The organism is Mycobacterium sp. NGS39 (assembly GCF_059812765.1).
This window is the reverse complement of the sequence record NZ_JCALDH010000018.1, coordinates 1-51,245: the sequence shown is the minus strand read 5'-3', so window position 1 is coordinate 51,245 and position 51,245 is coordinate 1. Positions and strand designations below refer to the sequence as shown.

At 67.8% G+C, this 51,245-nt stretch carries 53 protein-coding genes, 1 tRNA gene and 2 pseudogenes; 20 read left to right on the top strand and 36 right to left on the bottom strand.

Annotation, left to right across the window (positions count from 1 at the left end; genetic code table 11):
* Positions 1-58 precede the first annotated feature (58 nt).
* The 9 genes from AC5Y39_RS20525 to AC5Y39_RS20485 all read right to left on the bottom strand — a co-directional run bounded on the left by AC5Y39_RS20525 (position 59) and on the right by AC5Y39_RS20485 (position 5,901).
* Positions 59-131, bottom strand: a tRNA-Arg gene (locus AC5Y39_RS20525).
* A gap of 29 nt (positions 132-160) precedes the next feature.
* Entirely contained in the window at positions 161-979 is an 819-nt protein-coding gene (locus tag AC5Y39_RS20520) for an LLM class F420-dependent oxidoreductase (RefSeq protein WP_500019524.1), read from the bottom strand.
* A gap of 29 nt (positions 980-1,008) precedes the next feature.
* Complete coding sequence (locus AC5Y39_RS20515; RefSeq protein WP_499906609.1) at positions 1,009-1,185, bottom strand: hypothetical protein; 177 nt, start codon at positions 1,183-1,185, stop codon at positions 1,009-1,011.
* A gap of 8 nt (positions 1,186-1,193) precedes the next feature.
* Positions 1,194-1,427, bottom strand: coding sequence for an ANTAR domain-containing protein (locus AC5Y39_RS20510; RefSeq protein ID WP_500019522.1), 234 nt, complete (start codon positions 1,425-1,427; stop codon positions 1,194-1,196).
* Between the two features lie 97 nt (positions 1,428-1,524).
* Positions 1,525-2,076 carry a YceI family protein gene (locus AC5Y39_RS20505; protein WP_500019520.1) on the bottom strand — a complete coding sequence of 184 codons (552 nt, stop codon included), beginning with the start codon at positions 2,074-2,076 and terminating at the stop codon, positions 1,525-1,527.
* Positions 2,073-3,326, bottom strand: a complete 1,254-nt coding sequence (locus tag AC5Y39_RS20500) for a S1C family serine protease (protein WP_500019518.1) — start codon at positions 3,324-3,326, stop codon at positions 2,073-2,075. The genes AC5Y39_RS20505 and AC5Y39_RS20500 overlap by 4 nt, the downstream gene beginning before the upstream one ends.
* 40 nt (positions 3,327-3,366) lie before the next feature.
* Positions 3,367-5,013 (bottom strand): LCP family protein, encoded by a 1,647-nt coding sequence (locus AC5Y39_RS20495; protein ID WP_500019516.1) that lies wholly within the window; start codon positions 5,011-5,013, stop codon positions 3,367-3,369.
* A 131-nt stretch (positions 5,014-5,144) separates the two neighbouring features.
* Complete coding sequence (locus AC5Y39_RS20490; protein WP_500019514.1) at positions 5,145-5,591, bottom strand: TetR/AcrR family transcriptional regulator; 447 nt, start codon at positions 5,589-5,591, stop codon at positions 5,145-5,147.
* 43 nt (positions 5,592-5,634) lie between these two features.
* Positions 5,635-5,901: a DUF4333 domain-containing protein gene (locus AC5Y39_RS20485; RefSeq protein ID WP_500019512.1), complete on the bottom strand. Its 267-nt coding sequence runs from the start codon at positions 5,899-5,901 to the stop codon at positions 5,635-5,637.
* Positions 5,902-6,066: 165 nt separating this feature from the next.
* Between AC5Y39_RS20485 and AC5Y39_RS20480 the strand changes: the two genes are divergently transcribed.
* Positions 6,067-7,161 carry a glutamate--cysteine ligase gene (locus tag AC5Y39_RS20480; RefSeq protein ID WP_500019511.1) on the top strand — a complete coding sequence of 365 codons (1,095 nt, stop codon included), beginning with the start codon at positions 6,067-6,069 and terminating at the stop codon, positions 7,159-7,161.
* Here the strand turns inward: AC5Y39_RS20480 and AC5Y39_RS20475 are convergent.
* From AC5Y39_RS20475 to ku, 10 genes are all read right to left on the bottom strand, one after another.
* Complete coding sequence (locus tag AC5Y39_RS20475; protein WP_500019509.1) at positions 7,154-7,849, bottom strand: anti-sigma factor; 696 nt, start codon at positions 7,847-7,849, stop codon at positions 7,154-7,156. The genes AC5Y39_RS20480 and AC5Y39_RS20475 overlap by 8 nt on opposite strands.
* Positions 7,846-8,409 (bottom strand): ECF RNA polymerase sigma factor SigK, encoded by a 564-nt coding sequence (gene sigK / locus AC5Y39_RS20470; RefSeq protein ID WP_500019507.1) that lies wholly within the window; start codon positions 8,407-8,409, stop codon positions 7,846-7,848. Before sigK ends, AC5Y39_RS20475 begins: the two co-directional genes overlap by 4 nt.
* A 32-nt stretch (positions 8,410-8,441) precedes the next feature.
* On the bottom strand, positions 8,442-9,239 hold the full coding sequence (locus AC5Y39_RS20465) for a DUF1365 domain-containing protein (RefSeq protein ID WP_500048280.1): 798 nt from the start codon (positions 9,237-9,239) through the stop codon (positions 8,442-8,444).
* 39 nt (positions 9,240-9,278) lie between these two features.
* Positions 9,279-10,325 (bottom strand): poly-gamma-glutamate hydrolase family protein, encoded by a 1,047-nt coding sequence (locus AC5Y39_RS20460; RefSeq protein WP_500019503.1) that lies wholly within the window; start codon positions 10,323-10,325, stop codon positions 9,279-9,281.
* Positions 10,326-10,337: 12 nt separating this feature from the next.
* The gene (locus tag AC5Y39_RS20455) at positions 10,338-11,561 is read right to left on the bottom strand and encodes an Nramp family divalent metal transporter (RefSeq protein ID WP_500019542.1); all 1,224 of its coding nucleotides are present in this window, start codon (positions 11,559-11,561) and stop codon (positions 10,338-10,340) included.
* A gap of 75 nt (positions 11,562-11,636) precedes the next feature.
* Positions 11,637-11,903: a hypothetical protein gene (locus AC5Y39_RS20450; RefSeq protein WP_500019501.1), complete on the bottom strand. Its 267-nt coding sequence runs from the start codon at positions 11,901-11,903 to the stop codon at positions 11,637-11,639.
* A gap of 9 nt (positions 11,904-11,912) precedes the next feature.
* Positions 11,913-12,164 carry a hypothetical protein gene (locus tag AC5Y39_RS20445; protein ID WP_499906583.1) on the bottom strand — a complete coding sequence of 84 codons (252 nt, stop codon included), beginning with the start codon at positions 12,162-12,164 and terminating at the stop codon, positions 11,913-11,915.
* A gap of 26 nt (positions 12,165-12,190) precedes the next feature.
* Positions 12,191-13,264: an NAD(P)H-dependent amine dehydrogenase family protein gene (locus tag AC5Y39_RS20440; protein WP_500019499.1), complete on the bottom strand. Its 1,074-nt coding sequence runs from the start codon at positions 13,262-13,264 to the stop codon at positions 12,191-12,193.
* A 10-nt stretch (positions 13,265-13,274) separates the two neighbouring features.
* Entirely contained in the window at positions 13,275-14,066 is a 792-nt protein-coding gene (locus AC5Y39_RS20435; RefSeq protein ID WP_500019497.1) for an SDR family oxidoreductase, read from the bottom strand.
* 28 nt (positions 14,067-14,094) lie between these two features.
* Positions 14,095-15,045, bottom strand: a complete 951-nt coding sequence (gene ku / locus AC5Y39_RS20430; RefSeq protein ID WP_500019495.1) for a non-homologous end joining protein Ku — start codon at positions 15,043-15,045, stop codon at positions 14,095-14,097.
* Between the two features lie 77 nt (positions 15,046-15,122).
* On the opposite strand from ku, the gene AC5Y39_RS20425 reads away from it, so the two are divergent.
* Positions 15,123-17,402, top strand: coding sequence for an ATP-dependent DNA ligase (locus AC5Y39_RS20425; protein WP_500019492.1), 2,280 nt, complete (start codon positions 15,123-15,125; stop codon positions 17,400-17,402).
* A 101-nt stretch (positions 17,403-17,503) separates the two neighbouring features.
* Positions 17,504-17,932 (top strand): thioredoxin, encoded by a 429-nt coding sequence (gene trxA, locus AC5Y39_RS20420; protein ID WP_500019490.1) that lies wholly within the window; start codon positions 17,504-17,506, stop codon positions 17,930-17,932.
* A gap of 3 nt (positions 17,933-17,935) precedes the next feature.
* Here the strand turns inward: trxA and AC5Y39_RS20415 are convergent, their stop codons facing one another.
* The gene (locus tag AC5Y39_RS20415; protein WP_500019488.1) at positions 17,936-18,193 is read right to left on the bottom strand and encodes a DUF3618 domain-containing protein; all 258 of its coding nucleotides are present in this window, start codon (positions 18,191-18,193) and stop codon (positions 17,936-17,938) included.
* Positions 18,180-18,590 carry a phage holin family protein gene (locus AC5Y39_RS20410; protein WP_500019486.1) on the bottom strand — a complete coding sequence of 137 codons (411 nt, stop codon included), beginning with the start codon at positions 18,588-18,590 and terminating at the stop codon, positions 18,180-18,182. Before AC5Y39_RS20410 ends, AC5Y39_RS20415 begins: the two co-directional genes overlap by 14 nt.
* 47 nt (positions 18,591-18,637) lie before the next feature.
* Here AC5Y39_RS20410 and AC5Y39_RS20405 point away from each other — a divergent pair, with 47 nt between their 5' ends.
* Complete coding sequence (locus AC5Y39_RS20405; protein WP_500019484.1) at positions 18,638-20,287, top strand: FAD-binding dehydrogenase; 1,650 nt, start codon at positions 18,638-18,640, stop codon at positions 20,285-20,287.
* 30 nt (positions 20,288-20,317) lie between these two features.
* On the opposite strand, the gene AC5Y39_RS20400 is transcribed toward AC5Y39_RS20405, so the two are convergent.
* Positions 20,318-21,181, bottom strand: a complete 864-nt coding sequence (locus AC5Y39_RS20400; protein WP_500019540.1) for a type IV toxin-antitoxin system AbiEi family antitoxin — start codon at positions 21,179-21,181, stop codon at positions 20,318-20,320.
* A 219-nt stretch (positions 21,182-21,400) separates the two neighbouring features.
* Complete coding sequence (locus tag AC5Y39_RS20395; protein WP_500019482.1) at positions 21,401-22,270, bottom strand: LLM class flavin-dependent oxidoreductase; 870 nt, start codon at positions 22,268-22,270, stop codon at positions 21,401-21,403.
* Between the two features lie 85 nt (positions 22,271-22,355).
* Here AC5Y39_RS20395 and AC5Y39_RS20390 point away from each other — a divergent pair, with 85 nt between their 5' ends.
* Together AC5Y39_RS20390 and AC5Y39_RS20385 are read left to right on the top strand one after the other, a co-directional pair.
* The gene (locus AC5Y39_RS20390; protein WP_500019480.1) at positions 22,356-23,021 is read left to right on the top strand and encodes a GAF and ANTAR domain-containing protein; all 666 of its coding nucleotides are present in this window, start codon (positions 22,356-22,358) and stop codon (positions 23,019-23,021) included.
* Complete coding sequence (locus tag AC5Y39_RS20385) at positions 23,018-23,413, top strand: hypothetical protein (protein ID WP_500019478.1); 396 nt, start codon at positions 23,018-23,020, stop codon at positions 23,411-23,413. Before AC5Y39_RS20390 ends, AC5Y39_RS20385 begins: the two co-directional genes overlap by 4 nt.
* A 5-nt stretch (positions 23,414-23,418) precedes the next feature.
* Here the strand turns inward: AC5Y39_RS20385 and AC5Y39_RS20380 are convergent, their stop codons facing one another.
* Genes AC5Y39_RS20380 through AC5Y39_RS20370 form a run of 3 tightly spaced genes read right to left on the bottom strand, consistent with a single transcriptional unit; the run spans position 23,419 to position 27,076 of the window.
* A complete protein-coding gene (locus AC5Y39_RS20380) occupies positions 23,419-25,260 on the bottom strand; it encodes a CheR family methyltransferase (protein WP_500019476.1) in 1,842 nt (613 codons plus the stop codon).
* 42 nt (positions 25,261-25,302) lie between these two features.
* The gene (locus AC5Y39_RS20375) at positions 25,303-26,067 is read right to left on the bottom strand and encodes an STAS domain-containing protein (RefSeq protein WP_500019474.1); all 765 of its coding nucleotides are present in this window, start codon (positions 26,065-26,067) and stop codon (positions 25,303-25,305) included.
* Positions 26,057-27,076 (bottom strand): chemotaxis protein CheB, encoded by a 1,020-nt coding sequence (locus AC5Y39_RS20370; protein WP_500019472.1) that lies wholly within the window; start codon positions 27,074-27,076, stop codon positions 26,057-26,059. The genes AC5Y39_RS20375 and AC5Y39_RS20370 overlap by 11 nt, the downstream gene beginning before the upstream one ends.
* Before the next feature lie 112 nt (positions 27,077-27,188).
* Here AC5Y39_RS20370 and AC5Y39_RS20365 point away from each other — a divergent pair, with 112 nt between their 5' ends.
* The gene (locus tag AC5Y39_RS20365) at positions 27,189-28,094 is read left to right on the top strand and encodes a dienelactone hydrolase family protein (RefSeq protein ID WP_500019470.1); all 906 of its coding nucleotides are present in this window, start codon (positions 27,189-27,191) and stop codon (positions 28,092-28,094) included.
* Here AC5Y39_RS20365 and AC5Y39_RS20360 read toward each other — a convergent pair.
* Positions 28,079-29,113, bottom strand: a complete 1,035-nt coding sequence (locus AC5Y39_RS20360) for a DUF4873 domain-containing protein (protein WP_500019468.1) — start codon at positions 29,111-29,113, stop codon at positions 28,079-28,081. The genes AC5Y39_RS20365 and AC5Y39_RS20360 overlap by 16 nt on opposite strands.
* Positions 29,110-30,006: an AurF N-oxygenase family protein gene (locus tag AC5Y39_RS20355; RefSeq protein ID WP_500019466.1), complete on the bottom strand. Its 897-nt coding sequence runs from the start codon at positions 30,004-30,006 to the stop codon at positions 29,110-29,112. The genes AC5Y39_RS20360 and AC5Y39_RS20355 overlap by 4 nt, the downstream gene beginning before the upstream one ends.
* 123 nt (positions 30,007-30,129) lie before the next feature.
* Here AC5Y39_RS20355 and cobF point away from each other — a divergent pair, with 123 nt between their 5' ends.
* From cobF to AC5Y39_RS20325, 6 genes and pseudogenes are all read left to right on the top strand, one after another.
* Positions 30,130-30,873 carry a precorrin-6A synthase (deacetylating) gene (cobF, locus tag AC5Y39_RS20350; protein WP_500019464.1) on the top strand — a complete coding sequence of 248 codons (744 nt, stop codon included), beginning with the start codon at positions 30,130-30,132 and terminating at the stop codon, positions 30,871-30,873.
* Positions 30,874-30,897: 24 nt separating this feature from the next.
* Complete coding sequence (locus AC5Y39_RS20345; protein WP_500019462.1) at positions 30,898-31,299, top strand: phage holin family protein; 402 nt, start codon at positions 30,898-30,900, stop codon at positions 31,297-31,299.
* Positions 31,300-31,315: 16 nt separating this feature from the next.
* Positions 31,316-31,558, top strand: a pseudogene (locus tag AC5Y39_RS20340) (DNA-formamidopyrimidine glycosylase family protein); the annotation flags it as partial.
* Between the two features lie 165 nt (positions 31,559-31,723).
* Entirely contained in the window at positions 31,724-32,191 is a 468-nt protein-coding gene (locus AC5Y39_RS20335) for a zinc finger domain-containing protein (protein ID WP_499947984.1), read from the top strand.
* A 9-nt stretch (positions 32,192-32,200) separates the two neighbouring features.
* On the top strand, positions 32,201-32,950 hold the full coding sequence (locus tag AC5Y39_RS20330) for an SDR family oxidoreductase (RefSeq protein ID WP_500019460.1): 750 nt from the start codon (positions 32,201-32,203) through the stop codon (positions 32,948-32,950).
* On the top strand, positions 32,947-33,993 hold the full coding sequence (locus AC5Y39_RS20325; RefSeq protein ID WP_500019458.1) for a S1C family serine protease: 1,047 nt from the start codon (positions 32,947-32,949) through the stop codon (positions 33,991-33,993). The genes AC5Y39_RS20330 and AC5Y39_RS20325 overlap by 4 nt, the downstream gene beginning before the upstream one ends.
* Before the next feature lie 2 nt (positions 33,994-33,995).
* Here the strand turns inward: AC5Y39_RS20325 and pgi are convergent, their stop codons facing one another.
* From pgi to AC5Y39_RS20310, 3 genes are read right to left on the bottom strand one after another with little or no spacing between them, the layout of a single operon-like run.
* Positions 33,996-35,654 (bottom strand): glucose-6-phosphate isomerase, encoded by a 1,659-nt coding sequence (pgi, locus tag AC5Y39_RS20320; RefSeq protein WP_500019456.1) that lies wholly within the window; start codon positions 35,652-35,654, stop codon positions 33,996-33,998.
* A gap of 3 nt (positions 35,655-35,657) precedes the next feature.
* Positions 35,658-37,085 carry a WS/DGAT/MGAT family O-acyltransferase gene (locus tag AC5Y39_RS20315; protein WP_500019454.1) on the bottom strand — a complete coding sequence of 476 codons (1,428 nt, stop codon included), beginning with the start codon at positions 37,083-37,085 and terminating at the stop codon, positions 35,658-35,660.
* On the bottom strand, positions 37,082-37,945 hold the full coding sequence (locus AC5Y39_RS20310; protein WP_500019452.1) for an alpha/beta fold hydrolase: 864 nt from the start codon (positions 37,943-37,945) through the stop codon (positions 37,082-37,084). The genes AC5Y39_RS20315 and AC5Y39_RS20310 overlap by 4 nt, the downstream gene beginning before the upstream one ends.
* 58 nt (positions 37,946-38,003) lie before the next feature.
* On the opposite strand from AC5Y39_RS20310, the gene AC5Y39_RS20305 reads away from it, so the two are divergent.
* Together AC5Y39_RS20305 and AC5Y39_RS20300 are read left to right on the top strand one after the other, a co-directional pair.
* Positions 38,004-39,452: an NAD-dependent succinate-semialdehyde dehydrogenase gene (locus AC5Y39_RS20305; protein ID WP_500019450.1), complete on the top strand. Its 1,449-nt coding sequence runs from the start codon at positions 38,004-38,006 to the stop codon at positions 39,450-39,452.
* A 74-nt stretch (positions 39,453-39,526) separates the two neighbouring features.
* On the top strand, positions 39,527-41,491 hold the full coding sequence (locus AC5Y39_RS20300; RefSeq protein ID WP_500019449.1) for an acyltransferase family protein: 1,965 nt from the start codon (positions 39,527-39,529) through the stop codon (positions 41,489-41,491).
* Between the two features lie 7 nt (positions 41,492-41,498).
* Here AC5Y39_RS20300 and AC5Y39_RS20295 read toward each other — a convergent pair whose 3' ends face one another.
* Entirely contained in the window at positions 41,499-41,762 is a 264-nt protein-coding gene (locus AC5Y39_RS20295) for a chorismate mutase (RefSeq protein WP_499906523.1), read from the bottom strand.
* Between the two features lie 253 nt (positions 41,763-42,015).
* Here AC5Y39_RS20295 and pcrA point away from each other — a divergent pair, with 253 nt between their 5' ends.
* Positions 42,016-44,352, top strand: a complete 2,337-nt coding sequence (gene pcrA / locus AC5Y39_RS20290) for a DNA helicase PcrA (protein ID WP_500019447.1) — start codon at positions 42,016-42,018, stop codon at positions 44,350-44,352.
* A gap of 223 nt (positions 44,353-44,575) precedes the next feature.
* Here pcrA and AC5Y39_RS20285 read toward each other — a convergent pair whose 3' ends face one another.
* Genes AC5Y39_RS20285 through AC5Y39_RS20275 form a run of 3 tightly spaced genes read right to left on the bottom strand, consistent with a single transcriptional unit; the run spans position 44,576 to position 46,726 of the window.
* Positions 44,576-45,049: a hypothetical protein gene (locus AC5Y39_RS20285; protein WP_500048279.1), complete on the bottom strand. Its 474-nt coding sequence runs from the start codon at positions 45,047-45,049 to the stop codon at positions 44,576-44,578.
* On the bottom strand, positions 45,030-45,659 hold the full coding sequence (locus AC5Y39_RS20280) for a hypothetical protein (protein ID WP_500019443.1): 630 nt from the start codon (positions 45,657-45,659) through the stop codon (positions 45,030-45,032). The genes AC5Y39_RS20285 and AC5Y39_RS20280 overlap by 20 nt, the downstream gene beginning before the upstream one ends.
* A 59-nt stretch (positions 45,660-45,718) precedes the next feature.
* A complete protein-coding gene (locus AC5Y39_RS20275; protein ID WP_500019441.1) occupies positions 45,719-46,726 on the bottom strand; it encodes a M23 family metallopeptidase in 1,008 nt (335 codons plus the stop codon).
* Positions 46,727-46,977: 251 nt separating this feature from the next.
* Between AC5Y39_RS20275 and sucC the strand changes: the two genes are divergently transcribed.
* Positions 46,978-48,144: an ADP-forming succinate--CoA ligase subunit beta gene (sucC, locus tag AC5Y39_RS20270; protein ID WP_500019439.1), complete on the top strand. Its 1,167-nt coding sequence runs from the start codon at positions 46,978-46,980 to the stop codon at positions 48,142-48,144.
* A gap of 13 nt (positions 48,145-48,157) precedes the next feature.
* Positions 48,158-49,060, top strand: a complete 903-nt coding sequence (sucD, locus tag AC5Y39_RS20265; protein ID WP_500019437.1) for a succinate--CoA ligase subunit alpha — start codon at positions 48,158-48,160, stop codon at positions 49,058-49,060.
* Here the strand turns inward: sucD and AC5Y39_RS20260 are convergent.
* A complete protein-coding gene (locus AC5Y39_RS20260; RefSeq protein WP_500019435.1) occupies positions 49,057-49,905 on the bottom strand; it encodes an LLM class F420-dependent oxidoreductase in 849 nt (282 codons plus the stop codon). The two genes, sucD and AC5Y39_RS20260, sit on opposite strands and share 4 nt — an antisense overlap.
* Before the next feature lie 245 nt (positions 49,906-50,150).
* Here AC5Y39_RS20260 and AC5Y39_RS20255 point away from each other — a divergent pair, with 245 nt between their 5' ends.
* Entirely contained in the window at positions 50,151-50,993 is an 843-nt protein-coding gene (locus AC5Y39_RS20255) for a DUF5336 domain-containing protein (protein ID WP_500019433.1), read from the top strand.
* A 36-nt stretch (positions 50,994-51,029) separates the two neighbouring features.
* Positions 51,030-51,245 (top strand): annotated as a pseudogene (locus AC5Y39_RS20250) (cell division protein PerM); the annotation flags it as partial.

The following is a 51,245-nucleotide window of genomic DNA, read 5'->3' as shown; positions in this document are numbered from 1 at the left end:
AAAGAATCACCCGAAACCGAAACGTCAAGCATCAGCCGAGGTAACACACAATCGCTTGTGCCCCCGGCAGGATTCGAACCTGCGACACCGGCTTTAGGAGAGCCGTGCTCTATCCCCTGAGCTACGAGGGCCGATCGGCTCGCAGCTTACCGGCCCAACGTCAGCGCAACTCCGCGATCACCTTCGAGAACGCCTCCGCGTGGTGCTCCTGCACGGTGAAGTACGTCAGCGAGTAGGTGTCGCGGTACCGCCGAAGCGTGTCGGCGATGTCGCGCGGCGTCCCCGCCAGCACACCGGGCAGCTTCCGCAGCTCATCGTCGGACAGCTCAGGCGAATACCTGCGGGCCAGCCGCAGGTCGGGCTCGCCGCTCGAGTCGCGCGGTACCGCGATGATCGCCAGGTTGCACTCGATGTCGTCGAACCGGTCGCCGGCCACCCCGCGCACAAACTCCACGCGCTCGCCGAGCGGATCGGCCGCCACCCCGCCCGGCCGGCCACCGGCGATGCCGATGACGTGGGCGTGGTGCGCCGCGATCGTCAGCACCCGGTCGCCCGCGCCGGCAATCAGCAACGGGACATCGGGCAGGTGCTCACGCATGTAGGCCGTCATGTGCGCCAGGTAGTCGACCCGCTGCCCGGCAGTCGGAAACGGCAACTCGGCGGCCTCGAACTCTTCGCGGACGTAGCCGGTGCCCAGCCCGAGTTCGAATCGGCCGTCGCTGAGCATGTCTACGGCGGCGGCGTCGCGGGCGAGCAGCGCGGGTTTGTAGAACCCGGCGTTCAGCACGAACGTGCCGAGCCGGATCGTCGTCACCTCGGCCGCCGAGACCAGCGCGGGAAACGGAGCCGGCGCACCCAGATGATCGGGCACCTGGAGAATGTCGTAGCCAAGGTCCTCGGCGCGGCGAGCGGTCTCCTGCCACGCCGACCGCGAGCCCTTCGGCAACAACCCGATGCCGAACCGGAAGTCTTTGGCCATCGACAGCGATGCTATGCGAGCACCGGCTGTCAGCCGCGCGGCGACTCCGAAGGCGGCTTGCAGCACAACGCCAGCAGCGCGATGTGGGCGCCCGGGGCGTCCTGCGGATAGCCGGACCGCATCCACTGGGCCGCCTTGCCGACCGGCGCCAACGGTCTGGCGATCATCCGTGCGGGTGCCGCCAGATACTCCGCTGTCTTGCTCATCGGTCTGTTCATCCTGCTTGCCCAGCTGCGTCGGTGGTCTCTAGAAGATGTCCCCATTGTCGGCGCGCGACCGCCATTGCGCCAGGGTGTGACGGCTCGCGGCCCTCGGCGAGCTCGACCAGCGCCTGCGCGACCCGCAGCGCCGGCACCACGTACTGCCGCGACGTCGCAACGATTTCGTCGAAGGCATCTTCGACCGGGCACCGCCGCAACGCTAAAAGCACGCCTTCGGCCCGATGCAACATCGGAGCGTCGGCCGCTCGGTCAATGGGTCGTCGATGCGACGTGCTGATCATGACGACGTGTTCCCGCGCGCTGAACCCGCTAAAACCAATGGGCTCAGGCATTTTTGGCGCGGCTGGCGGTGAACGCGACCGTCACCTCGTCGGCCACCTTCAGCGTGCCCATGAAGAGCGAGTACGGCTTGACGCCGAAGTCGGTTTGGCGCAGCTGCACTTGGGCCGACATCTGCCATGCCTCGCCGAGATCCGCCACGCTGACGTCGACGGTCTGCGGGCGCGCGGTGCCGTGAATCTCCACGGTCCCGGTGAGTCGGTAGCCGTCAGATATCTTGGCGACGTCCTCGGACCGGAACGTGATCGTCGGGAATCGGTCGCGCTCGAGTGACTTGAACGCGTTCGAGCGGACGACGGCCTTCTCCGGTCCGGACAGCGGCGTCAACCCGCCTTCGCCGTGCAGCACCTCGAGGGAGTCGACGTCGACGTCGAGCTCGACAGCGGTGGGCTGGTCGCCCGTCCACGTGACGGTGCCCCGCCAACTGGTCATCGCGATGGTCAGCCGGTGACCCACGCGCGACGCCCGCCCGGTGACACCGGTCTTGATCAGAAGCTCGCCGTCGGACGCGTCCAGCCGCCACAGGTCAACGCTCACGGCGCTGCGGTGCCCAGCTTCACCTTCGTCGTCTTGGTGGCTCCCGACGGGTCGGTGTAGGTGAGCGTGACGATGTCGCCGGGCGCCTTCGAACGCACGGCGGCCACCAACGCGTCGGCGCCGTCGATGACCCGGTCGTCGAGCTTGGTGACCACCGCGCCGACGGGAAGGCCCGCCGAGGCTGCGGAGCCGCCGCTGACCACCTCGACGATCTGCGCCCCGTGGGTGTCGGCGTTGCTGGTGACCCGCACACCCAGCGACGCGCGCGACGCCTTGCCGGTGGTGATGAGCTGGTCGGCGATGCGCTTGGCCTGATCCACCGGGATCGCGAAGCCCAGCCCGATCGACCCGGCCTTCGCGTCGGCACTCGACGTGTCGCCGATTGTCGCGATCGCCGAGTTCACGCCGATGAGGTCGCCGTTCATGTTCACCAGCGCTCCGCCCGAGTTGCCGGGGTTGATCGCCGCGTCGGTCTGGATCGCGTCGAGCACGGTGTTCTGGTTGTCCGCGTCACCCACCGTCGACACCGGCCGGTTCAGCGCGCTGATGATGCCCGCCGTCACGGTGCTGTTGAGCCCGAGCGGCGACCCGACTGCCACCACGCTCTGGCCCACCCGAAGGTCCGCCGACGAGCCCAGGGTGATCGGGTTCAGTCCCGACATGTTCTTCGCGCGCACGACCGCGATGTCACTGGTCGGGTCTGCGCCGACGATCGTGAACGGCGCGGTGCGGCCGTCGTTGAAGGTGGCGGTGGTGTCGGCGCCGGCGCGTCCGCTCTGTGCTGCACCCGGGACCGAGACGACGTGGTTGTTGGTCAGGATCAGGCCGTTGGGGTCGAGGATGATTCCGGAGCCCTCGGCGAACGCATTGCCGAGCTTGGTCTCGAGCTTCACCACGCTGGGCACCACCTTGGCCGCCACCTGCTCCACCGACCCGGTCTGCAAGCGGGCCGGCGGCTGGCCGCTGTTGGTGGCGGTGGTCATGGTGCTCAACCGCGAATGCGGCGACGAGACCGTCAATGCCACGCCGCCTCCGATCGCAGCCGAAATGACCGACAGCACAACGGCTCCCGCGAAGATCAGCCCGGCACGGGACCGCTTCGGCGCAGCCGGCTGGGCCGGTGGCAACACCGCGGTGTGCGCATAGGCCACGCGCTGGGGCGGATACATGGGATGGCCGTACGGCTGCTGATAGCGCGTGCGCGGATCCGGGTATGGCGGGCGCTGCGGGTACCGCGGGTCGTAGGTCATCTCGTGCGTCCTCTTCGTCTGCCTGGCCGCGCGCCGCCGGTCACTTCACACACGGCGCTTGGTCGTTGGTCATGCGGGTGAGGTCGGTGGGTGCGGGAGTTCGGGTCCCGGCCGCCGTGGCCGACACCGTGGCGACCGTACTGGTCGGCGATGTCGTGCTGGTGGCGGTTGTGCTGCTTTCAGTGCTTGGGGTGCTTCCGGTTTCACTGTCTATCAGGAAATCGTCGCTCGGGAAGTCCGTGCCTACGGTCAGCTGCACCGTGTCGCGGGCCAGGCCGCTCGACGGGGTGGCGGTCAGGTTGAGCTGACGGGCCAGTGCCTCGGCGGCCGGCCCGGCGCCGGGCCCGTAGGTGATGGTGCTCTCGTCGCTGACGCTGTCGGCCGTCGTCACTTCACCGGCGGTGAATCCCCGGTCGACGAACGTGTTCTCCAGTTTCGTGGCCAGCCCCTTGTAGTCGGAGGCGTTGACCACGTTGAGCACCACGCCGCTGGCCGCGGACAGCGCCTCGTTGGCGGTCGACGGCGGGGTGGTGGCGCTGCCCGTCGACGAGGTGTTCGCGGTGGGGGGGCCGACGAGGTCGCGCACGATCGCACGGATCATCGGCACGTCGACGGTGTTCACGTCCTCGCCGGCGGAATCCTGGGTGAAGCTGCTGATCGGCAGCGTGTACAGCGAGACCCCCCGGTCGGTGAACGCCGAGGCGTGCTGAATGAAGCTCGAGATGTCCAGGCTCGAGTCGACGGCGATGTTCTGCCGTGCCACGTCCAGCAACCGGTGCAGGTCGCTGGGACTCGACAGCGATCCGCCGTGACGCAGTGCGTTCAGCAAGGACACGATGAACGCCTGCTGTCTACGGGTGCGGTCCAGATCGGTGAACATCTCGTCGTTGACGTCGCGGCGCTGCCGCACGAACGCCATCGCCTGCGCCGCGTCGATCTGCTGCACGCCCTTGTGGAAGTCGGCGCCGGAGAAGTTGTCGTAGGTGTCTTCGTTCAGGCACACCGTGATCGGCTGCACCACCTGCGCGATCTGGAAGAACGCGGCCAGCGTGACCTCGATGAAGTGGTCGATCGGGATGCCCAGCAGGTTGCGCACCGTGCTGATCTGCGCCTTGCGGCCGGCTTCGCGGGCTTTCTGCTCGTTTGCGGTTGGATCACCGGACGCGTCCAGCTTGTCCATCACCCGCTGATAGGCGAACCCGTAGGCCTGCTTGACCTTGCCTTTGCACTGGCAACCGGCGAGGTCGACGTAGTCGTCGCGGGGGATCGAGATCGCGGTGATGGGCGCGGTGCCGGCCGGGATGTGCACCACGATCAGCACGTTGGCGTTGTAGCCACCCGCTGTCTCGTCGCCGGCATGCAGCGCGTCGTACATCTCCTGCGGCAACGGCCGGCCGTGCTGGTCGAGGCGGCTGTCGAGGCCCATGATCAGAATGTTCTGGTCGCCGCCGGTGGAGGCCGGCGCGCCCTCCAGCGCCTGCGAGACCGTGATCCCGCCGAACAGGTTGCGGTTGCCCGCCCACGCCATTCCGGTGATCACCACAATCACCACCGCCGCCAGCGCGGTGACCAGCTGGGCCGCGACGAGCAGCGGGCGCCGCGCCGACCGGGCGGGCAACCGGTGGCGTGGCGCCGACGAGCGAGGTCGGGCCTCCCGACCCCGGAAGCGGTGCGCCGGGCTGCTCATGATTACCAGGCATTATCCCTGACCGGGGCTGACCCCGCCTGCGTCGCGTGACCCAGCGCACAGCCCGTCGACCGCGCCGTCCGGCACGACGATTCGTCAGCGGCGCGGGGCGAAGCGAAAAGGCTTGCGGCTCAAGACAAGTCGCCGGTGAGGTAATGCTGCAGTGCGGGTGCCACCGCGTCGACAAGGGTATTGACGTCCATCGAGTGGATGGGTTCTGAGCGGACCGCGTAGCGCATGATTCCCAGGCCCACCACCTGCGACGCACACAGCGACGCCCGCAGTTTGACTCTGTCGACGCCCAGCCGCTTCAGCAGCGGGCTGAAGACCGGTACCGTCAGGCTCTTCTCGACGATGTCCACGGTCTTGGCCAGTCCCGTCGTCGCCACGGCACTGGCTGCGAACGGGCCACCGCCCGCCAGATCCCAGGTGGTGAACAACATGAAAAGCGTTTGCCGCCCCGACTGATTCACGCTTCCGGTGACGATCCGCTCGATGAACTCCTTGGTGGACAAAGGCAGCCGTAGCAACCGTGCCACCGGATCGCCGGGTTTACGTGACGGCTGTTCGGCTCCCATCAGGCCAGAATCGCTTGTCGGGCCGGGCTCGTCAACGACCGGGTCAACGGCGCGCCTGCATGTCGAGTACGACGTTGTCGCCGTTGATGCTCTTGACGGTGACGTCCACCCGGTACGCCTGGCTTTTGACCGTCATTTCGCAAACCACGGTCGCCCCGACGCTCGGGCGCAGATTGTCCGGGCACGACACGGATTCCGGTTTGCTGCCCGCCCATTCCTTCTCGCGGATCTGGTTGGCGACGTCCTCTTTGGTGACGGTCTTGGGCTGAGAAGAACAGCCGCCGACCGCAGGCAGCAAACCGGCGAGCACGCAAGAAATGATTGCTGGCGCAACCGATTTCGCCACCCCGCGCCTCCGTATCCGATCGCCAAGTGCGCCCACTATGACACGAGCGTCCCAAAAGTGTGCGCGGAACACCGCGAAAAACCGTTGGCGTCAGGCGCTTCTGCGCATCGGTGAGAGAATGCGGACATCATGGGCGAACATCCGACGATCGGCGTCGAAGAGGAATTCCTGCTCGTCGACCCCGGCACCGGCGAACCTGTGCCGCTCAACCGGACGGTGGCCGATTACGCCGACGCGCGCGGAGTGAAGCTTCAGCTCGAACTCACCAGCTGCCAGGTCGAGACCACCTCGGGTGTTCTCGCCGGCAGCGACGAACTGCGCACCGAATTGCGCCGGTTGCGCCGCACCGCCGCCGAGGCCGCATCGGCCGCCGGCGCGCAGTTGTTGGCCGTCGCGCTGCCGCCCTCGGTGCCTCACCACTTCCCGGTGACCGACACTCCGCGCTACCGCACCATCGGCGAGCACTTCGGGATGATCGCCCACGAGCAAGGCATCTGCGGCTGTCATGTCCACGTCGCGGTGCCCGATCGCGTTGCGGCCGTCGCGGTGAGCAACTGGTTGCGGCCCTGGCTGCCGCTGCTGTTGGCGCTGACCGCCAACTCCGCGATCTACCGCAACGCGCACACCGGTTACGCCAGCTGGCGCAGCGTGCTGTGGGCCCGCTGGCCCAGTGCCGGGCCGCCACCGTTCTTCGAGTCGGTCGCCGACTACGAGTCGACCGTCGAGATGCTGTTGGACACCGGCGCCGTGATCGACGACGGGATGATCTATTGGGATGTGCGGCCGTCGTCGAAGTTCCCGACTATCGAGGTGCGGGTGGCCGACGTGCCGTCGACAGTCGCCGAGACGGTGCTGCTGGCGACGCTGATCCGGGCCGCGGTGATGACCGCGCTCGACGAGATCGAGCGAGGCCGCGCAGCACCGCGGGTGCCGGCCGAGACGTTGCGTGCCGCGTACTGGAAGGCCGCTCGCGACGGGCTCGACGGCTGGGCGGTCGACCTCACCGACCGCCCGCGAACGGTGCGCACGCGCGAGCTGTTGGCCAGGTTCGTCGACTATCTGCGCCCGGCATTGGAAGAGCTCGGCGAGTATCGGCAGGTGTCCGGTGAACTGCAGCGGCTGGCCGAAGAGGGCAACGGCGCGACCCGCCAGCTGCGCGCTTGGCGGCGCCGCCACGACGCGGCCGACGTGATCGCCGCGGCCGCGGCCGCGACGCTCAGCTGAGCGGCAGCTTGGCGATCACCGGGCTGGTCGGCTTGTCGGAGCCGCTGCCCGGCTCGACGGTGAACGCGAGGGCATTCGAGTGGCGCAGGTCCGGCAGCACGGCGCGGGTCGAGGGCGCGACGGCCTTCTCGTCCATCGTGCCCGCCGACGTCGGGCCTTGATCGCCGATCAACCACATCTGATACACCGTGCCCGGCTTGGGCGGCGGCACGTTGTTCATCACCAGCACGCCGGCGTTCTTCTCCCGCGAGAACACGACCGTCGCCGTGCCGCCGCCGGGGATCGCCCCTGAAACCGTGTGCACGTCGGGTGCGGCGAACACCTGCTCGGCCGTGGACGGCTGCGGCGACGGGCGCAGCGCGAGCCCGGCGGCCAACGCGCCCAGGCCCACCACCAGCGCCGCAGCAGCAGCCAGAAGCGTTGTGCGCCAACGAAATTGGCTGGGACGTGAAGCGACTGTGGCCAGCACGCGTTCGCGGAGATGCGCGGGCGGCTCGGCCGCCGTCGCCGCCGACAGCACTGCCAGCGTCTCCCGCACCGCTCGCACCTCGTCGTGGAATGCGTCAGCGACAGCGGCCGGTGCCCGGGCGACCCGGCGCTCGAGCCCGGCGCGTTCGTCGTCGCCGACGGCGTCGAGCGCGTACGGCGTCGCCAGCTCGACGAGTTCGAAATCGGACGGCTCGGTCATGTCACGCCCAGGCAGTTGCGCAGGCCGCGCAGCGCGTCGCGCATCCGTGACTTGATGGTCGCAAGGTTAGTCGAAAGACGCTCGGACACTTGCGAATACGTCAATCCGCCGTAGTAGGCCAGTTCGATCGCTTCGCGTTGCGGTTCGGTGAGTGCGGCCAGGCAGTCGACCACCTGACGGCGTTCGTCGCTGGAAATCGCCGCGTCGGCCACGACGTCGGCCGCCGGTTCGGCGGTGGTCGTGCCGTAGCGGACCTCGCGCTGGGTGGCGGCCTGCTCCGCCCGGACCCGGTCGACGGCCCGCCGGTGCGCGATGGTCAGCAGCCAGGCCAGTGCCGAGCCCGTTGCCGGGTCGAAACTGCCGGCGCTTCGCCACACCTGCAGATACACGTCGTGAGTGGTCTCTTCGCTGTAGCCCGGATCCCGCAGCACCCGGCTCACCATCCCGAACACGCGGGCGCGGGTGCGGTCGTAGAACACGGCGAACGCGTCGGCGTCCTGGCGGGCCACCCGGCGCAGCAACGCATCCAGGTCGCTGTTGCGCTGCGACGATCGGACCATCGAGCGGTAGCCTAGCTGGACCGCGACCGCCGTCATGACGCAACGCTTTGCTCCGGCGGGTCGGTCACGTCGATGTGCACGGCGCAGGACACGGACGGTCCGTCGGCGGCCATCGGCTGCCACGGCACCCGGCGCACCCCGCGCAGCCACAGCATGACGCCCTGCAGGCGCCTGGCGAACCCGGCCAGCAGCGGCGCCGCGGGTGCGACGAACTGCAGCCGCAGCACCTGCGCCACGGTCGCGGGACGGCGGGTTCCGCGCACGGTCGCGACGAACGCCGGCGCGTCGTTGCGGTACAGCGACACCTCGACGTCGAGGCGGTGGCCAGGTCGCGGCGCCCGCAGCACGTAGTGGCCGTCGACCGGGTGGAACGGGGAGCCGTACATCCGTTTGACGGCCAGCACCGGCGCGTCGGCCGACGGCAACAGGTACGCGTGCCGTTCGCCGCGGGTGTTCTGCACCTCGGCGATCACGTGTCGCAACAGCCCGGCGCGGTCGTGACACCAGTAGAGGGTCAGCGGGTTGAACGCGTGGCCGAGCACCCGCGGCAGCAGCAGCGCGGTGATCTGACCGCCGGGCAGCGGCACGCCGTGGCGGGCGAGGAAGGCGTCGACTCGTTGGCGCAGTGAGTCGGCGTCGGAACCGGTGAAGTGGTCACGGGGGTCGAAGCGGGCGAAGGCGCGCAGCCAGCGGGGCAGGTCAGGCAGGTCGTCGACGTCGACGTACCAGCTGTAGCTGCGGTGTTCGAAGAAGTGGTTCACCGGCGCCTGCCGCAGGTGCGTGATCCTGGTCCGGTAGATGGCGGGCGTCGCTTGGCCAGTGCGCTTCACACCCGGTATTCGGACCAGGCGCCGGGCCGGATGGGCCGGTCAGACCCAGCTGCGGGCGGCCGCGGCCAGACCCTGCACCAGTGCGGAGGTGACCGGCGCGAGTCCGTCGTCCTCGGGCGGGCGGCTTCGCGGGCTGATGCCCCGCACCCGCGGTGACAACTCCAGCTGGACACCACCGCCGGGAGCGCGGTTGACGGGGTTGTCCGGATGCATGCCGCGCAGCTCCGGCGGTATCGCGGCGAGGTCGGTCACCAGCTGGTAGCCGGGCAGGTCCAGGTGGCGGGTGAGGTGTGCGGCCAGCACCCGGTTGCGACCGCCCGCCAGCAGGTGAGTGCTGCGTCCGATGCGCCCGTAGCCGTGCAGCGACACCACCGTGTCGACGTGCCGCAGGAACTCCGCGAGCCGCACCGACTCCTCGGCGCGAAACCGCGCCGACGGCAGATGGTGCGGATAGCGCTTCGGGTGGCGCAGCAGGTACACCGACGCACCGGCCGCGTCGGCGGCCCGTTGGGCGATCACGTCGGTCATCTGCTCCAAACCGCCGCCGTGGATGGCCAGGAAGCCGAACCGTGAGCGCAACCGGCTCTCCTCCTGCACGCCAGGCTGTCGCAGGAGCTCCGAAAGTGTTTGCGGCCCAGAGCTTTTCGATGCGCGTGGACCCGGCCAGCGGACGGGATCCCAGCGGCGCAGGAACTCGACCCAGCGGTGTGGCAGCCGATGATGGATCGCTCCGTCGATGATCCGCTCCAGATATCCCGGCCGCGGCGCACCGGTCTGCACGCGGTGGTCGATGTACACCCACGCCTCGGCGGGTCCGTCGGCGGTGTGCACGGTCAGCCGGTCACGGCGATAGCGCACGGGCACGCCTTCGGCGCTGTCCAGCGTCGCGAGGTCACGATCGGACACCTGCCAGACGACGCCGTGCACGTGGGTGCCCCGAAACGGCTCGACGGTGGCGACGCCGCGCTGGTTGATCAGCCAGTCGTGGTCGGCCAGCGTCGCGCGAACGGGATCGGCGGCATCAGGGCAGCGCCGCGCCATCTGCGCGACGCACAGGTTCGAGCCGTAGGCGAAGTACCTGTGCATCAGCCTCGACGGTCAGCCCGCGACAGTCAGATACAGCAGTCCCACATTGAGCACAGTAATCAACGCGGCGACCACCCAGCCGAACGCGGTGGTGACCCGTTGGTTGGCGTCGGTGCCCATCACCGACGTGTCACTGGTCAGCCGGACGAGCGGGATCAGCGCGAACGGTATCCCGAACGACAGCACCACCTGCGACAACACCAGCGCGCGGGTGGGATCCAGCCCGGCCCCCAGGATCACCAGCGCCGGCACCAGCGTGATCAACCGCCGCGCCAGCAGCGGGACCTTGCGGTGCAGCAGCCCGGCCATGATCATCGCGCCCGCATATGCGCCCACCGACGTCGACGCCAAGCCCGAAGCCAGCAGCCCGATCGCGAAGAACAGTGCGACCGTCGGGCCCAGGGTGTCGCGCACCGCGGCGTGCGCGCCCTCGATCGTGTCGGTGTCGTGGCGGCCCTGCAGGTTGTTGGCCGCCACCAGCAGCATGGCCATGTTGACCGCACCGGCCACCACCATCGCCAGCGCCACGTCCCAGCGGGTGACCCGCATCAGCACCGCCCGTCGGCGGCCCGTGGGGTGGCCGTGACGGTCGCGCGTCAGCCCGGAATGCAGGTACACCGCATGCGGCATCACGGTGGCGCCCAGCATCGCACTGGCCAGCAGCACGCTCTCGGTGCCGTGAAAGCGTGGCAGCAGGCCCGCGACCACGTCACCGGCCGGCGGTGAGTTGACGAAAAGGCTTGTGAGAAAACCGATGGCGATGACCAACAGCAGCCCGGTGATCACCCGCTCGAACATGCGCTGGCCGCGACGGTCCTGGACCATCAGCAGCAGCAACGACACCAGCCCGGTGATCAAACCGCCGACCACGAACGGCAACCCGAACAGCAACCGCAGCGCCAGCGCGCCGCCCACCACTTCGGCTAGGTCGGTGGCCATGGCCACCATTTCGGCTTGTGCCCAATAGGCCAGCCGGGTGGGGCGGCGCATCCGGCTGCCGACGGCCTCGGGCAGTGATTGGCCGGTGACCAGGCCCAGCTTGGCGGATAGGTACTGCACCAGCCCGGCCATCGCGTTGGCCAGCAGAATCACCCATACCAGCAGAAAGCCGAACTGTGCTCCGGCGCTGACGTTGGCGGCGACGTTGCCGGGGTCGACGTAGGCGATCGCGGCGACGAACGCGGGGCCGAGCAGATACCAGCTGGGCCGCAGCCGCGCCTCGGTGATCGGCGGCACTACCAACGTGGGCTCCCCGGTCTTTCCGGCTTATCGAATCAGAAAGTTAGGTTACCCGAACGCAGCGGCGGTCAATCAGGGCACGGACCAGCCGCCGATGCCGAAGACGGGGCCGCCGCGGTACAGCCACGGCTGCTCGAGGTAGGGCCCAGGCGCGACGACGACATTCGGCGAGCTGTTGATCGACGTGTGGGTGCCACGTTCGCACTGCATGGTCCACGGCGCGACGGTGGCGCAGGTGGGCAGCGCGGTCGCCCCGGGGGCGGTGACCGCCGCGAGTCCGGCCGCCGCGAGTCCGGCCGCCGCGAGCACCGCTGCCGCCGACCGCCGCATCCTCAGCACGAGCTCGGCCTAGCGGCGGCCTTCGCCGCTGCTCTCGTCGTACGGCACCGGGTACGGGCCGGCGTAGGCCTCGTCCCAGTACGGCAGCGTGAATTCGCTGACCGACGGCGAGTCGTTGATCTGAACGTTGCCCGGCGAGCTGCACACGGTGTCGTTGGTACCCGTGGTGGTGCAGGTCTGGTCGTCAGCGGCAGCGGCCGGCGCGCCGAACAGAGCAGCGACCGCACCGGCGGCCAACACGTAGCGGATTCGGATGCTCATGGAGGTCCTTTCCAAAACCCTGGTAGCTAGGGAGCGTACCGCCCTTTGCCCGTCACGAGCGGCAAGTCGAGCGCGGTCCGGATACCCGGCTCGGCGGCCACGACGACCGGAATCGCGTTGACGACGCGCATTGCGGTGGCCACCAATCCGGCGTGGTTGTGGTCGCCGTTGGGGCTGGACAGGCACAGGTCCAGTGCGTACGACGGCTCTCCGGTGACCTCGACGCGGTAGGAGCCGCCGGGCTGGGCAGGCTGCGGCCAGTCCGGACAGAGGTCGTCGCGCAGTCTCGTCACGTGCTCCAGCACCACCGCCGGCCGTTCGTCCACCAGCCCGCGCACCTCGAACCGCAGCGCCGCGGCGGTGCCTTTCGCGATGGGCCCCGCTGCGATCCGGAAATCTTCGGGCGCGGGTTCGCGGTAGTACACCTCGACCACCTCGTCGAGCGTGATGCCCAGCCCGGCCGCGATCTGGCGCACCACCGAGCCCCAGGCCATGCTGAGCACCAGTGGTTGCAGCAGGATCGGGATCTCGTCGAGGGGCTTGCCGAAGCCCATCACGTCGAACATCACCGCCGCGCTGTCGTATGTCGCGTAGTCGACGATCTCCATGCATCGAACCTGCTGAATGCTCTGACACGTCCCGGCGAGCGCCAGCGGCAGCAGGTCGTTGGCGAAACCCGGGTCGATGCCGTTGACGAACACGCTCGAATTCCCTTGCTGTGCAGCCTGTTCCAGCGGACTGATCAACTCGTCGGGGATGACGTTCCACGGGTATTGCAAAAACACCGGTCCGCTGCCCACCACGTTGATGCCGGCTGCGAGCAGCCGTCGATAGTCCTCTAGTGCATCCGGCAGCCGGTTGTCGGCAAGTGCTGTGTAGACGGCGCAATCAGGCTGTGTGGCAATCACTTCCGCGAGGTCATTGCTTGCGGTGACGCCGGTCTGACGGTCCAAGCCGGCCAGTTCGGCGGCGTCGCGTCCGGCTTTGTCCGGCGACGACACCCACACGGCGGTGAGCTCGAACGCGGGGTCGGTGAGGACGCCGGCGAGTGCATGCTTGCCGACGTTGCCGGTTCCGATCTGGGCGACTCGCAATGTCATCGACGTCTCCTTACAGGTCGGGGAAGGGGAGTTCGAGGTTCGGCATGTTCAGTCCGCCGTCCACCTCGAGGATCTTGCCGGTCAGGTATGCCCCGGCCGGGGACGCCAAATAGACTGCGGCAGCTGCGATGTCGGCGGGGTCTCCCAGTCGGCGCATCGGCGTGGCCTTCTCCAGCTGGGTGCGCATCTCGTCGTTGCTGGCGACCACGTCCAGCGCGGAGGTGAGGATCGATCCGGGGGCGATCGCGTTGACCCGGATGCGGGGGCACAAATCCAGCGCGGCCAGTCGGGTGTAGTGCGCGAGCGCGGCCTTGGCGGTGCCGTACGCCGCGAAGCCGCGCCCGGGCACCCGGCCCATGGTCGACGTGATGTTGATGATGCTGCCGCCGCCGGAGTGCTCGAGCATCAGCGGCGCCGCCGCGGTCACCAGCGCGTGGGCGGTCGCAACGTTGAACGTGAACGCGCTCTTCAGATCTTTCGTGCTGGTGTTCAACAACAGGTTCGGCATGGTGCCGCCCACGTTGTTCACCACGATGTCGAGCCGGCCGAACTCGTCGACCGCGGCCTGCGCCAGTGCCGCGGTGGCGTCGGTGTCGGAGAGGTCGGCCACCACCACGTGCGCGCGCCGGCCGAGTGCTCTGATCTTGTCGGCGACGTCGTCGAGTTCGCTTCGGGTGCGCGACGAGACGAGGACGTCGGCGCCCACTTCAGCGAATGCGATGGCCATCGCCGCGCCGAGGCCGCGCCCGCCGCCGGTCACCACTGCTACCTGATCGTCAAGCCGGAATCTGTCGAGGATCACCCCGGCAGACTAACCCGCTGCGGCTGCACTACCTCTTGCCGGCGGCTTTCTTCGCCGGTGCCTTCTTGGCAGCCGACTTCTTCGCGCTGCCCGATGCCGCCGGCTTTGCGGCTCCTGACGTTTTCTTGGCGGCTTTCTTCGCTGGTGCCTTTTTGGCGGGGCTCTTGCTCGCCGAGCCACCCGACTCCGAGCGGCGCCGTCGCACGCTGGCTTCCAGCTTGGCCAGCAGATCCGACACGTCGTCGGTGACGTCGAGGTCGGCTGGTTTCTCTTCGGTCGGAAACGCTTCGCCGCCTTCGAGTTTCGCCTCGATCAGTTCATGCAAATGTTCCTGGTAGGTGTCGCGGAACTCGTCGGGCTTGAAGTCGTCGGCCATCGACTCCACCACCTGCTCGGCCATCTTCAATTCGGCCGGCTTGATCTCGACTTCCTTGTCCAGCACTGGGAAATCGGGATCGCGGATCTCGTCGGGCCACAGCAGCGTGTGGATGACCATCACGTCGCGCTTGCTGAAGTCCTTGACCCGCAACGCCGCAAGCCGGGTCTTGTTGCGCAACGCGAAGTGCACGATCGCCACGCGGTCGGTGTTGGCCAGCGTCTTGGCCAGTAGCACATAGGACTTCGTCGATTTGGAGTCGGGCTCCAGGTAATAGCTTCGGTCGTACAACAGCGGATCGATGTCGCTGGCGGGGACGAATTCCAGCACCTCGATTTCGCGGCTGCGCTCTTCGGGAAGGGTGGCCAGATCCTCGTCGGTGATGATTACGGTCTGTCCGGTGTCGGATTCGTAGGCCCTGGCGATGTCGCGGTAGTCCACTTCCTCGCCGTCTTTCTCGCAGACCCGCTTGTAGCGGATCCTGCCGTGGTCTTTGGCGTGGACCTGGTGGAACTTCACGTCGTGGTCCTGGGTCGCGCTGTAGACCTTCACCGGGACGTTCACCAGCCCGAAGGAAAGTGAGCCCTTCCAGATTGACCGCATACCTCAGTATGACGGACACGCCGGCGTATACCTTGATCCGACGTTGCAAGGTGCCGCCGAAAGGGAACACAGGCTCCATGGCTGGGATTCCGCATGTGTGGCCGCCGGAACGCGTGCCCGGTCCGCACGTGCGGCTGACCAACGCGGACAAGGTGTTGTACCCGGCGACGGGCACCACCAAAGAAGAGGTGTTCGGCTACTACGTCGGCATCGCCGAATGCATCCTGCCGCACATCGCCGGCCGCCCGGCCACCCGCAAGCGGTGGCCCAACGGCGTGGAGGAGGGCGCGTTCTTCGAAAAGCAGCTCGCCGACTCGGCCCCGGACTGGCTGAGCCGCGGCACGGTCGTGCACAAGTCGGGCGTCACCACCTATCCGATCATCGACAGCCCGGCAGGACTCGCGTGGATCGCGCAGCAGGCAGCGCTGGAGGTCCATGTGCCGCAATGGCGGTTTCTCGACGAAAAACCCGGCCCGGCAACACGTTTGGTGTTCGACCTGGATCCTGGACCTGGCGTGCCGATGGCCCAGATCGTCGAAGTGGCCCATGAGATTCGCGACATGCTGGCCGACATCGGCCTGACGACGTACCCGGTGACCAGCGGCAGCAAGGGCGTGCACCTGTACGCGCCACTGGACAAGCCGATCAGCTCGACGGGCGCGATCACGCTCGCGAAGAAGGTGGCCCAGCAACTCGAGCAGGCCGACCCGCAGCGGGTCACGGCGACCATGACCAAAAGCCTGCGCACCGGCAGGGTGTTCGTCGACTGGAGCCAGAACAACGCGGCCAAGACCACGATCGCGCCTTATTCGTTGCGGGGGCGCGAAGAGCCGACGGTCGCGGCGCCGCGCACGTGGGAGGAACTCGACGATCCCGATCTGCGGCAACTGCGTTTCGACGAGGTGCTGCGCAGAGTCGCCGAGCACGGCGATCTGCTGGCGCCGCTTGATGCCGACATGGCCACCAGCGACCGGCTGGCCAAATACCGAAGCATGCGCGATGCATCGAAAACGCCTGAGCCGGTTGAAGTTTCAGCGCCCACGCCGGGCGCGAACAACCGGTTCGTCATCCAGGAACATCATGCCCGCCGGCTGCACTACGACCTGCGGCTGGAACGAGACGGGGTGCTGGTCAGCTGGGCGGTGCCGAAGAATCTGCCCCACACTCCGTCGGTGAACCATCTCGCGGTGCACACCGAAGACCATCCGCTGGAATACCTGACGTTTCAGGGCACCATCCCCAAAGGGGAATACGGCGCAGGCAAGATGATCGTCTGGGACACCGGCACCTACGAAGCCGAGAAGTTCCGCGACGACGAAGTGATCGTGACGCTGCACGGAAAGCGAATCTCGGGGCGCTATGCGCTGATTCAGACCAAGGGTGAACAATGGCTGGCGCACCGGATGAAAGAGCAGGACTCACCGACCGTGCGTGACATGGCACCGATGCTGGCGACCCTGGGCTCCGTCGAGAACCTCACTCACGACGAGTGGGCGTTCGAGGGCAAGTTCGACGGCTACCGGCTGCTGATGGAGGCCGACCACGGGCGGATGTGCCTGCAGTCGCGCAGCGGTCGCGACGTCACCGGCGAATACCCGGGACTGCAGGCGGTGGTCGACGCGCTGGCCGAGCACCACGCCATCCTCGACGGCGAAGTGGTGGCGCTGGACCGCAACGGCGTGCCGAGCTTCTCCGAGATGCAGAACCGCGCCCGCGCGACGCGGATCGAGTTCTGGGCGTTCGACGTGCTGCAGCTGGACGGGCGCTCGCTGCTGCGGGCGCGCTACCGCGACCGCAGGCGGGTGCTCGAGGCGCTGGCCGCCGATCGCGACGAGCTGATCGTGCCTGAGCTGCTGACCGGTGACGGGCCCGACGCGCTGGCGTACTCGCGGCAACGCGGCTGGGAAGGCGTGGTGGCCAAGCGCTGGGACTCCACCTATCAGCCGGGCCGGCGGTCGAAGGCGTGGATCAAGGACAAGAACTGGAACACCCAGGAGATCGTGATCGGCGGCTGGCGGGAAGGCACCGGCGGCCGCACGAGCCAGATCGGCGCGCTGGTGATGGGCATTCCCGACGGCAACGGTCTGCGGTTCGTCGGCCGCGTCGGCACCGGGTTCACCGAGAAGGAGCTCGACCGGCTCAAGAAGATCCTGGCTCCGCTGCAGACCGACGAGTCGCCGTTCAGCGAGCCGCTGCCGCGGGCCGACCGCAAAGGGGTGACGTTCGTGCGGCCGGAGCTCGTCGGCGAGGTCCGCTACAGCGAGTGGACCGGCGACGGCCGGCTGCGCCACCCCAGCTGGCGTGGGCTGCGCCCGGACAAGACGCCCGACGAGGTGCAGCTGGAGCTGCCCACGTGACCGCCCTCGTTGCCGCGAGCGCGCGTGTCTGCGCACCGACACGCCGGCACGGGCGTACAGCGGCGCGCGCTCGTCCTCGGTGACCGCGGCACACTTGACCGGTGAGCAACAACGTCGTCACCTGCCCGCACTGCGGTAAGCGCAATCGCGTACCCGCGTCGGCCACCGGCAAGCCGCGGTGCGCGAACTGCCGGCAGTGGCTGCCGTGGATCGTCGACGCCGACGACCGCAATTTTGCCGACGTCGTCGGAAAGTCTTCTGTCCCAGTGCTTGTCGATCTATGGGCAACCTGGTGCGGCCCCTGCCGCATGGTCAGTCCCGCACTCGAGCAACTCGCGCAGGAGCGGGCCGGCAGCCTGAAACTGGTCAAGGTCGACGTGGACGCCGCGCCTGCGACCGCGCAGCGATTCACCGTGCAGGCGGTACCGACGCTTCTGGTGATCGACCACGGCAACGTGCTGGCTCGCCAGTCCGGCGCAGCACCCGTGGCGGCGTTGCGAAGCTGGCTCGACCAGGCGCTGACCGGGTAGCGGTCAGCTGCGTCGACGACGCCAGAGCACCAGCCCGACGACGGCGACGACGGCCACGACGGCCGCGATCGGCACCGCCGGCATGGCCTTGGCGCGCACGTCGGCCGCCTTCTGCTGGGCCTGCTTCTTGACGTCGAGCTTCTCGCTCAACGTCCCCACGGTCGCGCCCAACTGTTGGCGCGTCCGCTCGATGTCGGCCTGGATGTCGCCGGCGCTCGCGTCGGGCCCCGGCTCCGGTGGCAGTCCGTCAGGTGTGGTCATGGCGGACAGCGCCTTTCAACTCGTCGATGTCGGTCTTCACGCTCTCGGCGGTCTGCCGCGGTGGCGACACCTCGTCGATCTGCCGCTTGCTCACCAGCGCCGCGATGCCCGCCGCGGCGAACAGCACCGCGGCGACGATCAGCGCGGCCGCCCACACCGGCAGCACCAGGGCCAGCGCGGCAACCGCAGCCGCGACCACGGTGCCGAAACCGAAGAACGCCAGCAGTCCGGCCGCGCTGAACAGCCCGGCACCGATGCCGGCGTGCTTGGCCGCCTCCTGGAACTCCTTTTGCGCCAGCCGCATCTCGTCGCGCACGAGCCGCGACGTCTGCGTCGACAACTGGCTCATCAATTCGCCGATCGACGGTTCCGCCGTCGGCCTGGATTCGATGCTCATAGCAGGTCGATTTCCCGTTGTCAGGGAGCCGAAACATACTGGCTGGCGTGGATACGGACGTGATCGTGGTCGGGGCGGGGCTGACGGGGCTGGTGGCCGCCGCTGAGATTGCCGACGCCGGCAAGCGGGTGGTGCTGTTGGACCAAGAAGGCGAGCAGTCCCTGGGCGGGCAGGCGTTCTGGTCGCTGGGCGGGCTGTTTTTGGTCGACACGCCGGAGCAGCGGCGCATGGGTGTCAAGGACTCCTACGAGCTGGCGCGCCAGGACTGGTTCGGCAGCGCGCAATTCGACCGCGCCGAGGATCACTGGCCCCGCCGCTGGGCCGAGGCCTACCTCGATTTCGCGGCCGGCGAAAAGCGACAGTGGCTGCGAGCGATGGGCCATCGCATCTTTCCCGTGGTCGGCTGGGCGGAGCGTGGCGACGGCCGCGCCGACGGACACGGCAACTCGGTGCCGCGGTTCCACATCACCTGGGGGACCGGTCCAGGCGTGGTCGAGCCGTTCGAGCGGCGCGTGCGCGCGCACGCCGATGCCGGCCGGATCATGTTGCGGTTTCGGCACTGCGTCGACGGACTCCTGACGCAGGCCGGCGTGGTGACCGGGGTGAAGGGCCGCATCCTCGAGCCGACGGCACAGCCGCGCGGCAAGGCGACCTCCCGCGTGTCGGTCGGCGACTTCGAGTACACCGCCCAGGCCGTCGTCGTCACGTCGGGCGGCATCGGCGGCGACCACGAGCTGGTCCGCAAGGCATGGCCGCCGCGGTTGGGCACGCCGCCGAAGTCCATGGTCGCGGGCGTGCCCGCGCACGTCGACGGCCGGATGCTCAACATCGCGAGGACCGCCGGCGCCCGGCTGATCAACCCGGATCGCATGTGGCACTACGTCGAAGGCCTGCGCAACTGGGACCCCATCTGGGAGAACCACGGCATTCGGATCCTGCCGGGCCCGTCGTCGCTGTGGCTGGACGCCACCGGTCAGCGGCTGCCCGCGCCGTGCTACCCGGGCTTCGACACGCTGGCCACACTGCGGCACCTGCGCACCACCGGCTACGACTACTCGTGGTTCGTGCTGACCCAGAAGATCATCGAGAAGGAATTCGCGCTGTCGGGTTCCGAGCAGAACCCCGACCTCACCGGCAAGGACCTGCGGCTGCTGGCCTTGCGGGTGCGCAGCGGCGCGCCCGCCCCCATCGAAGCGTTCAAACGGCACGGCTCCGATTTCGTCGTCACCGACACGCTCACCGAGCTGGTCGCCGGGATGAACCGCGTCGGCGACGAAGCACTGATCGACGAATCCTCTTTGCGCGCAACGCTGGAAGCGCGGGACCGGGAGATCGACAACCCGTACTCCAAGGACACGCAGATCACGTTCATCCGCCAGCATCGCCGCTACCGCGGCGACAAGATCAGCCGCATCGCCACGCCGCACAAGATGCTGGATCCGGCCAACGGTCCGCTGATTGCGGTGCGGCTGAACATCCTGACCCGAAAAACGTTGGGCGGCTTGGAAACCGACCTCGACGGCTGCTGCCTGGGGGCCGACGGGCTGCCGGTGCCGGGGCTGTACGCGGCGGGGGAGGTCAGCGGATTCGGCGGCGGCGGGATGATGGGCTACAACGCGCTGGAAGGCACTTTTCTGGGCGGCTGCCTGTTCTCAGGCCGCACTGCGGGACGGGCAGCGGCTGCCGCGGTGGGCTGATTGCTCGCTCGCGTCTGCCGCGAGCAGACACTAAGTCGCATGATCGGGGCGTTGGTGATGCGATTCAGCGTCTGCTCGCCACGGGTTGGAACGCGCCCGCATCAGGTGGGTATCGATGCGCTGGGCAAGTCGTTGCGGATACCTGCGGACGTCTTCTGCCAGTATCGGGATGACCGTCCATCCGAGCTCCTGCAAACCTGCGAAACGCGACTTGTCTCGTCGCATCGCTGCCGGACTCGAATGCCACATGACGCTTTCGTATTCGGCGGCGACGCGTTCCTCCGGCCATGCGAAATCGACGCGCCACGCTTCGCCATCCGGGCTGCAGATGGTGTATTGCAGTTCAGGAAGCGGCAACCCGTAGTCGATCATCACGAGCCGTGCTTCGCTTTCCATGCCGGATTCCGCTCTCCCGTCGGCATATTGGAGGAGTTCGCGTACGGTGACGATGCCGCGTCTGCCACGTTGCTGCGCGACGCAGGCTTCGAGCTGAACGCGGCTGCATCGCATGGAGTGCAATGCCGCGTCCAATGTTGCGAGCGCACGCGGACGCCGCAATGCGCGCGCCACCTCGACGGCTGTCCAAGCTGGTGTGGTCGCCAGTCGGCCCGATATCCGGGCGAGCGGCGCACCTGTTCGTTGGTGGACAGTCAGGCCGATCTTGGAGCGCAGCCGCAATCCAGGATCGAGCACATGGATGGCCGTGGTGTTTTCGAGGTCGAAGCCGTACAGCGCCGCGGCCGTCCCCATGCACGCGACAGCCGGCCTTCCAATGAACAGGTCAAGTGCTTCCAGACGCCCGAGAAGGTTCGGTTCCGTTGCGGCGTAGACCCCTCGCCAGACGCGAACGATACGACCCCTTCTGACGTGGACGTCGAGCTCTTGGCGAGTCATCACCGTCAGCAATTGTGAAGTGGTGGCGAATCTAGGCAGCTCCGAGGGAAAAACCGGCACCTACGAACAATGCGATGACAATCGCAGGCAAGACCTGCCCGAACGCCCAATCTGGGGACCAATCGCACACTGTGGATACCCGGGTCCTCCGCGAGCAGACACCAACTCGCATGATCCCGGCATTCCCATGCGATTTAGTGTCTGCTCGCGCCACGGAGTTCAGCGCACCCGAGCGATCACCTTTTCGGCGTACTTCTCCAAGTGCCGCAGCTTCTTGTCCAGCGGCTCGGTGTCCGGCCCGACGATGTAGGGAATCCGGAAGCCGACGATCACGTCGGTGACGCCTTTGTCCTCGAGTCGCTTGATCCCGTCCACGCTGTAGGCATCGGGCGACATCACGTGCACTTCGAAGGGTCCGCTGTTGCCCGAAGCAGCGCGAAACTCGTTGAGCCGCAGCAGCAATCGATCCAACTCTTCCGGGGACCCGCCACCGTGCATCCACCCGTCGCAGCGCGCCGCGCGGCGCAGCGCCGCATCCGCGTGCCCACCGATGAGAATCGGGATCGGCTTGCTGGGCGCCGGCGTCATCTTGGTCTTGGGGATGTCGTAGAACTCGCCGTGGAACTCGAAGTACTCGCCCGACGTCAGACCGCGGATGATCTCGATGCACTCGTCCATCCGCTTGCCGCGCTTGGCGAACGGCACACCCATCAGCTCGTAGTCTTCGGGCCACGGGCTGGTGCCGACGCCCAGGCCCAGCCGGTTGCCGAACAGTGCAGCCAGGGAGCCGGCCTGCTTGGCCACCAGCGCCGGCGGCCTGATCGGCAGCTTGAGCACGAAGAAGTTGAACCGCAAAGACGTGGTGACCGCCGACAGCGCAGCGGCCAGTACGAAGGCCTCGACGAACGCCTTGTCCTCCAAGAATTCGCGGCTGCCGTCGGCGGTGTACGGGTAGACCGAGTCCGACTCGTAGGGGTAGGCGATGCTGTCGGCGATCGTCATCGCGTCGTAGCCCGCCGCCTCGGCGGCCTGTGCCAGCGGCAAATAGAACGTGGGATCTGTCATCGCCTCGGCGTAGGTGAACCGCACGCAGCGCAGATTACTTGACGTATTGTTGCTTTTACCTGCAAGCCTGAGGCCGACGATGTCGATTACCCGCAAGAATGCGCTTCTGATGGAGGTCGCTGACCTTCTCGCCCACGTGCAATACCGCGCCGACGACGACGCCGTGCTGACTGAGCTCATCGCCAGCGCCACCAACTTCGTTCCCGGCGCGCAGTTCGCCGGCATCACGGTGGTCGACGCCAAGCGGGGCATCGAAACCGTGGGCGCCACACACGCGTATGTGACCGCCCTCGACGATCTGCAGCGAACCTATAAGGAAGGCCCGTGCCTGGTCGCCGGGTGGGCGAACCACGTCATCCACATCGACGATCTCGAAGCCGACGAAAGGTGGCCGCGCTTTTGCGCCGACGCCGTCACACTGACCCCGGTGCGCTCGATCCTGGCCTTCCGCCTGTTCAGCGACGCGAAAACCACCGGAGCGTTGAATTTCTACGCCGAATCGACACAGGCCTTCGACGACGAGTCCGTGGAGCTGGGTGTCGTGATGGCCACCCACATGGCACTGGTGTGGAACATGGTCCGTCGCGGCGAGCAGTACCGCAGCGCACTGGCCTCCCGCGACATCATCGGCCAGGCCAAGGGCATGTTGATGAAGCGGTTCGACGTCGACTCTGTGCACGCTTTCGAATTGCTGAAGCGGCTGTCCCAAGACTCGAACAGCCCCGTGGCGTCGATCGCGGAACGGCTCGTGTGCGCCGACCATCCACCGCAATGACCCCGTACGCGCAACCGAAAGACCCCGATCTCTCCGCCAGTGCCCGTGGCGAACTCGCGGGCCGGCGGGCCGAAGAGCTGAAGCGTCGTCGCGAAGAGCTGTCCCCCGGTGTGCCGCCGTCACTGCAGTCCGTCGAACAAGCCCATCGTCGCGCCGAAGAGTCGCGCAAGCGCGCACTCGACGCGCACATCGCCGCGGCGGCCCGTCACCGGGAAGCGGGGATGCTGCACGCCGCTGCCGCGGCCAGCCATGAACAAGCCGCGATGCAGGCCGGTGACGGCGACAGCGAGAGGCACCTCGACGCAGCTGAGCGCCATCGGCGCGAAGCCAGATATCACGAGGCGGCGGCACGACACTGCGAGGAGCTCGAGAAACTCGACAGACGGGAATGACCTTGTCAGTCTTGCACTTCCATCAAAAGTAGCGCGCCGTTGACGGTCCTTTCCGAATTGCGGAAACCTGTGCAGGTTACGCGCACCTTGATCTCCCGGCCCCGACGGTTGACCGCTTCGACAATCGCCTCGGCGGTACCGTCAGGCTCTAAGAACGCATGGCCGATCAGCGGTTTGATCGGATCCATCGGCAACCCGATGTCCAGTGAGGGCAGCGCAACGCCTTCGGCCTCATCCGCACGCATCCCCCATAAGTCCTCGCAGCCGCGGTTCCACAGGCTCACCCGCATCTCGCGGTCCACCACCGCCATGCCCAAGTGTATTGAATTCACCAGCGAATCGATGAAGGTCTTCGATTCGTCGAGTTCGATGCTGCGCTCGCGAAGGGCGTCGTTGATGGTGTGCAACTCGTCGTTGGTGGATTGCAGTTCCTCGTTGATGGTTTCGAGTTCCTCGTTGGTGGACTGCAATTCCTCGTTGGTGGTTTCCAGCTCTTCGACCGTCGATTGCAGCTCTTCGTTGGTGGTCTCGAGTTCTTCGTTGGTGGACTGCAGTTCTTCATACGCTGTCTCGAGTTGTCGGTTGGTGTGTACCACCTTGTCCAGCAGAGCCCTAGTGGCCGTGACGTCGAAGAACACAATCGACACACCGATCAGACCGTTCTTGGCGTCCACGAGCGGGTTGACATGTATCTCGTACCACGCGGTTTCGGCGCCAGGACGTTGCCAGCGCACATCCTGGATCCGTGCGGACCGCCGCTCGACCTTCGCCTGCTCGACATACGCACGCAGTTCCACAGGACGATATGAGATCTCCAGGTCCCGCAACAAGCGCCCGGTGTCGCGGACCGACAATCCGAACGCCGATTCTGCCTGCTGGTTGATCATTGCGACGGTGTCGTCGGCGGTGACGACGATCTGAGCGACAGGGCTGGTCCGAAAAGCCAACTCTCGCACGGGATCCAAGCCGGGGATGTCGCCGATTCGCTCCATCACCGTGGTCGCCGGGTCCACGCGATCCACATGAATCTGCGAGCCACCGAGCTTGCGGAACACGCGATGCCGGAGGTTAAGCGGCGCGAACCGGTCACTGTGGCTGAGCAACATCTCGGCGTGCCCGAGGAACAAGATGCCTTGCGGTGCAAGCGCAAAATGCAGTCGTCCCACCACGTTCCGCTGCGTCTCGGCGTTCAGGTACATCAACGTGTTGCGGCACACCAGCAGGTCGACCCGTGATATCGGCGCGTCCTTCACCAGGTCGTTGCGCCCGAAAATCACGACGCGGCGCAGATCGGAACGAAAGACGAAGCGGCCGTTCACTTTCTCGAAGTAGCGGCTGAGCAGATCCTTGGGGATCGCCTCTACGTCCTTGCTGTCGTATGTCGCCGCGCGCGCCTGCGCCAGGGCGTCCTCGTCGACGTCGGTGGCGTAGATCTTGACGCGCTGGCGAAACTCTTCGGGACCGAGCGCTTCGGCCAACAGCATCGCCAGCGTGTATGCCTCCTGGCCCGACGCGCATCCGGCGCTCCACACGCGGATGGGGTCGTTGGGTCCGCGTTCGGCGAGCATGGTGGGGATGACCTCGTCGCGAATGAACTCCCACGCCTCCTGATCGCGGAAGAAGTCGGTGACGTTGATCAAAATCGTGTTGAACAGCGCGACGAACTCGTCGGCGCTGGCCTGCAGAACGTCGAGATATTCCTCGAAGGTCGCGATGCCGGCCTGGTCCATCCGGTGCCGGACGCGTCGCATCAACGACGTGCGCTTGTATCCGGTGAAGTCGAAGCCCCGCGAATCACGCAAATACCGCAATAAGGCCTCGAAGGCTTCGTCTTTCTGCCCTTCCATCTGACCCCGTCCGTCGACTCCGAGCGAACCGAATCTACTCGCTCAAAGTCGATTTTCCGGACCGATCACCGCCCAAACGGTCTTTCCGGACGGAGTAGGGGAGTTACCCCAGGCGCGGCACAGCGCCGCGATGATGGCCAGCCCTGACACGTCGTCGCCACCCCCACTGGGACGCTCGCGTCGCACAGCCGGCGTGGTGTTGCCGTCGGAAACGGCGATGGTGACGAGTTCACCCCTGGATTCCACGCGCAGCGCGGGCGCGCTTTCGGTGTGGGCGAGCACGTTCTCCACGAGCACTGTCACGACGAGTTTGCCCGCCGACACCAGATCGGAGCGCGACCATGAGGTGAGCCACTCCTCCACCAAGTGACGAGCTCGGCTGAGGCTGGCCGCCGTCGACGGCAGCTCGGCCCGTGCCCGCCGCCGCACGGATATGCCGCTCAAGTCCGGCAGCGCCTGCTGTGCCTCTTCAACGGACGAGAACGTGGGTACGTAGCGGTTGATGCCGTTGCGCCGCATGGCTTCCCGACCCTGCTGATGTCGACATACCACGATCAGCGCCACGTTCGGCCACTGTCCGATGTGCCAGCGCGCGCTGGTGATCACCGCCCACGCCGAATCCGTCGGCACCGCAAGGCATGTCACGTCGACGATCACGGCTGGCGGATCGTCGAGCGAGGCCTTGATGATCGCGTCTCGCAGCGCGAGGTAAGTGGTGCTGTCGAGCACCCCCTCCGGTGTCAGGATTTGAGAATCTGCGGTCCGCCGTTCGCAGACGACGAGCTGGTGTGCGTTGTCAGCCGGCATCGCGTGCGCCTGCACTGCTGTAGGTCTGCGACAGCCGCTCGCCCAGGACAGCCATCGCGTGCTCGGCCTCGTTGGCCAGCGCGTCATATCTCTCGAACAGCAGACCAGAGCCTTCTCTGACGGCCATTTTCCGGGCCAGCTTCGCCTTCTCCTGCAGGCTGCGCAGTGCCACCCAGAGCGCGCCCTCCACCTCTTCGTCGCGGGCTTGTAACAACGCTTCACTGGTCCACGCATGGCCGACGTGGCACCGGAAATTGCCCTCACCGACGGCCTGCAGCGAGCCTTTGCAGTCCGGGCAGACGTAGCCCGACGGCGGGCCAAGTTCCTCGGTATCGAATGACGTGGCGAAGCGTGTCCCCATCGCGATGCGGTTCTCCAGCTCGATATTGGCGTCGTCGGTCATGTCGAATCCCTTGATTTCGCGGTGCGCCAGCTTTGCCAGCAGCCGGCCCATCTCCGCGGCGGTCGCCTCGTGCTCGACGACCCCAGCACGTAAGGCGTTGGTGGGCATTGCGGCGTACAGCGCGTCGCGTGGCTCCTGCACCAGGGTCGCTCCGCCCCGCGCACGGATCGCACCCAAGCCGAGCACTCCATCGTCGAGCACCCCCGATAGCAGCACCCCGATGGCACGGGGGCCGTACGCGACGGCAGCAGAGCGGAACAGCGCGTTGATGGCCGGCCGGTAGCCGTTCTCTGTCGGCCCGTTGGAGAGCACGACATGGTGGTCGTGGACGAGCAAATGGCGATCGGGCGCGCAGACGTAGATGCGTCCGGATTCCAGTGGCGTCCCGTCCTGGGCACGTACCGCCGAGAGCGGGCCGGTGCGGTCGAGGATGCGGGCGAGGACGCTGGGTGCGCCCGGGGGCATGTGCAGGACGACGGCAACGGCCATCGGCAGATCCGCGGGCAGTCCGGCAGCGAACTGGGTCAGCGCTTCGACGCCGCCGGCGGAAGCGCCGACCGCGACCACACCGCGCAATTCGCCGTTGTTGCTCGTTGGAGGCCCCATCCCGAGTCGGATACCCAGCGAACTACCGAGAGCAACCTTCGGGTACCGGCCACGATACGCCGATTCAGCAGCGATGGCCCCGCCCGTTTACGCAGGGCGCATACTCGCGAACGTGACGGAGTTTGCGCGCTACATCGCCGAAGAGATCGCCACCGACCACGTCGACGGGTTGTTGTCACGTCGCGAAGCCTTGCGCCGGCTCGGTCTGCTGGGTCTTAGCGCCGGTGCGGCAAGCGCGTTGATCGCCGCCTGCGGGGCGGGCGGCAAGAAGTCGCCGACAGCGGCGACGACAGGCACGCAGGCGGTCACGTCGGCACCGCCGGGGATGGATCACGCGCTGCCCACGCAACCGGTGACCTGGGCGGGGCCGTCCGGCTCGCTGCAGGGCGCGTGGGCCGCCGCGACGACACCTCGGGGCGGCGTGTTGGTGATCCACGAGAACAAGGGGCTCAACGATTGGGTGCGGTCGGTGGCGGGGCGGTTCGCGGGCGCCGGGTACTCCGCGCTGGCGATCGACCTGCTGTCCGAGGAAGGCGGCACGGGACGGTTCAGCGACCCGGCGCAGGCGACGGCCACACTGGGCAAGGTGCCGCCGGCGCGGTTCGTGGCCGACCTGAAGTCCGGGGTGGCCGAGCTGCAGCGGCGGGTCGGCGGCTTGAAGGTGGCCACGGTCGGCTTCTGCTTCGGCGGTGGGATGGTGTGGCAGCTGCTGGCGTCTGGCGAGCCCGCGCTGTCGGCCGCGGTGCCGTTCTACGGGCCACTGCCCGACAATCCGGACTTCTCGCGCTCCAAGGCTGCTGTGTTGGCGATCTATGCCGCGCTGGACAACCGGGTGACGTCGTCGAAAGATGCTGCGGTGGCGGCGCTCAATCGCGCCGGGCTGGTGAATGAGGTTGTCGTCGAGCCGGATTCGGACCATGCGTTCTTCAACGACACCGGTCCGCGCTACAACCCAGCGGCCGCCGCCAACGCATGGAGCCGCGTGCTGGACTGGTTCGGGCGTTACGTCAGTTCGTAGGGCGGTGCCCCGACCCCGGTGATCGAATAGCCGCCCCAGGGCGTCTTCTCGGTGATCCGGGCGTGGGCTCGTTGTGTCGCCGTGGCGATGGTGACGGGGCGGTGGGGCAGTTCGGCGGCGCCGAAAACCGTTCCCTGCCAGTGGAATCTGCCGTCGATCGGGTCCAGGCGGCCGGCCAGCCTGACGCGCACCCGGTGGGTCTGGTCGTCGACGGTCAGGGTGGCGGGTCCGTCGTAGACCTCACGGCTGTGGTGATTGACGTCGAAAGCCTTGTCCGGCAGCGTTTTTCGCGCACGCTGGGCGTACTGCTGTTGGGCGCTGCGACGTACCTCGATCCGGGTACCGTCGTGGTTCTGCAGGAGCTTCACACATGCGTCGATGCAGTCCCGCTGCTGCGCGGTGTTCGCAGCGTCGGGTCCGTCGAGCAGGAAGTAGTTGGGGAAGCCGTGCACGGCGACGCCGAGGTACGCGGTGGCCGCGTCATGCCACGCCTGCTGGATGGTCAGCCCGCTCGCGCCCACCAGCGCGTCGTCGGGCAAGTTCGTCGCGAGGCGACATGCAGTGGCGAAGACGACGGCGTCGGCGCTGTGGTGGACGCCGTCGGTGGTGCGGATCCCGGCCGGCGTGATGGCTTCGACGGGTTGGCTGACGTGGCGCGGCTGCGTGATGGCGCGGCGACGGAACAAGCGCCGCTTGACGTTTCGCGTCTGCCAGATGGGTGGGCAGTCGAACAGTGTCACGTCGGCGCCCTGGAGGCGACCGACGACGTGCGCCGCGCGTGCGCCGATCACCGCGATGCGCCGTCCGGTCGGGTCGAAGCCGGCGGGCCACTGCGTCCAATGGAATGACGGCCCGCGAAAGACGTTGTCCGGCAGAGTCGTCTGGTGCAGCCTTCGGCGGACGTCGACGACCACGTGCGCTCGTCGCTCGTCGCCGCCGCTGGTGCGCACCAGCCAGCTATCGGTGGCGTCGTCGAACCGCGCCGCGACCACGTCGTCGGCTTCGAGCACCCCGATCACAGGAACTTCGTGCGCTTCCACAACCGCCGCGCGATCGGACCCATCAGGCCGACCTCGTCGAGAAACGCTGCCAGCGGGGCGAATCCGGCCCGCTGCGCCGCGTGGTAGTGCGGGTTGGCGCGCGCGATCTTGCGGGCCTGGCGACCGTCGAGGCCGGCGCGGCTGTACGGGACCGGGTTGGTGAACAGGTAGCGGAAGAACACCCCGCCGAGGCCGTTGATGTTGGCTACCCAGAACTTGGGCAGCCTGGGCATCTCCGCGACCCGCTTGCGCACACCGTCGCGCGCGAACTGGATGTGGCGTGCTTCCTCGGTGACGTGAATCCGCATGAGCCGCTGCACCATTGGCTGCAGTTCGGGGTCGTCCATCATCTGGCGCTGCAGCGAGTCGAAGATCTCCTCGCCGATCAGCGCGGCAACCCACATGAACGCGCCGCGGAACACCAGCGGCAGCGAGTTGATGATCCAGCGCTGATAGCGTCGCGGCTGCACCGGGCGGGCGCCCACGCGCTCGATCGCCTTGCCGAACATCACCATGTGGCGGGTCTCGTCGCCGAGCTCGGTCAACGCGTAGTGAGTGGAATTGGCGGTGGGGTCGCGGTGCAGGACGTGGCGCAGCAGCGACTGGTTGAGCATGTTCTCGAACCAGATGCCCGCCGACAACGTGTTGACGAACTCCTGGCGGGACAGTTCGATCTGCTGCGCACGGGTCATCGCGTCCCACATCGGGGTGCCGTAGAGCGAGACGACCTTGGGCGGCAGGTAGAACTTGTCAGGATCCAGGGACGCGTCCCAGTCGATGTCGACCACCGGCTCGTAGCTCTTCTTCACCGAGCCTTTGAGCAGTCGTTCTGAGAACTCTTCGCGGGTTGTCGACTTGGTCGGGGTAGTCACCGTTGACGTCCCTTCGGTCAGGGTCTGCTCATTCGACGCTAAGTCGGCGTTCGCGCATTAGTCAATACCCCGGGTACCGGATACTCGGGGTACTACGTCGGGTCGTAGCAGTACCCTTGCGGCATGACCCGCCGCATTCACGTGATCGGCATCGGTGCTGGCGACCCGGAATACGTTACGGTCCAAGCGATTTCGGCGCTCAACGCTACGGACGTGTTCTTTGTGATGGACAAGGGCGACGCGAAGAGCGACCTGGTGGCGTGGCGGCGCGCGATCTGCGAGCGGTTCATCCACCCGTCGCGGTCCTACCGGTTCGTCGAGCTGCCCGATCCACCCCGCGCCCGCGACGGCGACTACGCGGCCGCGGTGAGCGACTGGCACGCGGCCCGGGCACAGCTGTGGGCCGACGCGATCGCCGGTGCGCTGAGGCCCGGCGAGGTCGGGGCCTTCTTGGCGTGGGGTGACCCGGCGCTGTACGACAGCACGCTGCGGATCCTCGACGCCGTCGCGGCACGCGTCGACATCGACTACGACGTGATACCGGGTATCACTGCGATCCAGGCGCTTACCGCCCGGCATCGCTTGCCGCTCAACGACATTGGCGAGCCGGTGCTGCTGACCACCGGCCGCAAGCTCGACCCCGGATTCTCGGGCACCGTCGTCGTCATGCTCGACGGCGACTGCGCATTCCGCAAATGCCCGGCTGCCACCCGCATTTGGTGGGGTGCGTACCTGGGCACCGAGCACGAGCTGCTGGCATCTGGCACGGTCGGTGACATCGGCGACCAGATCGTCGCAATGCGCGCCGACGCCAGGGCACGCCGCGGCTGGATCATGGACACGTATCTGTTGCGCTCAGCCACGTGAGACGTTCGTGACAGGATCGGCCGCATGGCTGCGTTTTTCCTGCGTGCCGCGCTGACCGGATTGGCGCTGTGGGTGGTCACGCTCATGCTGCGACCAGCGCTGGACTTCGTCGGCGGCGACACGACGCTGCAAAAGGCCGGGATCGTCTTCGTCGTCGCGGTGATCTTCGGCGCGGTCAACGCGGTGATCAAGCCCGTCGTGCAGATCCTGTCGATCCCCCTCTACATTCTGACGCTGGGGTTGATCCACGTGGTGATCAACGCGCTGATGTTGTGGATCACCGCATGGATCACCAAGAACACCACCGGCTGGGGGCTGTTCATCGACCACTTCTGGTGGACCGCGATCTGGGCGGCGATCCTGCTGTCGATCGTCAGCTGGCTGCTGGGACTGGCGACACGCAACGTCGGACGCGCTCGCGACTGACCGGCACACTGGACACATGCCCGAACTGCCCGAGGTGGAAGCACTCGCCGACCACCTGCGTCGCCACGCCGTCGGACTGACCGTCGGGCGCATCGATGTGTCGGCGTTCTCCGTGCTCAAGACCTTCGACCCACCCCTCACCGCGCTGCACGGCCAGACCGTGACAGGCGCGAACCGGTGGGGCAAATACCTCGGCCTGCAAGCCGGCGGGCTGCACCTGATCACCCATCTGTCGCGCGCCGGCTGGCTGCGATGGTCCGACAAGCTCGCCGCCGCGCCGCTGAAACCCGGCAAGGGGCCGATCGCGCTGCGCGTGCACCTCGACCCGCCGGGGCCGCCGGGCCCGCCGGCTTCGGGTTTCGACCTCACTGAGGCCGGCACCCAGAAGCGCCTGGCGGTGTGGCTGGTCGACGACCCCGCCAAGGTGCCCGGGATCGCCACGCTCGGCCCCGACGCGCTGGAGCTCTCGCCCGAGCAGCTGGCTGCCGTGCTGGCCGGCAACAGCGGCCGGCTCAAAACCGTGCTCACCGACCAGAAGGTGATCGCCGGGATCGGCAACGCCTACAGCGACGAAATCCTGCACACGGCCAAGCTCTCGCCGTTCGCGACGGCCGCCAAACTGACACCCGAGCAAGTGTCGGAGCTGCACGACGCGATGATCTCGGTGCTGACCGACGCGGTGCAGCGTTCCGTCGGCCAGCAGGCAGCGACGCTGAAGGGCGAAAAGCGTTCGGGCTTGAGGGTTCACGCCCGCACCGGCTTGCCGTGTCCGGTGTGCGGCGACACCGTGCGGGAAGTGTCGTTCGCCGACAAGTCATTTCAGTACTGCCCCACCTGCCAGACCGGCGGCAAGGTGCTGGCCGACCGGAGGCTGTCCCGCCTGCTGAAATAGGCTGTCGGGGTGACCCGCCAGAAGATCCTCATCACCGGAGCCAGCTCGGGGCTGGGCGCCGGCATGGCGCGTGAGTTCGCCGCCAAGGGCCGCGACCTCGCGCTGTGCGCCCGTCGCACCGACCGTCTCGACGAGCTGAAAGCGGAGCTGACTGCCCGCCACCCGAACGTCAAGGTGGCCGTCGCCGAGCTCGACGTCAACGACCACGAGCAGGTGCCCAAGGTGTTCGCGGCGCTGTCCGACGAGCTCGGCGGCGTCGACCGGGTGATCGTCAACGCCGGCATCGGCAAGGGCTGGCCGCTGGGTGAAGGCAAGCTCTGGGCCAACAAGGCGACGATCGAGACCAACCTCGTGGCGGCGCTCGTGCAGATCGAAACGGCGCTGGAGATGTTCAAGAAGTCCGGCTCCGGTCATCTGGTGCTGATCTCGTCGGTGCTCGGCAACAAGGGCGTGCCCGGCGTCAAAGCGGCGTATGCGGCGAGCAAGGCGGGGCTGTCGTCACTGGGGGAGTCGCTGCGGGCCGAATACGTCGACGGGCCGATCAAGGTGACGGTGATCGAGCCGGGCTACATCGAATCCGAGATGACGGCGAAGTCCACCTCCACGATGCTGATGGTGGACAACCAGACCGGTGTGCGGGCGATCGTCGACGCGATCGAGCGTGAACGTGGGCGGGCGATCGTGCCGAGCTGGCCGTGGCTGCCACTGGTGCAATTGCTCAAGGTGCTGCCACCGCGGTTCGCGAGGCGATTCGCATGAGCCGCCGCGCCGCCGTCGCATGCGCCGGCGCGCTGACCGCGCTGGCGGTGGCGGCCTGTGGCGCAGGCGACCGGCACGTGGACACCAGCGCCGCGCCGGGCGCGGCACCCACGACTGCGGCTACCTCGGCGACTGCCGCCCCGGCGCCGGCCGGGCCGGCAGCCGGATTCGCCGATGTGGTCGAGCAGGTCAGCCCCAGCGTCGTGACGGTGCAGACCGACGGCGGGGAGGGCAGCGGCGTGGTATTGCGGCCAGACGTCGTGGTGACCAACGCCCACGTCGTCGGCAACGCCCGCGACGTCACGCTCAGCTTCGCCGACGGCGCGCAGGCCCGCGGCGCCGTGCTGGCCCTCGACGTCGTCACCGACCTGGCGGTGATCCGATCCGAGCGCTCGGGTCTGCCGGTACCGCAGTTCCGGGCGGAGCTGCCGCGGCCCGGCGAATGGGCAGTGGTGATCGGCAGCCCGCTGGGATTCCAGAACTCGGTGACCGCGGGCGTCATCTCCGGCCTGCACCGCGACATCCCGGGCTCCGCGGCGCAGACGTCGTCGCTGGTCGACTTGATCCAGACCGACGCGCCGATCTCCCCGGGCAACTCAGGCGGCGCGCTGCTGGATGCCAACGGCCGCGTCGTCGGCATCAACGAGGCCTACATCCCGCCGGCCGTCGGCGCGGTGTCGCTGGGTTTTGCCATCCCGACGTCGACGGCGATGGACATCGCAAACCAGTTGCTGGACAAGGGAAGAGCCACCCACCCATTCCTGGGCGTCAGCATCGGCCAGCTGACGCCCGCGATCCAACAGCGCCTAGGTGTGCAGGTGGACCACGGCGCGTTGGTCACGGCCGTCGACCGTGGATCACCGGCCGCTGCCGCCGGCTTGCGGCCCGGCGACGTGATCGTCGAGTTCGACGGCAAGCCGGTCGACACCGTCGAGGATCTGCTGGCCGGACTGCGCCGCACGCAACCCGGTGCCCAAGCCGAGGTCGCGTTCATGCGGGGCAGTGACCGTCAGCAGGCCACCGTGACCGTCGGCTCCCGCTAGGACTACGGGACGCGGCCGCGTTCGCTGCGGTAGCGCCGCACCAGCGCGTCGGTGGAGCTGTCGGACTGCGCAGCCGGCGACGCGTCCCCCGTGATCACCGGCAGCAGGGCCTTGGCCTGCGTCTTGCCCAGCTCCACGCCCCACTGGTCGAACGAGTCGATGCCCCAGATGACGCCCTCCGTGAACACGATGTGCTCGTACAGTGCGATCAGCTGCCCCACCACCGACGGGGTCAGCGCAGTCGCCAGGATCGTTGTCGACGGTCGGTTGCCGGGCATCACCTTGTGCGGCACCACATCTGGTGGCGTGCCTTCGGCGGCGATCTCCGATGCGGTCTTGCCGAACGCCAGCACCTGCGTCTGCGCGAAGAAGTTGCTCATCAACAGGTCGTGCATGCTGCCGCGACCGTCAGCTGTGGCCAAATCGTCTGTGGGCCTGCTGAATCCGATGAAGTCGGCGGGAATCAGCCGCGTACCCTGATGCAGCAGTTGGTAGAACGCGTGCTGGCCGTTGGTTCCCGGCTCGCCCCAGAAGATCTCGCCCGTCGAACACGTCACCGGCGATCCGTCGATGCGCACCGACTTGCCGTTGGACTCCATGGTCAGCTGCTGCAGGTAGGCGGGAAAGCGTGCCAGATCGTTGGAGTAGGGGAGCACCGCACGCGTCTCGGCGCCGAAGAAGTTGTTGTACCAGATGCCCAGAAGACCAAGCAGCACAGGCGCATTCGCGTCCAGCGGTGCCGTCTTGAAATGCGTGTCCACCGCGTGGAACCCGGCGAGGAACTCCGCAAACCGCGACCGCCCGATGACGGCCATCAACGACAGCCCGATCGCCGAGTCCACCGAATACCGCCCGCCGACCCAGTCCCAGAACCCGAACATGTTGTCGGTGTTGATCCCGAAGTCGTCGACGAGCTTGCGGTTCGTCGACACCGCGACGAAGTGCTTGGCGACGGCCGCATCCCCCAGCGCGTCCGTCAGCCACCGCCGCGCGGCGGTCGCGTTGGTCAACGTCTCCAACGTCGAAAACGTCTTGGACGCAACGATGAACAACGTCTTGGCCGGGTCGAGATCCGCGAGCACCGCCACCAGATCGGCCGGGTCGACGTTGGAGACGAACCGCGCCGAGATCCCCGCGTCGGCGTAGTGCCGCAGCGCCTGATACACCATCACCGGGCCCAGATCCGACCCGCCGATGCCGATGTTGACGACAGTCGTGATCCGCTCACCCGTCGCACCGGTCCATTCGCCGCTGCGCAGCCGATCGGTGAAATCGCCCATCCGGTCCAGCACCTCGTGCACGTCGGCGACCACGTCGCGTCCGTCGACGGTCAACGACGCGCCCCGGGGCAGCCGCAGCGCGGTGTGCAGCACCGCGCGGTCCTCGGAGGTGTTGATGTGCACGCCGGCGAACATGTCGTCGCGGCGTCGCTCCAGACCCGCTGCCCGGGCCAGATCGACGAGCAGTGACAGCGTCTGGCGAGTGACCCGGTGCTTGCTGTAGTCGACGTACAGGTCGCCGACGCTGACGGTCAGCTCACGCCCGCGGTCGGGATCCTCGGCGAAGAACTCCCGAAGGTGCTTGGTGGCGATCTGATCGTGGTGGCGCTGCAGCGCACTCCACGCGGATGACGCAGTGATGTCGGCAATTTGCGCGGCCATGGATCAGACCCTAGTAGCTTGCGGCAGGGCGCTTCCGACCTCCGAGGAGACCGTCGCGAACCCCGCCGCCCGGCGGATTGCCGCAAATGCGGCCATCATCGCGTCGGTGGCTTCGTGCGTGTCGGTGAACGTCTGGTCGTCGGCGAGCACCGAGATGTTCAGCTGATCGACGTAGCTCCACACCGTGATGTTCACCGCCGCGCCCGCGGCGATCGGGCCGACGGAGTAGATCTCGCTGACCACCGCGCCCGCGATGCTGCCCCGCTGCCGCGGCCCCCGCACGTTCGAAACCACCAGAATCAGCAGCGAATTCGGCGCCTGCCGCTTCGAGAGCCAGCGGAACGTCTCGATCACCGCGGCGGGCGGCACGTACTCCAGCCAACGACCCACAGTGCTGGGCCCGAGTAGCTGATGGTTCTCCTTGGCGACACCGGCGGCCAGCGCGGTCAGCCGCACGCGTTGCAGCGGATCGTCGACGTGTACCGGCAGCGACACCAGCATCGTGCTCAACGCATTGCCCGTGATGCGGTCCGGCGACGTGTCGATCGCCGCCGGAACCGAAGCCACCAGCGGCGCGTCGGCGTGGCCGTCGTAGCGCAGCAGCAGCTCGCGCAGTGCGCCCGCCGCCGTCGCCAGCACCAGGTCGTTGAGCGTGATGCCCAGACTCTTGCTCGTCTCCTTGGCCTCCGGCAGCGAAAGTGTCGCGCTCGCAAAGGTTCTCGCCGGCGAGACCTTGTGATTCATGAACGTCGGCGGTGGGCGTCGAGCTAGCTCGGGATTGCGCCGGCGCTGGCGGGTGCGCCGCCGAAGCCGGTAGACGCCCGCCACCCCGTCGCGAGCCACCGACGGCAACTGGCGCAGTTGGCCGACGTGGTCACGCATCGCCGCGCGAATCAGCTCCGCCGCCGACGGGACCGCGGCCGGGCCGGGCGGCGGCCCGTCGTCCTCGGCGGAATCCGGCCACTCCATTCCCCGGGCCATCAGATTCGCCGACGCCACACCGTCGGCCAGCGCGTGGTGCACCTTGCCGATCACCGCCACGCGCCGGGCCGCCAAGCCGTCGGCGAAGTACATCTCCCACAGCGGGCGGCGGCGGTCCAGGGGAGTGCTGGCGATTTCGCCGATCACTTCGTCGAGCTCACGACGGCCGCCCGGCGCAGGCACCCGCACGTGGCGCAGGTGGTAGTCGAGGTCGACGGGAGCGTCCTCTAGCCACATCGGACGGTGCAGGTGAAACGGAATGTCGACGAGTTGATAGCGCAGCGGTTCCAGCGCGCTCAGCCGCTGCCGGAACACCTCGCGGAACGCCTCGAACGTCGGCTCGCCCTCGAAGGAACCGGTGTCGACCACGGCAATCTTCAGCGTGTGCTGGTGCACGTTGGGTGTCTCGCTGTAGAGCATCAACGCGTCCCAGCCGCTGAGTCGCTTCACGCGCTGAGAGCTGTGGCCCGCCGGTGCACTGATTCGATCGCCGCCCGCAGTCCCGGCCCGAACTTGTGTGGCGCAAGCGTGCAGCGCGCGTGGCCGGCGTCGACGGGCACCATGTGGGCGCCGGGGATCTGCTCGGCCAGCGCCTGCTGGCGCCGCGGCGAGAACACCCGGTCGCGCATCGTGACCACTACCGCGGTGGGCACGTCGATGTCGGCGACCCAGGGCCGCGAGTCGAACCTGACGAGCTCTGCGACCGACCGAGCGATCGCGGCCGGGCTGGTGCTGCGGAACTGATCCAAGATCCACTGGTGGTCGCCGCGCACCGGCTCGTCGGCGCACACAGCCGTGGTGCACCGCTGCGGCAGCGGGGTGAACGCGTCGATCAGCGCCGCGAAGATTCCCGTCGCCAGCCGCTCATAGCTTGCCCGCGACACCGACGCCGTGGCCGCGCACAGCACCAGCCCGTCCACCCGCTCGCGGTGCCGCTTCCACACTAGCTGGGCGACCATCGAGCCCATCGAGTAGCCGACCGGCACGAAACTGCGAACACCCAACGCATCGGCGACCGCGGCGACGTCGTCGGCGCAGTCCTCGAGCAGAAACCGCGGGGACGAGATGCCTTGGCCGTGGCCGCGCTGGTCGAAGATCACGACCCGGCCGAACGGGCGGATGACGTCGAGCACCGGGCACCACGTCATCAGCCCGGTGCAGGCCAGCGAATGCAGCAGCACATAGGTCGGCCCGTCGGATGGGCCCGAGTCCACCACGTAGGTGCTGCCGCGCCCGGGCAGGTCGACCAATCGGCCGGATGGCACCTCGTCGACCGTTGCCAACCCGGGAATGTTGGGTAGCCGGGGCATGTCGCGATTACAGCACGCACCAATGCGCCCGGACGGTCAAAGGAGTAAATGTCTGACTATGGATACCGACAAGCTGCTGTCGTCCGTGCCCACCGGCGTGTGGATCGGCGGTGAGGAACGCAAGGCAGCCAACACCTTCGATGTGAAAGACCCCTCCGACGACCACGTGCTGGTCTCGGTCGCCGACGCCACCGCCGACGACGCCAAAGCCGCCCTCGACGTCGCCGCGGGCGTGCAAGCCGACTGGGCCGCCACGCCGCCGCGCGAGCGCGGCGAGATCCTGCGCGCGGTGTTCGAGTCGATCACCGCCCGCGCGGACGACTTCGCCACGCTGATGACCCTCGAGATGGGCAAGGTGCTGCCCGAAAGCAAGAACGAGGTCACCTACGGCGCCGAGTTCTTCCGCTGGTTCGCCGAGGAGGCCGTCCGCTACCACGGCCGCTACGCGCCCAGCCCGGCCGGCAGCGGCCGCATCCTGGTGACCAAGCAGCCCGTCGGCCCGTGTTACGCGATCACCCCGTGGAACTTCCCGCTCGCGATGGGCACCCGCAAGATCGGGCCGGCGATGGCCGCCGGATGCACGATGATCGTCAAGCCCGCGCAAGAGACGCCGCTGACCATGCTGCTGCTGGCCAAGCTGATGGACGAGGCCGGGCTGCCCAAGGGCGTGCTGTCGGTGCTGCCCACCACCGACGCGAAATCGGTGACAGGTGCGCTGATCGACGACGGCCGGCTGCGCAAGCTGACGTTCACCGGCTCGACGGGCGTGGGCAAGGCGCTGGTGAAGCAGGGCGCCGACAAGCTGCTGCGGATGTCGATGGAGCTCGGCGGCAACGCGCCGTTCGTGGTGTTCGACGACGCCGACGTCGACGCGGCCGTGGAGGGCGCGCTGTTGGCCAAGATGCGCAACGGCGGGGAGGCCTGCACCGCGGCCAACCGGTTCCACGTCGCCAACGCGGTCCGCGAGGAGTTCACCGAGAAGCTGGTCAAACGGATGAGCGAGTTCACGCTGGGCAACGGCCTGGACTCGTCGGCGTCGCTGGGCCCGCTGATCAACGCCGACCAGCGACAGAAGGTCGAAGAGCTGGTCGACGATGCGGTGTCGCGCGGTGCGACGGTCGCAGTCGGCGGCAAGGCACCGGACGGGCCCGGCCACTTCTACCCGGCGACGGTGCTCACCGACGTGCCCGCAGACGCGCGCATCTTGCATGAGGAGGTGTTCGGCCCCGTCGCGCCGATCACCGGGTTCGACACTGAAGACGAGGGCATCGCCGCGGCCAACAACACCGAATACGGCCTCACCGCGTACATATACACCAAGTCGCTGGACCGGGCGCTGCGGGTGTCGGAGGCCATCGAATCCGGCATGGTGGGGGTGAACCGCGGCGTGATCTCCGATGCGGCCGCGCCGTTCGGCGGCGTCAAGGAATCGGGCTTCGGCCGTGAAGGCGGCTTCGAAGGCATCGAGGAGTACCTGGAAACCAAGTACATCGCGCTTCCGAAGTAGCCGCCGCCGGCTGTCGGCAAGAGGCGGCGTTGCGCAACCGGGTCCGAGGGCCGAATCGACCTAAGCTCTTCCCGGTGAAACAGCCCCGTCGACGCGCCGGTATCCCCGCGCTGGACGGCGTCCGTGCGATCGCCGTCGCGCTGGTTCTGCTCAGCCACGGTGGCATCCCCGGCGTGGCCGGCGGATTCGTCGGCGTCGACGTGTTCTTCGTGCTGTCCGGCTTTCTGATCACGTCGCTGCTGCTCGACGAGCTCGACTTCACGGGCCGCATCGACCTGCCCGCCTTCTGGCGCCGCCGCGCCAAACGCCTGCTGCCTGCGCTGGTGCTGATGGTGCTCGCAGTCGCGGCGGTCAGCGCGATGTTCCCGGCCGACGCCGTCGCGCGGTTGCGTGACGACGCCGTCGCCGCGTTCGTCTGGGTGGCCAATTGGAGCTTCATCGCCCGCCGCACCGATTACTTCACCGAAGGCGGCACACCGTCTCCGCTGCAGCACACGTGGTCGCTGGGCGTCGAGGAGCAGTACTACATCGTCTGGCCGCTGTTGCTGCTGGCCGTGGCGGCCGTGCTGGCCGCGCTGGCCCGCAAACGTCGGCGGCTGCTCATGCAGAACACCGTCCACCTCGCGGTGTTCGCGCTCGCCACCGCGGGCGCGATCGCGTCGGCCGCCGCCTCGGTCGTCATGGCCTCCGACGACGGGCTCAACCGCGTCTACTTCGGCACCGACACCCGAGCGCAGGCGCTGCTGATCGGCGCGGCCGCGTCGGCGCTGCTGGTGCGCAACTGGCCGGCACTGACGGGCGGGCATTTCGTCGTCCGGTCGGGGTGGGCGCGCTGGGTTGCCCGGGTGCTGCCGGTGCTGGGGCTGGCCGGGCTGGCGGTGGCTGTGCACGACGCCACCGGAACCGTCGGCGACTTCCGGCACGGCATGCTGCTGCTGGTCGCCGTCGCTGCGGTGGCCGTGATCGCGCCGGTGGCGCTGGACCAGCAGGGTGCGATCGCGCGGCTGCTTTCGGTCAAGCCGCTGGTGTGGCTCGGCGCGATCTCCTACGGCGTGTACCTGTGGCACTGGCCGGTGTTTCTGCTCCTCAACGGCGAGCGCACTGGCTGGTCCGGCGCGGGGCTGTTCGCGTTGCGGTGCGCGGTCACAGTGGCGCTGGCGTACGTGTCGTGGCGGGTGGTGGAGCAGCCGATCCGGCGCTGGCGGCCGGTGCGGGTGCCGCTGCTGGCGCTGGCCGGTGCGACGGTCGCAACGGCGATCGCGCTGACGGTCGTGGTGGTGCCGGCGTCGGTGCTGCCGTCGCAGAACGACGTGTCGACCGCCGCGGCCGTGCAGTCACCGCTGGAGCGGCCGGTGGTGGTGGCCCGCCAACAGGCCTCTGACCGCGGGCGGGTGGTGTCGGTGTTCGGCGACTCGGTCGGCTGGACGCTGATGCGCTATCTGCCGCCGACTCCGGGATACACGTTCGTCAACCACACGCTCGTCGGCTGCGGCATCGTGCGGGGCGGACCGTTCCGTTACTCGGCCGAATCGGGCAATCCGAAGCCGGAATGCGAATCCTGGCCGAGCCGCTGGGGCGGCCAGGTCGCCGTGGACAAGCCGGACGTGGTGCTGCTGGTGGTGGGGCGCTGGGAGACGATCGACCGGATGCACGACGGGCGCTGGACCCACGTCGGCGACCCGGCTTTCGACGCGTACCTGACGGGGGAGTTGCGTCAGGCGCTGACGGTGCTCGGGTCGACGGGCGCGCGGGTGGTGGTCACCACCGAGCCGTACAACCGGCGGGCGGAGAAAGCGGACGGCAGCTTGTACCCGGAGGATCAGCCCAGTCGGATCGACAACTGGAATGCATTGGTGCGCAACGTAGTTGGGCAGTTCCCGAATGCGCGGGTGCTGGATCTGAACAAGAAGCTGAGTCCGGGCGGCTACTACACCACGAAGGTCGACGGCATCAGGATGCGTAGCGACGGGGTGCACCCGACCGCGGAGGCGGTGAAGTGGCTGACGCCGTGGCTGCTCGACGCTCTGGCGCCGAGGTAGCTCGGTGCTAGCGCCCCAGCCGTCCGCGGCCCAGCCGCAGCAAAAGCATCGCCAGCTCACGGCCTTCGGGGCCGAGCTCGCTGTAGCGGGCGATCACCTTCATCTCGCGGCTGTGCACCAGGCGGGTGCCGCCGTGGGCCATCCGGGCCCGGCCGATCTCGCGCGAAACCTCGGTACGACGTTTCACCGCGGCCAGGATTTCGGCGTCGAGCTGGTCGATTTCATGACGCAGCTCGTCGATCTCCGGCGTCATTTCGATGTCGATCGTCATAGTAACTCCCCTCCCCCTTATTGCTGCCAGTTTGCTCTTGTTTGCGGATCACTTCCTTCTCCGGCCCCCCGCAAGAGCCGAACCCCGGGACCCGCTAGTGCGACTTCGGGGCTCTGAAGTGCGGTTATGCTCTTGGCACCCCTGAGGTATACCCATAGCAAAATCGCCGCCTGTAGAGCATGTGTCGAGTGTGCCACGAACTCGCCATGCCGCGCACATGAATGTCAGAACTCAGCGGTAAATTGAGGCTGACATGACTGCGCAACTCAGCTCGCAGACCGACGAACTCCTCGACGGCCTGAACCCTCAACAGCGCCAAGCGGTGCTGCACGAGGGCTCGCCACTACTCATTGTTGCAGGCGCCGGCTCGGGCAAAACCGCGGTGCTCACCCGGCGCATCGCCTATCTGCTCGCGGCGCGCGACGTCGGCCCCGGCCAGATCCTCGCGATCACGTTCACCAACAAGGCCGCCGCGGAAATGCGCGAGCGGGTGACCGCGCTCGTCGGCCCGCGGGCTCGCGCCATGTGGGTGTCGACGTTCCACTCGATGTGCGTGCGGATCCTTCGCAACCAGGCGTCGCTGATCAAGGGTCTCAACTCCAACTTCTCGATCTACGACGCCGACGACTCGCGGCGGCTTCTGATGATGATCGCCAAGGACATGGGGCTGGATACCAAGCGGTACTCGCCCCGGCTGCTGGCCAACTGCATCTCCAACCTGAAAAACGAGCTCGTCGATCCCGAGCAGGCGGCCGCCGACGTCTCGGAAAGCGGCGACGACCTCAACCGCATCGTCGCCGAGGTGTACGCCGAATACCAGCGCAGGCTGCGGGCCGCCAACGCGCTGGACTTCGACGACCTGATCGGTGAGACGGTGGCTGTGCTGCAACGCTTTCCGCAGATCGCCCAGTACTACCGGCGGCGGTTCCGTCACATCCTCGTCGACGAGTACCAGGACACCAACCACGCGCAGTACGTCTTGGTGCGCGAGTTGGCCGGCACGGAAAGCGACGACGACGTGCCGCCCGCAGAGCTGTGCGTGGTCGGCGACGCCGACCAGTCGATCTATGCGTTCCGCGGTGCGACGATCCGCAACATCGAGGAGTTCGAGCGCGACTACCCGAACGCGAAAACCATTCTGCTGGAACAGAATTACCGGTCGACGCAGAACATCCTGACCGCCGCCAACTCCGTCATCAAGCACAACAGCGGCCGCCGTGAGAAGCGGCTGTGGACCGACGCCGGTGAGGGAGAGCTGATCGTCGGCTATGTCGCCGACAACGAGCACGACGAAGCTGCGTTCGTCGCAAGCGAAATCGACCGCCTCGCCGATCGTGGCGACATCACCTACAACGACGTCGCGGTGTTCTACCGCACCAACAACTCGTCGCGCTCGCTGGAAGAGGTGTTCATCCGCGCCGGCATCCCGTACAAGGTCGTCGGCGGCGTCCGGTTCTACGAACGCAAGGAGATTCGCGACGTCGTCGCCTATCTGCGGGTGCTCGACAATCCCGGCGACTCGGTGAGCATGCGCCGGATCCTCAACACGCCGCGCCGCGGCATCGGTGACCGCGCCGAAGCGTGCGTCGCGGTGTACGCGGAGAACACCGGCTGCAGTTTCAACGAGGCGCTGCAGGCCGCGGCCGAGGGCCGGGTGCCGATGCTGAACACCCGGTCCGAGAAGGCGATCGCCGCGTTCGTCGAAATGATGGACGACTTGCGCTCTCGGCTCGACGACGAACTCGGTGAGTTGGTGGAGGCGGTGCTCAGCCGTACCGGCTACCGCGCCGAGCTGGAGGCGTCCAATGATCCGCAGGACCTGGCCCGGCTGGACAACCTCAATGAATTGGTAAGTGTCGCACACGAATTCAGCATCGATCTGGCCAACGCCGCGGCACTACGCAACGACGACGACGAAGACGTGCCCGAGACCGGAGCGCTGGCCGCGTTCCTGGAGCGGGTATCGCTGGTGGCCGACGCCGACGACATTCCCGAACACGGTGCCGGCGTGGTGACGCTGATGACGCTGCACACCGCCAAGGGTCTGGAGTTCCCCGTCGTGTTCGTCACCGGCTGGGAGGACGGCATGTTCCCCCACATGCGTGCGCTCGGCGATCCGGCGGAGCTCTCGGAGGAAAGGCGGCTGGCGTACGTCGGGATCACCCGGGCGCGTCAGCGGCTGTACGTCACGCGTGCGAAGGTGCGGTCGTCGTGGGGGCAACCGATGATGAACCCGGAGTCGCGGTTCCTGCGCGAGATCCCGCAGCATCTGATCGACTGGCGCAGAACGGACCCAGTGCCGTCGCGCAGCGCACCGGTCACCGGAGGCGCCTGGGCGGGGACGACTGCCTCTGGCGCGGGCCGGTTCGGTGGTGCCGAGATGCGCAGGCCCTCGCCGTCGCGCGCGGCGGCGGGTAAGCGGCCGCTGCTGGTGCTCGAGCCGGGCGACCGGGTCAGCCACGACAAGTACGGCCTGGGCCGCGTCGAGGAAGTCTCCGGGGTGGGCGAATCGGCGATGTCGCTGATCGACTTCGGCAGCGCCGGCCGCGTCAAGCTGATGCACAACCACGCTCCGCTGCAGAAGCTCTAGCGGTTTCGGGGGGCCGCACGGTGCCGTCAGGAAGTTGGTTTCTCGGGTTTCGCGCCGATGACATCGGGTACGACATGGTCAACTTCGGCTGAGGGGAGCGCACATTGATCACCAAAGATGCGATGAAACGAGCGTTGATTGCCGCAGCGGCGACGACAGCAGTTTTCGCGGCTCCGGTTGCGGGGCTGATGTGGAACGAGTCGGCGCCTGTCAATGCGGCGGGTTATCTGGCCGGTGGCCCATCTGGCTGTATCGACAGCACGGGCACCGCATGCGCTGGACCGAGCGGCGCGAACGCGAGCGTGCCGGGGGCGAGCGCCAACGCCGGACCGGCAGGCGCCAGTGCTGCTGTGCCCGGGGCCGATGCCAGCGCCGGACCCGCCGGTGTGAGCGCAAATGCGCCTGGTGCCAGCGCGAATGCCGGTCCCGCGGGCGCCAGTGCTGCTGTGCCCGGGGCCGATGCCAGCGCCGGACCCGCCGGTGTGAGCGCAAATGCGCGTGGGTCCAGCGCGAACGCCGGGCCAGCGGGCGCCAACGCCGATGTGCCTGGCGCGAATGCGAACGCCGGCCCCGCGGGCGCGAACGTCGGTGTGCCTGGCGCGAATGCCAACGCGGGCCCCGGTGGGGCCAGCGCATGCGCGAACGGTGTGGGCTGCGTCGGCGCCGGATAGCCAGCTTCAGCGATTTCGGTGCGCAAACGTACGCGGAGCGTCGTTTTGCGCACCGAAATCCGCTGTCCAGCGCCTGGTCGCGGGCGCGACAGCCAGCGCGATCGTCGCCACCGGCAGCACCGGTAAGGCTCTGAGGATTCCGGCCATGTGCGCGCCCGCGACGAAGATGCCGGAGAAGATCAGTAGCGCGAGCACCGCGGCCACCACAGACAGGTAGACCCCGACGCGCCGGCGCAGCAGCAACCCAATCACTCCGGTGATGGTGGCGGCGCCGAACACGGCCGTCAGGAACCCGACGCCCACGCAGAACAACCGGTCCGTGCGCCACCAGCCGGTGATCAACGCGGTCGCGACCACCGAGGTTGCCCAGCCGCTGAGAATGCTGACCGTCGAGGCGGCCACGGCGGTGGCGCTGCTCGGCAGATAGGCCTGGCCAGGGATGCGCACGGGCGCTGGCCGCACCACACCGGTCGCCGGCTCGTCAGACTCCGCGCCGGGCAGTGGCTGTCGGCGGATGATGCTGGTGCGGGTGTCGTCGCTCAGCGGCTCGTCGCTGACCCCCGCGTCCGGCCGGGGGGATAGGCCCGGTCGGATGCCGGCGGATGATCCCGGTGCAGCCCTCGTCGGACGGTTCACTGCGCTCGCGAAAGCTCGACGGCTCCTGGCCCGACGGCTCGTCGGAGGATGTCAACTGCTCAGGGGGTCAGCGCGCCGAGGTTGATGCCGCGCGCTGCCAGCCACGGCACCGGGTCGGTGCGCTGAGTGCCGTTGAGCAACACCTCGAAGTGTAGGTGCGGGCCGGTGGAATCGCCGCGGTTGCCGATCGTCGCGATCTGGTCGCCGGCCATCACCCGCTCGCCGATGGTGCAGTTGACCGTGTTGACGTGGCCGTACAGGGTCACGGTGCCGTCCGCGTGGCGCAGCTTCACCCACATGCCGAAGCCAGCGGCCGGACCTGCGTCGATCACCACCCCGTCCGAGGCCGCGAAGATCGGCGTGCCGATCGAGTTCGCGATGTCGATGCCGCCGTGCAGCACGCCCCAGCGGTAGCCGAACCCGGACGTGAAGATGCCGTGGGTCGGCATCGCGAACAGCGGCCGTGACAGCCGGGCCTCGCGGTCGGCGCGTTCCTGCGCGTAGGCGGCGCCGCGCGCCAGTTCCTCGCTGTGGACGAACGAGCTGGCCGCCGGGGTCACCGTCACCAATTGCACGCCGCTGCGGGCGGTTTCGACGGTCGCGCCGGACATCGACGTGCTGTCGGCGGCCAGCACCGTGTCGGTGGACCTGGTGTGGGAGCTCTGCACGGCGGCGTGGGCAGCGGCAGCGGCGGCGCCGGTGGCCATCGCTGCGATCAGCAGCCGTCCCTTGACCACGCTGCCCGACGTCGGATCTTTACGATGCTGGCCCCGGACCGGTGGGGCAGTCACCCGGGTTTCGGCGGGGTCGGCGCGGAACTCTCTGGGCACCGCGAGACGCAGCGGCGTCAGGTTGTCCGTGTCGTTGAGGTCGTCCAGTTCGGGAGCGCGCAGCACCTGCCAGTCGGCGTCGAAGGCGGCATTCTCACGGAATTCGACGTCGTCGAGGCTGCCGAACTCGTTGAACGGGATGATGTCGGTGACTTCGGTGTCTAGAGGGTCGATCCAGCGGCTCCGAGCGTTCGTCGTGGTTCGCAATGACGATCGGGACAAGCGGTGCTGGGCCAATCTGGGAAACCTTTACGCCGTGACCGAAACGTTATCTGGCTCCGGCAGACGTTAACCAACCGCTGACGGTTTGAGCAAACCGAGACCACCGGAACGTCGCCTTTTGTGACTTGAATCACGTGCAGCGGCGGTGACGTCGACCACATGGATGGCATGCGGTGAGGAGCGCGTCGGCGCGTGTCGATAAAGTTCCCACCGAGCCAGACCCGCACAGCTGAGCCCAAACCCGTCCGCCGACAGACAGTGAGCCGATGGATCTTTTCGAGTATCAGGCGAAAGAGCTGTTCGCCAAGCACAACGTCCCGACGACGCCCGGCCGCGTGACCACGACGGCCGAAGAGGCCAAAGCTATCGCTGAGGAAATCGGCAAGCCGGTGATGGTGAAAGCCCAGGTGAAGACCGGTGGCCGGGGCAAGGCAGGCGGTGTCAAGTACGCGGCGACACCTGACGAGGCGTACACGCACGCGCAGAACATCCTCGGCCTGGACATCAAGGGTCACGTCGTCAAGAAGCTGCTGGTCTCCGAAGCCAGCGACATCGCCGAGGAGTACTACATCTCCTTCCTGTTGGACCGCGCGAACCGCACGTATCTGGCGATGTGCTCGGTCGAGGGCGGCATGGAGATCGAGGAAGTGGCCGCCACCAAGCCGGACCGGCTCGCCAAGGTGCCGGTGGACGCGACCAAGGGCGTCGACGAGGCGTTTGCCCGCTCGATCGCCGAGCAAGGTCACCTGCCCGCCGAGGTGCTCGACGCCGCCGCGGTGACGATCTTGAAGCTGTGGGAGATGTTCGTCGCCGAGGACGCAACGCTCGTCGAGGTCAACCCGCTGGTGCGCACGCCCGACGACCAGATCCTGGCTCTCGACGGCAAGGTCACGCTGGACGCCAACGCCAGCTTCCGTCACCCCGACCATGCCGAGTTCGAGGACCGCGACGCCACCGACCCGCTGGAGCTCAAGGCCAAGGAGCACGACCTCAACTACGTCAAGCTCGACGGCCAGGTGGGCATCATCGGCAACGGCGCCGGCCTGGTGATGTCGACGCTCGACGTGGTCGCCTACGCCGGCGAGAAGCACGGCGGCGTCAAGCCGGCCAACTTCCTGGACATCGGCGGCGGCGCGTCGGCCGAGATCATGGCGGCCGGGCTGGACGTGGTGCTGGGCGACGAGCAGGTGAAGTCGGTGTTCGTCAACGTATTCGGCGGCATCACTGCCTGCGACGAGGTCGCCAACGGGATCGTCAACGCGCTGAAGATCCTGGGCGACGCTGCGACCAAGCCGCTGATCGTGCGGCTGGACGGCAACAACGTCGACGAGGGCCGGCGGATTCTGGCCGAGGCCAACCACCCGCTGGTGATCGAAATCGACACGATGGACGGCGCCGCCGACAAGGCCGCCGAAATGGCCGCGAGCGCCTGAAAGGACCACTGCTATGTCGATCTTTTTGAACAAGGACAGCAAGGTCATCGTCCAGGGCATCACCGGCGCTGAGGGCACGCGGCACACCGCGCGGATGCTCAAGGCCGGCACCCAGCTGGTCGGCGGCGTGAACGCGCGCAAGGCCGGCACGGCGGTCAGCCATAAGGACAAGGACGACAACGACGTCGAGCTCCCGGTGTTCGGCACGGTCGCCGAAGCGATGAAAGAGACCGGCGCCGACGTGTCCGTCGTCTTCGTGCCGCCGAAGTTCGCCAAGGACGCGATCATCGAGGCCATCGACGCCGAGATACCGCTTCTGGTAGTGATCACCGAGGGAATCCCGGTGCAGGACACCGCTTTTGCGTGGCAGTACAACCTCAATAGGGGTGCGAAGACCCGCATCATCGGGCCGAACTGTCCGGGCATCATCACGCCGGGGGAGGCGCTGGCCGGGATCACGCCGGCCAACATCACCGGAACCGGCCCGATCGGGCTGGTGTCGAAGTCGGGCACGCTGACCTACCAGATGATGTTCGAGCTCAACGACTTCGGGTTCTCCACGTGCATCGGCATCGGCGGTGACCCGGTGATCGGGACCACGCACATCGACGCGATCGAGGCGTTCGAGAAGGATCCCGACACCAAGCTGATCGTGATGATCGGCGAGATCGGCGGCGACGCCGAGGAACGCGCCGCCGACTACATCAAGGCCAACGTGTCGAAGCCGGTCGTCGGCTACGTCGCGGGTTTCACCGCGCCGGAGGGCAAGACGATGGGCCATGCGGGGGCGATCGTGTCCGGCTCGTCGGGCACCGCGGCAGCCAAGAAGGAAGCGCTGGAGGCCGCGGGCGTCAAGGTGGGCAAGACCCCGTCGGCGACGGCCGAGCTGGCCCGGCAGATCCTCAAGAGCCTCTAGACGGCGGCGGCCAGCTTCCCGGCCAGTCGCTCGACGTACGCGGCGACCTCGTCCTCGCTGCGGTCGGGCAGCCCGAACAGCACCTCGGTGACGCCGAGTTCGGCCCAGCGCGCCAGCTTCTCGGGCACCGGCTTGAAGTCGAGTGCGACGATCTGCGGCGCGCCGTCGCGGCCGGCGTCGGCCCACACCTGCTGCAGCAGCCGCACCGGCTCGTCTATCTCGAAGTCACGCGGGGTGGTGATCCAGCCGTCGGCGCTGCGGGCGATCCACTTGAAGTTCTTCTCCGTACCGGCGGCGCCGACGAGCACCGGCACGTGCGACTGCACGGGTTTGGGCCACGCCCAGCTCGGCCCGAACTTCACGAACTCGCCGTCGTAGGAGGCCTCCTCCTGCGTCCACAGCGCCCGCATGGCCTCCAGGTACTCCCGCAGCGCGGTGCGGCGCCGGTTGCCCGGTATTCCGTGGTCGGCGAGTTCGTCTGTGTTCCAGCCGAAGCCGACGCCCAGGCTGACGCGGCCGCCGGACAGGTGGTCGAGCGTCGCGATCGATTTCGCCAGCGTGATCGGATCGTGCTCGACGGGCAGCGCCACCGCCGTCGACAACCGGATCCGTGATGTGACGGCGCAGGCTGTGCCCAGGCTCACCCAGGGGTCCAGGGTGCGCATGTAGCGGTCGTCGGGCAGCGACGCATCGCCGGTGGTCGGATGCGCGGCCTCGCGCTTGACGGGGATGTGGGTGTGCTCGGGCACGTAGAACGTGCGAAAGCCGTGGTCTTCGGCCAGCTTCGCGGCGGCGGCCGGGGTGATGCCGCGATCGCTGGTGAACAGAACGAGACCGTAATCCATGCCGAGAATTAGAACGTGTTCCAGTCGGCGCCCGCAAGGCAGGGTCCTCGGCTCGCCCGCGAGCAGACACCAAATCGCATGAATCGCCGCTCGGTAATGCGACTCCGCGTCTGCTCGGCGACAAGGTAGGGTCCTCGGCTCGGCACTACCCGGCGTCTCAGGTCGGTGCGCTAGCGTGGGGGCCGACCATCCAACGACCACCGATTGACCACCGAACGGACGCCGCCAACAGCACGGGAGAGGCTATGACCTACTCATCTGGAGCGCCCGGTTACCCGGGTGCGCAGCAGCAATCCGGCGGGTACGCCGCGACATCGCAATTCGCCAAGCCCGAGTCAGCCGACTCGGCGGCAAGCAAACTGCCCCTATACCTACTGGCCGCGGTTGCGGTCCTGGGGCTTGCCGAATACCTCCTCAGCTTCGGGCCGGTCTGGAAGTCCAGCGACTCGCCCTCCGGCGTGGTGAGCCTCGGCGTGATCGCGGCGTTGTTCGCCGCGCTGTTCGCTGCGATCGCCCTGCTGCCCAAGCAGCGCAACCACACCGCGGTTGTCACCGCGATCGCCGTCGTCGGCTTCCTGCTGACCATCTGGGAACTGATCAAGAACGCCGACGCCGCCGACTGGGCACTGATCGTCATCGTGGTGCTCGCGGCGCTGCAGACCCTCGCTGCGATCGGGGCGCTGCTGTTGGACGCCGGCGTGGTGACGCCGCCGGCGCCGCGGCCCAAGTACGACCCCTACCAGCAGTACGGCGGCTACTACGGCCAGCCGCAGCTGTCCGGCCCGCCCACCGGACCGCAGGGGGCGCCGCCGAGCTACCCGCAGCAGCACGGCTACCAGCAGCAGTACGGCGGCTACCAGGGCGGCCCGTCGACCGGCGGGTTCGGCGCGCACAGCCAGGGGCAGGGCGGCCAAGGTCCGGGTCAGCACGAGGGTCCGCCCACCCCGCCCACCGGATTTCCCACCTACGCCCAGCCGCCGAGCACGTCCGGTCTTGGTGAGCAGCAGCCGCAGCACGAGGCGCCCACTCAGCAGGTCCAGCAGGTGCGCCCGCAGGACCAGTCGCCGTCCGGTCCGCCGCCGGCATAGAAGGGCCCCGATACCCGGTTGGCCGCTAAGCCGTTAGTGGACCGCAACGGGGCGGCGGATCAGCGCCAGGCGCGCGACCTGCTGACGGTCGCGTTCGGTCCGTCGCTGGTGGCGCTCCTGGTGATCGCCGCCGTCGTGCTGATCCAGCTCGTCGCCGCCAACAGCGACATGACCGGCGCGCTCGGCGCGATCGCGAGCATGTGGCTGGGCGTGCACCAAGTGCCGGTGACCATCGGCGGCCGCGAGCTGGCG

Bases quoted from the DNA above. Each gene is read 5' to 3' on its own strand.
- AC5Y39_RS20400 (WP_500019540.1), bottom strand. From the start codon at position 21,181: ATGACTCGCCAAGAGCTCGACGTCCACGTCAGAAGGGGTCGTATCGTT.
- AC5Y39_RS20345 (WP_500019462.1), top strand. From the start codon at position 30,898: ATGGCTGCGTTTTTCCTGCGTGCCGCGCTGACCGGATTGGCGCTGTGG.
- AC5Y39_RS20415 (WP_500019488.1), bottom strand. From the start codon at position 18,193: ATGACCACACCTGACGGACTGCCACCGGAGCCGGGGCCCGACGCGAGC.
- AC5Y39_RS20500 (WP_500019518.1), bottom strand. From the start codon at position 3,326: ATGACCTACGACCCGCGGTACCCGCAGCGCCCGCCATACCCGGATCCG.
- AC5Y39_RS20310 (WP_500019452.1), bottom strand. From the start codon at position 37,945: ATGCCCCGGCTACCCAACATTCCCGGGTTGGCAACGGTCGACGAGGTG.
- AC5Y39_RS20520 (WP_500019524.1), bottom strand. From the start codon at position 979: ATGGCCAAAGACTTCCGGTTCGGCATCGGGTTGTTGCCGAAGGGCTCG.
- AC5Y39_RS20380 (WP_500019476.1), bottom strand. From the start codon at position 25,260: ATGGAAGGGCAGAAAGACGAAGCCTTCGAGGCCTTATTGCGGTATTTG.
- pgi (WP_500019456.1), bottom strand. From the start codon at position 35,654: ATGGCCGCGCAAATTGCCGACATCACTGCGTCATCCGCGTGGAGTGCG.
- AC5Y39_RS20305 (WP_500019450.1), top strand. From the start codon at position 38,004: ATGGATACCGACAAGCTGCTGTCGTCCGTGCCCACCGGCGTGTGGATC.
- AC5Y39_RS20490 (WP_500019514.1), bottom strand. From the start codon at position 5,591: ATGGGAGCCGAACAGCCGTCACGTAAACCCGGCGATCCGGTGGCACGG.
- sigK (WP_500019507.1), bottom strand. From the start codon at position 8,409: ATGGTCCGATCGTCGCAGCGCAACAGCGACCTGGATGCGTTGCTGCGC.
- AC5Y39_RS20495 (WP_500019516.1), bottom strand. From the start codon at position 5,013: ATGAGCAGCCCGGCGCACCGCTTCCGGGGTCGGGAGGCCCGACCTCGC.
- AC5Y39_RS20475 (WP_500019509.1), bottom strand. From the start codon at position 7,849: ATGACCGAGCCGTCCGATTTCGAACTCGTCGAGCTGGCGACGCCGTAC.
- AC5Y39_RS20255 (WP_500019433.1), top strand. From the start codon at position 50,151: ATGACCTACTCATCTGGAGCGCCCGGTTACCCGGGTGCGCAGCAGCAA.
- pcrA (WP_500019447.1), top strand. From the start codon at position 42,016: ATGACTGCGCAACTCAGCTCGCAGACCGACGAACTCCTCGACGGCCTG.
- AC5Y39_RS20460 (WP_500019503.1), bottom strand. From the start codon at position 10,325: ATGCACAGGTACTTCGCCTACGGCTCGAACCTGTGCGTCGCGCAGATG.
- sucC (WP_500019439.1), top strand. From the start codon at position 46,978: ATGGATCTTTTCGAGTATCAGGCGAAAGAGCTGTTCGCCAAGCACAAC.
- sucD (WP_500019437.1), top strand. From the start codon at position 48,158: ATGTCGATCTTTTTGAACAAGGACAGCAAGGTCATCGTCCAGGGCATC.
- AC5Y39_RS20370 (WP_500019472.1), bottom strand. From the start codon at position 27,076: ATGGGGCCTCCAACGAGCAACAACGGCGAATTGCGCGGTGTGGTCGCG.
- ku (WP_500019495.1), bottom strand. From the start codon at position 15,045: ATGCGGTCAATCTGGAAGGGCTCACTTTCCTTCGGGCTGGTGAACGTC.
- AC5Y39_RS20325 (WP_500019458.1), top strand. From the start codon at position 32,947: ATGAGCCGCCGCGCCGCCGTCGCATGCGCCGGCGCGCTGACCGCGCTG.
- AC5Y39_RS20515 (WP_499906609.1), bottom strand. From the start codon at position 1,185: ATGAGCAAGACAGCGGAGTATCTGGCGGCACCCGCACGGATGATCGCC.
- AC5Y39_RS20295 (WP_499906523.1), bottom strand. From the start codon at position 41,762: ATGACGATCGACATCGAAATGACGCCGGAGATCGACGAGCTGCGTCAT.
- AC5Y39_RS20425 (WP_500019492.1), top strand. From the start codon at position 15,123: ATGGCTGGGATTCCGCATGTGTGGCCGCCGGAACGCGTGCCCGGTCCG.
- cobF (WP_500019464.1), top strand. From the start codon at position 30,130: ATGACCCGCCGCATTCACGTGATCGGCATCGGTGCTGGCGACCCGGAA.
- AC5Y39_RS20445 (WP_499906583.1), bottom strand. From the start codon at position 12,164: ATGAGCATCCGAATCCGCTACGTGTTGGCCGCCGGTGCGGTCGCTGCT.
- AC5Y39_RS20480 (WP_500019511.1), top strand. From the start codon at position 6,067: ATGGGCGAACATCCGACGATCGGCGTCGAAGAGGAATTCCTGCTCGTC.
- AC5Y39_RS20260 (WP_500019435.1), bottom strand. From the start codon at position 49,905: ATGGATTACGGTCTCGTTCTGTTCACCAGCGATCGCGGCATCACCCCG.
- AC5Y39_RS20375 (WP_500019474.1), bottom strand. From the start codon at position 26,067: ATGCCGGCTGACAACGCACACCAGCTCGTCGTCTGCGAACGGCGGACC.
- AC5Y39_RS20385 (WP_500019478.1), top strand. From the start codon at position 23,018: ATGACCCCGTACGCGCAACCGAAAGACCCCGATCTCTCCGCCAGTGCC.
- AC5Y39_RS20390 (WP_500019480.1), top strand. From the start codon at position 22,356: ATGGAGGTCGCTGACCTTCTCGCCCACGTGCAATACCGCGCCGACGAC.
- AC5Y39_RS20410 (WP_500019486.1), bottom strand. From the start codon at position 18,590: ATGAGCATCGAATCCAGGCCGACGGCGGAACCGTCGATCGGCGAATTG.
- AC5Y39_RS20440 (WP_500019499.1), bottom strand. From the start codon at position 13,264: ATGACATTGCGAGTCGCCCAGATCGGAACCGGCAACGTCGGCAAGCAT.